The sequence below is a fragment of the Pelomonas sp. CA6 genome, from assembly GCF_022549225.1.
GTDB lineage: Bacteria > Pseudomonadota > Gammaproteobacteria > Burkholderiales > Burkholderiaceae_C > Roseateles.
Window position 1 is genome coordinate 111,172 of sequence record NZ_JAKZFD010000010.1, and the last position, 54,925, is coordinate 166,096.

56 protein-coding genes (2 of these 56 running past the window's edge) are annotated in these 54,925 nt (G+C 70.2%); 21 read left to right on the forward strand and 35 right to left on the reverse strand.

Going from position 1 to position 54,925, the window contains the following annotated elements; genetic code table 11:
• On the reverse strand, positions 1–247 hold the 5' end (the start) of the coding sequence (locus tag LZ017_RS16860) for a M48 family metallopeptidase (protein WP_241398061.1). Its footprint begins 1,043 nt before the window's first position; only the first 247 of its 1,290 coding nucleotides appear in the window; its start codon is at positions 245–247; its stop codon lies beyond the left edge, outside the window.
• 116 nt (positions 248–363) lie between these two features.
• On the opposite strand from LZ017_RS16860, the gene orn reads away from it, so the two are divergent.
• From orn to LZ017_RS16875, 3 genes are all read left to right on the forward strand, one after another.
• Positions 364–948, forward strand: a complete 585-nt coding sequence (gene orn / locus LZ017_RS16865; protein ID WP_241398062.1) for an oligoribonuclease — start codon at positions 364–366, stop codon at positions 946–948.
• A 14-nt stretch (positions 949–962) separates the two neighbouring features.
• The gene (locus LZ017_RS16870) at positions 963–2,930 is read left to right on the forward strand and encodes a chorismate-binding protein (protein WP_241398063.1); all 1,968 of its coding nucleotides are present in this window, start codon (positions 963–965) and stop codon (positions 2,928–2,930) included.
• 65 nt (positions 2,931–2,995) lie between these two features.
• Positions 2,996–5,536: a hypothetical protein gene (locus LZ017_RS16875; protein WP_241398064.1), complete on the forward strand. Its 2,541-nt coding sequence runs from the start codon at positions 2,996–2,998 to the stop codon at positions 5,534–5,536.
• Between the two features lie 12 nt (positions 5,537–5,548).
• On the opposite strand, the gene LZ017_RS16880 is transcribed toward LZ017_RS16875, so the two are convergent.
• Positions 5,549–6,937, reverse strand: coding sequence for an FAD-binding oxidoreductase (locus LZ017_RS16880; RefSeq protein WP_241398065.1), 1,389 nt, complete (start codon positions 6,935–6,937; stop codon positions 5,549–5,551).
• Positions 6,938–7,544: 607 nt separating this feature from the next.
• Here LZ017_RS16880 and LZ017_RS16885 point away from each other — a divergent pair.
• On the forward strand, positions 7,545–9,455 hold the full coding sequence (locus LZ017_RS16885) for a DEAD/DEAH box helicase (protein ID WP_241398066.1): 1,911 nt from the start codon (positions 7,545–7,547) through the stop codon (positions 9,453–9,455).
• A gap of 39 nt (positions 9,456–9,494) precedes the next feature.
• Here LZ017_RS16885 and LZ017_RS16890 read toward each other — a convergent pair whose 3' ends face one another.
• Positions 9,495–10,631: a CaiB/BaiF CoA-transferase family protein gene (locus LZ017_RS16890; protein ID WP_241398067.1), complete on the reverse strand. Its 1,137-nt coding sequence runs from the start codon at positions 10,629–10,631 to the stop codon at positions 9,495–9,497.
• Positions 10,632–10,724: 93 nt separating this feature from the next.
• On the opposite strand from LZ017_RS16890, the gene greB reads away from it, so the two are divergent.
• The gene (gene greB / locus LZ017_RS16895; RefSeq protein ID WP_241398068.1) at positions 10,725–11,294 is read left to right on the forward strand and encodes a transcription elongation factor GreB; all 570 of its coding nucleotides are present in this window, start codon (positions 10,725–10,727) and stop codon (positions 11,292–11,294) included.
• 51 nt (positions 11,295–11,345) lie between these two features.
• On the opposite strand, the gene LZ017_RS16900 is transcribed toward greB, so the two are convergent.
• The 23 genes from LZ017_RS16900 to LZ017_RS22295 form a co-directional block, all read right to left on the reverse strand.
• Positions 11,346–13,607 (reverse strand): bifunctional (p)ppGpp synthetase/guanosine-3',5'-bis(diphosphate) 3'-pyrophosphohydrolase, encoded by a 2,262-nt coding sequence (locus LZ017_RS16900; RefSeq protein ID WP_241398069.1) that lies wholly within the window; start codon positions 13,605–13,607, stop codon positions 11,346–11,348.
• Between the two features lie 161 nt (positions 13,608–13,768).
• Positions 13,769–13,972, reverse strand: coding sequence for a DNA-directed RNA polymerase subunit omega (gene rpoZ / locus LZ017_RS16905; protein ID WP_241398070.1), 204 nt, complete (start codon positions 13,970–13,972; stop codon positions 13,769–13,771).
• Positions 13,973–13,989: 17 nt separating this feature from the next.
• Positions 13,990–14,616, reverse strand: a complete 627-nt coding sequence (gene gmk, locus LZ017_RS16910) for a guanylate kinase (RefSeq protein ID WP_241398071.1) — start codon at positions 14,614–14,616, stop codon at positions 13,990–13,992.
• Positions 14,617–14,709: 93 nt separating this feature from the next.
• Complete coding sequence (sctT, locus tag LZ017_RS16915; protein ID WP_241398072.1) at positions 14,710–15,525, reverse strand: type III secretion system export apparatus subunit SctT; 816 nt, start codon at positions 15,523–15,525, stop codon at positions 14,710–14,712.
• 3 nt (positions 15,526–15,528) lie between these two features.
• Entirely contained in the window at positions 15,529–15,804 is a 276-nt protein-coding gene (gene sctS / locus LZ017_RS16920) for a type III secretion system export apparatus subunit SctS (protein ID WP_241398073.1), read from the reverse strand.
• Positions 15,805–15,848: 44 nt separating this feature from the next.
• The gene (gene sctR, locus LZ017_RS16925; protein ID WP_241398074.1) at positions 15,849–16,499 is read right to left on the reverse strand and encodes a type III secretion system export apparatus subunit SctR; all 651 of its coding nucleotides are present in this window, start codon (positions 16,497–16,499) and stop codon (positions 15,849–15,851) included.
• A 14-nt stretch (positions 16,500–16,513) separates the two neighbouring features.
• A complete protein-coding gene (locus LZ017_RS16930; protein ID WP_241398075.1) occupies positions 16,514–17,374 on the reverse strand; it encodes a hypothetical protein in 861 nt (286 codons plus the stop codon).
• The gene (locus LZ017_RS16935; protein ID WP_241398076.1) at positions 17,371–18,042 is read right to left on the reverse strand and encodes a response regulator transcription factor; all 672 of its coding nucleotides are present in this window, start codon (positions 18,040–18,042) and stop codon (positions 17,371–17,373) included. Before LZ017_RS16935 ends, LZ017_RS16930 begins: the two co-directional genes overlap by 4 nt.
• On the reverse strand, positions 18,039–19,343 hold the full coding sequence (locus LZ017_RS16940; RefSeq protein ID WP_241398077.1) for a sensor histidine kinase: 1,305 nt from the start codon (positions 19,341–19,343) through the stop codon (positions 18,039–18,041). The genes LZ017_RS16935 and LZ017_RS16940 overlap by 4 nt, the downstream gene beginning before the upstream one ends.
• A 12-nt stretch (positions 19,344–19,355) precedes the next feature.
• Complete coding sequence (locus tag LZ017_RS16945; protein ID WP_241398078.1) at positions 19,356–20,312, reverse strand: hypothetical protein; 957 nt, start codon at positions 20,310–20,312, stop codon at positions 19,356–19,358.
• A complete protein-coding gene (locus tag LZ017_RS16950) occupies positions 20,309–21,004 on the reverse strand; it encodes a GNAT family N-acetyltransferase (protein ID WP_241398079.1) in 696 nt (231 codons plus the stop codon). The genes LZ017_RS16945 and LZ017_RS16950 overlap by 4 nt, the downstream gene beginning before the upstream one ends.
• Complete coding sequence (locus LZ017_RS16955; RefSeq protein WP_241398080.1) at positions 20,976–21,719, reverse strand: hypothetical protein; 744 nt, start codon at positions 21,717–21,719, stop codon at positions 20,976–20,978. Before LZ017_RS16955 ends, LZ017_RS16950 begins: the two co-directional genes overlap by 29 nt.
• Before the next feature lie 140 nt (positions 21,720–21,859).
• The gene (locus LZ017_RS16960; protein WP_241398081.1) at positions 21,860–22,420 is read right to left on the reverse strand and encodes a hypothetical protein; all 561 of its coding nucleotides are present in this window, start codon (positions 22,418–22,420) and stop codon (positions 21,860–21,862) included.
• A gap of 58 nt (positions 22,421–22,478) precedes the next feature.
• Positions 22,479–23,807 carry a FliI/YscN family ATPase gene (locus LZ017_RS16965; protein ID WP_277604745.1) on the reverse strand — a complete coding sequence of 443 codons (1,329 nt, stop codon included), beginning with the start codon at positions 23,805–23,807 and terminating at the stop codon, positions 22,479–22,481.
• Entirely contained in the window at positions 23,804–24,535 is a 732-nt protein-coding gene (locus tag LZ017_RS16970; RefSeq protein ID WP_241398082.1) for a FliH/SctL family protein, read from the reverse strand. The genes LZ017_RS16965 and LZ017_RS16970 overlap by 4 nt, the downstream gene beginning before the upstream one ends.
• On the reverse strand, positions 24,532–25,212 hold the full coding sequence (locus tag LZ017_RS16975; protein ID WP_241398083.1) for a hypothetical protein: 681 nt from the start codon (positions 25,210–25,212) through the stop codon (positions 24,532–24,534). The genes LZ017_RS16970 and LZ017_RS16975 overlap by 4 nt, the downstream gene beginning before the upstream one ends.
• On the reverse strand, positions 25,205–26,008 hold the full coding sequence (gene sctJ / locus LZ017_RS16980) for a type III secretion system inner membrane ring lipoprotein SctJ (RefSeq protein WP_241398084.1): 804 nt from the start codon (positions 26,006–26,008) through the stop codon (positions 25,205–25,207). The genes LZ017_RS16975 and sctJ overlap by 8 nt, the downstream gene beginning before the upstream one ends.
• A gap of 4 nt (positions 26,009–26,012) precedes the next feature.
• Positions 26,013–26,444 (reverse strand): hypothetical protein, encoded by a 432-nt coding sequence (locus tag LZ017_RS16985; protein WP_241398085.1) that lies wholly within the window; start codon positions 26,442–26,444, stop codon positions 26,013–26,015.
• Positions 26,441–26,734 (reverse strand): hypothetical protein, encoded by a 294-nt coding sequence (locus tag LZ017_RS16990; RefSeq protein ID WP_241398086.1) that lies wholly within the window; start codon positions 26,732–26,734, stop codon positions 26,441–26,443. Before LZ017_RS16990 ends, LZ017_RS16985 begins: the two co-directional genes overlap by 4 nt.
• Positions 26,735–26,779: 45 nt before the next feature.
• Positions 26,780–28,150, reverse strand: a complete 1,371-nt coding sequence (locus tag LZ017_RS16995; RefSeq protein WP_241398087.1) for a hypothetical protein — start codon at positions 28,148–28,150, stop codon at positions 26,780–26,782.
• Positions 28,147–30,084: a type III secretion system outer membrane ring subunit SctC gene (gene sctC, locus LZ017_RS17000; RefSeq protein ID WP_241398088.1), complete on the reverse strand. Its 1,938-nt coding sequence runs from the start codon at positions 30,082–30,084 to the stop codon at positions 28,147–28,149. The genes LZ017_RS16995 and sctC overlap by 4 nt, the downstream gene beginning before the upstream one ends.
• A 127-nt stretch (positions 30,085–30,211) precedes the next feature.
• Entirely contained in the window at positions 30,212–32,176 is a 1,965-nt protein-coding gene (locus LZ017_RS17005) for an FHIPEP family type III secretion protein (RefSeq protein WP_241398089.1), read from the reverse strand.
• Between the two features lie 58 nt (positions 32,177–32,234).
• Positions 32,235–33,077, reverse strand: coding sequence for a lytic transglycosylase domain-containing protein (locus LZ017_RS22295; RefSeq protein WP_241398090.1), 843 nt, complete (start codon positions 33,075–33,077; stop codon positions 32,235–32,237).
• 416 nt (positions 33,078–33,493) lie between these two features.
• Between LZ017_RS22295 and LZ017_RS17015 the strand changes: the two genes are divergently transcribed.
• From LZ017_RS17015 to LZ017_RS17040, 6 genes are all read left to right on the forward strand, one after another.
• Entirely contained in the window at positions 33,494–34,741 is a 1,248-nt protein-coding gene (locus LZ017_RS17015; protein ID WP_241398091.1) for a flagellar biosynthesis protein FlhB, read from the forward strand.
• A 213-nt stretch (positions 34,742–34,954) separates the two neighbouring features.
• Positions 34,955–35,650 (forward strand): hypothetical protein, encoded by a 696-nt coding sequence (locus tag LZ017_RS17020; protein WP_241398092.1) that lies wholly within the window; start codon positions 34,955–34,957, stop codon positions 35,648–35,650.
• 246 nt (positions 35,651–35,896) lie between these two features.
• Positions 35,897–36,082, forward strand: coding sequence for a hypothetical protein (locus LZ017_RS17025; RefSeq protein WP_241398093.1), 186 nt, complete (start codon positions 35,897–35,899; stop codon positions 36,080–36,082).
• Positions 36,076–37,017: a hypothetical protein gene (locus tag LZ017_RS17030; RefSeq protein WP_241398094.1), complete on the forward strand. Its 942-nt coding sequence runs from the start codon at positions 36,076–36,078 to the stop codon at positions 37,015–37,017. Before LZ017_RS17025 ends, LZ017_RS17030 begins: the two co-directional genes overlap by 7 nt.
• A 12-nt stretch (positions 37,018–37,029) precedes the next feature.
• Positions 37,030–38,112 carry a hypothetical protein gene (locus tag LZ017_RS17035; protein ID WP_241398095.1) on the forward strand — a complete coding sequence of 361 codons (1,083 nt, stop codon included), beginning with the start codon at positions 37,030–37,032 and terminating at the stop codon, positions 38,110–38,112.
• Positions 38,113–38,224: 112 nt separating this feature from the next.
• Positions 38,225–38,914, forward strand: a complete 690-nt coding sequence (locus LZ017_RS17040; RefSeq protein WP_241398096.1) for a DUF6683 family protein — start codon at positions 38,225–38,227, stop codon at positions 38,912–38,914.
• Positions 38,915–38,953: 39 nt separating this feature from the next.
• Here LZ017_RS17040 and LZ017_RS17045 read toward each other — a convergent pair whose 3' ends face one another.
• The 3 genes from LZ017_RS17045 to LZ017_RS17060 form a co-directional block, all read right to left on the reverse strand.
• A complete protein-coding gene (locus tag LZ017_RS17045) occupies positions 38,954–39,808 on the reverse strand; it encodes a hypothetical protein (RefSeq protein WP_241398097.1) in 855 nt (284 codons plus the stop codon).
• A gap of 86 nt (positions 39,809–39,894) precedes the next feature.
• Positions 39,895–41,508: a TIGR02594 family protein gene (locus LZ017_RS22300; protein WP_374109937.1), complete on the reverse strand. Its 1,614-nt coding sequence runs from the start codon at positions 41,506–41,508 to the stop codon at positions 39,895–39,897.
• A gap of 173 nt (positions 41,509–41,681) precedes the next feature.
• Positions 41,682–42,554 carry a DUF1521 domain-containing protein gene (locus tag LZ017_RS17060; RefSeq protein WP_241398098.1) on the reverse strand — a complete coding sequence of 291 codons (873 nt, stop codon included), beginning with the start codon at positions 42,552–42,554 and terminating at the stop codon, positions 41,682–41,684.
• 349 nt (positions 42,555–42,903) lie between these two features.
• Between LZ017_RS17060 and LZ017_RS17065 the strand changes: the two genes are divergently transcribed.
• A complete protein-coding gene (locus LZ017_RS17065; RefSeq protein ID WP_241398099.1) occupies positions 42,904–43,050 on the forward strand; it encodes a hypothetical protein in 147 nt (48 codons plus the stop codon).
• 4 nt (positions 43,051–43,054) lie between these two features.
• The gene (locus LZ017_RS17070; RefSeq protein ID WP_241398100.1) at positions 43,055–43,753 is read left to right on the forward strand and encodes a hypothetical protein; all 699 of its coding nucleotides are present in this window, start codon (positions 43,055–43,057) and stop codon (positions 43,751–43,753) included.
• Between the two features lie 42 nt (positions 43,754–43,795).
• Here the strand turns inward: LZ017_RS17070 and LZ017_RS17075 are convergent, their stop codons facing one another.
• The gene (locus tag LZ017_RS17075; protein ID WP_241398101.1) at positions 43,796–44,707 is read right to left on the reverse strand and encodes a YicC/YloC family endoribonuclease; all 912 of its coding nucleotides are present in this window, start codon (positions 44,705–44,707) and stop codon (positions 43,796–43,798) included.
• Positions 44,708–44,738: 31 nt separating this feature from the next.
• On the opposite strand from LZ017_RS17075, the gene LZ017_RS17080 reads away from it, so the two are divergent.
• From LZ017_RS17080 to hemW, 5 genes are read left to right on the forward strand one after another with little or no spacing between them, the layout of a single operon-like run.
• Complete coding sequence (locus LZ017_RS17080; protein WP_241398102.1) at positions 44,739–45,707, forward strand: serine/threonine-protein kinase; 969 nt, start codon at positions 44,739–44,741, stop codon at positions 45,705–45,707.
• Positions 45,704–46,606 (forward strand): PP2C family serine/threonine-protein phosphatase, encoded by a 903-nt coding sequence (locus LZ017_RS17085; RefSeq protein ID WP_241398103.1) that lies wholly within the window; start codon positions 45,704–45,706, stop codon positions 46,604–46,606. Before LZ017_RS17080 ends, LZ017_RS17085 begins: the two co-directional genes overlap by 4 nt.
• A gap of 9 nt (positions 46,607–46,615) precedes the next feature.
• Complete coding sequence (gene rph, locus LZ017_RS17090; protein ID WP_241398104.1) at positions 46,616–47,341, forward strand: ribonuclease PH; 726 nt, start codon at positions 46,616–46,618, stop codon at positions 47,339–47,341.
• A 14-nt stretch (positions 47,342–47,355) separates the two neighbouring features.
• Complete coding sequence (gene rdgB, locus LZ017_RS17095) at positions 47,356–47,985, forward strand: RdgB/HAM1 family non-canonical purine NTP pyrophosphatase (protein WP_241398105.1); 630 nt, start codon at positions 47,356–47,358, stop codon at positions 47,983–47,985.
• On the forward strand, positions 47,982–49,196 hold the full coding sequence (hemW, locus tag LZ017_RS17100; RefSeq protein ID WP_241398106.1) for a radical SAM family heme chaperone HemW: 1,215 nt from the start codon (positions 47,982–47,984) through the stop codon (positions 49,194–49,196). The genes rdgB and hemW overlap by 4 nt, the downstream gene beginning before the upstream one ends.
• 50 nt (positions 49,197–49,246) lie before the next feature.
• Here hemW and LZ017_RS17105 read toward each other — a convergent pair whose 3' ends face one another.
• From LZ017_RS17105 to LZ017_RS17115, 3 genes are read right to left on the reverse strand one after another with little or no spacing between them, the layout of a single operon-like run.
• Positions 49,247–50,347, reverse strand: coding sequence for a chemotaxis response regulator protein-glutamate methylesterase (locus LZ017_RS17105; RefSeq protein WP_241398107.1), 1,101 nt, complete (start codon positions 50,345–50,347; stop codon positions 49,247–49,249).
• A 23-nt stretch (positions 50,348–50,370) separates the two neighbouring features.
• Positions 50,371–51,045, reverse strand: a complete 675-nt coding sequence (gene cheD, locus LZ017_RS17110) for a chemoreceptor glutamine deamidase CheD (protein WP_241398108.1) — start codon at positions 51,043–51,045, stop codon at positions 50,371–50,373.
• Between the two features lie 37 nt (positions 51,046–51,082).
• Positions 51,083–51,934 (reverse strand): CheR family methyltransferase, encoded by an 852-nt coding sequence (locus tag LZ017_RS17115; protein ID WP_241398109.1) that lies wholly within the window; start codon positions 51,932–51,934, stop codon positions 51,083–51,085.
• Between the two features lie 234 nt (positions 51,935–52,168).
• Between LZ017_RS17115 and LZ017_RS17120 the strand changes: the two genes are divergently transcribed.
• From LZ017_RS17120 to LZ017_RS17130, 3 genes are read left to right on the forward strand one after another with little or no spacing between them, the layout of a single operon-like run.
• Positions 52,169–52,867: a GGDEF domain-containing protein gene (locus LZ017_RS17120; RefSeq protein ID WP_241398110.1), complete on the forward strand. Its 699-nt coding sequence runs from the start codon at positions 52,169–52,171 to the stop codon at positions 52,865–52,867.
• Positions 52,864–53,658 (forward strand): MinD/ParA family protein, encoded by a 795-nt coding sequence (locus tag LZ017_RS17125; protein ID WP_241398111.1) that lies wholly within the window; start codon positions 52,864–52,866, stop codon positions 53,656–53,658. Before LZ017_RS17120 ends, LZ017_RS17125 begins: the two co-directional genes overlap by 4 nt.
• Before the next feature lie 34 nt (positions 53,659–53,692).
• Positions 53,693–54,139, forward strand: a complete 447-nt coding sequence (locus tag LZ017_RS17130; RefSeq protein WP_374109938.1) for a group II truncated hemoglobin — start codon at positions 53,693–53,695, stop codon at positions 54,137–54,139.
• 28 nt (positions 54,140–54,167) lie between these two features.
• On the opposite strand, the gene LZ017_RS17135 is transcribed toward LZ017_RS17130, so the two are convergent.
• Entirely contained in the window at positions 54,168–54,836 is a 669-nt protein-coding gene (locus LZ017_RS17135; protein WP_374109939.1) for a Smr/MutS family protein, read from the reverse strand.
• On the reverse strand, positions 54,833–54,925 hold the end of the coding sequence (gene radC, locus LZ017_RS17140) for a DNA repair protein RadC (protein ID WP_241398112.1). The gene runs 582 nt beyond the window's last position; the window shows 93 of its 675 coding nt (coding positions 583–675); its start codon lies beyond the right edge, outside the window; it ends in the stop codon at positions 54,833–54,835. The genes LZ017_RS17135 and radC overlap by 4 nt, the downstream gene beginning before the upstream one ends.

Here is a 54,925-nt window from a genome sequence, read left to right on the forward strand (position 1 = left end):
CGGTGTCCCAGGCCAGGTGCAGCAGCCCGAAGCGGCTGCGCGCCACGGTGTAGTCGGCGGCCTTTTGGTGCGCCGCCAGAGGCACGGTGGCGGCAAAGGGGGCGGGCACGGCGCCGCGGTGTTGCAGCACATGGCGCACCTGGCGGGTGGCCAGCCACAGCTTGGCGGCAAAGGACAGCAGCACCGCCGCCACGAAGGCCAGCGACACCGGCAGCGGCGATAGGTTCAAGAATTCGGCAACTTCCATGGAGCGCAAGTGTAGGTCGGCGACAATCGCGCCCGAGTACAGAGCGCTCCCGGCGCCGCTCCGCCGTGCGGAGCCGCGAGCCCCGGGGCGGCCCTGTGTTTCACTAAGGACTTCCCATGACCGTCGAGACCGCCTCCGCCGCCACGCCCACGCTGGCCTGCCACGAACAGAACCTGATCTGGATAGACCTGGAAATGACCGGGCTGTTCCCGGACAAGGACCGCATCATCGAGATCGCCGTCGTGGTCACCGATCCGCTGCTGCAGACGCGCGTCGAGGGGCCGGTGTTCGCGGTGCACCAGAGCGACGCGACGCTGGATGGCATGGACGCCTGGAACAAGGGCACGCATGGCAAGAGCGGCCTGATCGACCGCGTCAAGGCGTCCACCGTCACCGAGGCTGAAGCCGAGGCGCGTGTGATCGAGTTCCTGAAAGCCTATGTGCCGGCCGGCAAGTCGCCCATGTGCGGCAACTCCATCTGCCAGGACCGCCGCTTCCTCGCCAACTACATGCCCAAGCTGGAAGACTTCTTCCACTACCGCAACCTGGACGTCTCCACGCTGAAGGAGCTGGCCCGGCGCTGGAAGCCGGCGGCGATGGAGGGCTTCAAGAAGGCGCAGAAGCACACCGCGCTGGCCGACATTCACGAGTCCATCGACGAGCTGATCCACTACCGCGAGCACTTCCTCAACCTCGGCTGAGCTGATCGAGGGCCATGCCCGCCGCCGTGCAATCCGACCGCGGCCCGGATCGCATCCAGGCCGCTTTCGACTTCCCGCGCCATCCGCTGGCGCGGGAGGACGGTGAGCGGCTGCGTGGCTGCTTCCGCAGCGCGCCGGCCGAGCAACTGGTCGCGTACACGCCCGACGAGCTGCGTGACGTGCTGCGCCGCGCCCATGCGCGGGCCGTCGGCGGCGCCTGGGTGCTGGGTGGGCTGCGTTACGAGGCCGCGCCGGCGCTGGATCCGGTGCTGGCCACGCAGGCGCCGCAGCCGGGGCGGGCGCTGGCGCGCTTCCAGGTCTGGCATGGGGCGCCCGAGCCCTGGCCCGAGGTGGCCGAGGCGCAGACGCTGGACCTGCAGCCCTGGGTCGACAGCCAGACGGCGGCCGACGAGGCCGCGCAGATCGAGCGCATCCGCGACTACATCCGCGCCGGCGACTGCTACCAGATCAACCTGACCACGCGGCTGAGGGCCCAGGCGGGCGCGCGCTTTTCGCTGCAGTCGCTGTTCTTCGCGCTGCATGCCGCGCAGCCGGGCGGTTTCGCGCTGATGATGCGCGAGCCCGGCGGGCCGCAGGATGCGGGCGGGGCACTGACCGAGGCCGGTGTCGCCAGCGTATCGCCCGAACTGTTTTTCGACTGGCGGCCCGCGCCCGATGCGGTCGCGGGCAGCGCGGCCCTGGGGCCTCTTTGGCAACTGGCGGCCCAGCCGATGAAGGGCACGGCGCCGCGCGGCGCCGATGCCGCCAGCGACGAGGCCGCGCAGGCGCATCTGCGCACCAGCGCCAAGGAGCGCGCCGAGAACCTGATGATCGTGGACCTGCTGCGCAACGATCTCGCGCGCCTGGCCGTGACCGGCACGGTGCGGGTGCCGCGGCTCTTCGAGCTGCACGCGCTGTCCACGGTCTGGCAGATGACCTCCACCATCACCGCGCTGAGCCGTCCGGGCCTGCAGCTGGACGAGGTGATGGCGGCGTTGTTTCCTTGCGGCTCGGTCACCGGCGCGCCCAAGCGCCGCGCGATGCAGCTGATCGCCGCGCTGGAGCCCGCCGCGCGCGGCTGGTACTGCGGCGCGCTGGGGCTGATGCAGCCGGGCGGGGCCGTCACCTTTAACGTGCCGATACGGACGGTCGAATGCGGGGCGGCCGAGCAGGGCGGGGCGCCGTTGGTCTGCGGCATCGGCAGCGGCATCACGCTGGATTCGCAGCCGACGGCCGAGCTGGAAGAATGGCATGCCAAGACGCGCTTCCTGCTTCGCGCCCAGGCGCCGGTGCAGGCGTTGGAAACCCTGCGCCTGCAGGACGGCGTCTTCGCCCGCGAGGCCCGCCATCGGGCGCGCATGCGGCGTTGCGCGGCGCATTTCGGCCTGGCCTGGTGCGAGGACGCGTGGCGCGCGACGCTGGCCGATGTCGCCGCGGCCCATCCGCGAGGCCTGTGGCGAGTGCGCCTGACCCTGGCGCGCGATGGATTGCTGCAGCGCGAGGTCCAGCCCTTGCAGGACTGGGCCGCGCCGGTGGCGTTGGCGCTGGCGGCGCGGCCGCTGGACACCCAGGGCCCGGGCGCCGAATTCCTGGGCCACAAGACCACGCGGCGCGAGCTCTACCAGCAGATGCTGGCGGACAAGCCCGCGGAGGCTGTCGATCTGCTGCTGTTCAACCGCGACGGTGAATTGACCGAGGGCTGCATCAGCAATCTCGCGCTGGAGCTGGACGGCCAATGGCTGACCCCGCGCCAGCAGGCTGGGCTGCTGCCCGGCGTGATGCGCGAACAACTGCTGGCCGAGGGCCGGGTGCGCGAAGCGCGCCTGACCCTGGCCGATCTGCCGCGAGCCACGGGGCTCGCGATCTTCAACAGCGTGCGCGGCTGGTGCGCGGCCCGGCTGCTGCCGGGCCACGGGCCGGACGCGCCGACGCCACAGGACCCTTCGCGCGACCGGACGCCAGCCGGCCCGCCATCTTTTTGAAGGACCGCGGCCATCCGCGTTGCGCGGAGCCGGACCGGTCTGCTCTGTTTGCCATTCCACTTCCGATGAACACTCCTTCCCCCAAGCGCCGTCCCGCCGCGCGCAAGAGCGCGACCACGAGCGGTGCCGCCAATCAGGCCGAGCCCCAGGCAGACCTCCAGGCGGCTGCGCCGACCGACAGCAAGGCCGGTACCCGGGCCCGCGCGAAGCCCCGCGCCAAGGCGCCGGCGCCGGCCGTGGTGGCCCAAGCCCCGGCGCCTGCGGCCGTCAAGTCCAGCAAGACCACCCAGGCCGCTGCCGCGGCCAAGCCCGCGCGCAAGCGCGCGGCCGCGCCGGTCGCCGAGGCGCCGTCCGCCCGTCCGACCGTGGAAGAAGTGCCCGCCAAGCCGCCACGCCGCGCACGCACGACCCAGGCCGCCGCGCCGGCCGACGCCGTCGAGACGCCGGTGGCCGTGGTCGCTGCCCAGACACCGGCTGCGCCCGAGGAGGCGCCGGCTCGGGCGCGTCGCCGCAAGCCCAAGTCGGAAGCGTCCAAGCCGGCCGTGGCCGACACCGAGCCAACCGCGGACGCCGTGAGCGAAACCGTGACGCCGGAGGCCGCGGCCCCCGTGGTGCCCGCCAGCGAAGCCGCGGTTGCCGCTGCCGACGCGACGCCCGCAAAAGCGCGGCGTGGCCGATCGCGCCGCGCTGCGGCCGCGGTGGACGAGACCGCGCCGGGCGCTGAAACCACCGTCCAGGCGCCGGCCTCCGTCGAACCCCCGGAACCCGCCGAGCCCCCCCGCTATGTGCTGGGGCCGCGCGAGGACGAGGGCGTGTTCGGCGACTACGAGCTGCGTGACCAGCTGACCGGCGCCACGCTGCAGCTGCGCCTGCTGGGCGAATCGTCCTGGCGCTGCGACTGCGAGGAGTGGCGCCGTGGTGGCGAATGCGCGCACGGCCCGGCGCTGCAGGCCCTGCTGAGCGACGAAGCGCGCCAGACCCTGCGGGCCGGCTGGCCCGCGGCCGAGGCCGAGCTGTGGCTGCGCCCCGGTGCCGAGCACCGCCTGCGGTGGGTGGCCGGCCAGGGCTGGCCCCTGTCGGATGGGCTGCCCGGCGAGGCCGCGCAAGGCGTCTCGGCCGAACAGGCCCTGGGCTGGGTGCAAGCCCAGCTGTCGCAGGCGCGCGAACTGGGCCTGGTGCTGCGCGTGGACCCGGGCGCCTGGGCCCAGCTGGCGCTGGTGCGCGATCAGCAGGCCCGTGTGCAGCGGCTGGAGCAGTGGATGACCCAGCCCGCCGATCCCACGCAGGGGCATGGCGAGCCGCCCGCGCCGCTGGCCCTGCTGAAGGACGAACTGCCTGTCTACCAGTGGGAAGCCGCGCTGTTCGCGCTCAGCGCCGGCCGTGCCTTGCTGGCCGACGACCTGGGCCTGGGGCAGCGCGGCGCCGCGCTGCTGGCAATGCGCCTGTGGGCCGTGCTGTTCGGTGTCGAGACGGCCTGCGTGGTGGCGCCGCGTGAGCGCCATGCCGCCTGGCTGCGCGACGCGGACCGCTGGCTGGGCGAGGTGCCCAAATCGCTGCGTCTGGTGGAGCCCGGCGCGACGGCGCTGGGCGAGCCGGGGCTGCTCATCGTCGATGCGCTGCAGGCCCTGCCGGACGACGTGCTGGTGCAACTGCGTGCCCAGCCCTGCGAGGCCCTGCTGCTGTTGGCCGACCAGGAACCGCTGGGCGACGCGCGTCTGTCTGCCTGGGTGGATTGGCTGGATCCTGCCCGCCGCGGCCCCTGGGCGCGCCTGCAGGCCCTGGGTGAGGAGGGGGGCGAGCCGCCCAGCAAGAAGTCTCAGCGCGAGGCGCTGCAGACGGTGCTGCTGTCGCGCCGCCGGCGCGAACTCGCCGAGCAGCTGCCGCCGCAACTGGGCCAGCCGCTGTGGCTGGAGCCGGCCGGGCAGGCCGCTCCGGCGACGCCGTTGCGCCAACTGCGCGGCCTGGCGCAGCGCTGGCGCAGCCTGCGCTATCTGAACAGCATGGAACAGCAGCAACTTCTGGAGGCGCTGGCCCTGCTGCAGCCGGCGTCGCGCCAGGTGCTGGCGGCCAAGGCCGAGGCGCTGCTGGCGCTGCGCGCGGACTGGCTGCAGGGCGTCCAGCCGGTGGCGCCGCGCCTGCTGGTCTGCGCGCGTTCGGAGACCCTGCTGGACAGCCTGTCGCAATCGCCGCAGATCCGCCGCCTGGGCGTGCAGCGCCTGCACGCCGCGGCGACGCCCGAGCAGCGTGACGCGCAGCTGCAGGCCTGGCGCCAGGCGCCGGCCGGCCTGCTGCTGGCCAGCGACGCGGCGCTGCGAGCCCTGCCGTCGCAGGCCCTGGTGGAGGCTCGCGCGGCACTGGTCCATGCGGACCTGCCGTGGAGCGCCGAGCTGGCCCTGCGGCGTGCCCAAACGGCCGCCGGTCCTGCGCCCCAGGGGCTGGCGGTGGCCTGGCTGCTGGTGCGCGCATCGCTGGACGAAGCCCTGCATGCGGCGCAGCGCGCCGGGCAGGTCTTCCCCGCCTGGCTGGATGCGATGCCGGCCTGGCTGGACGAGGCCCAGCTCGCCGAACTGATGGCGCGGTTGGAGCCGGTGCTGGATGCACTGTGAACCCGACCGGCCTCAGGCCGGTCGCAGCCCCTGTGGCGGGCTGAACAGCAGGTCCGGATCGTGCCGGGTCTTGAGTCGGCGCAGCCGCTCCAGATTGGCGCCGTAGTAAGCGGCGGGGCCGTCGGCGATCAGCAGGTCCGGATAGTTCTGGTAGGCCCGTCCGCTGCTCCAGGCCGACATGCGCTGGCGCATGCCGTGCGCCCATTGCGCGCCTTCGTCCAGCGTGTCGGCGGCGCTGCCCACCGCGTACTCCACCAGGTATTGCGCGCTGAACAGCGCTTGCCGGTGCACAAAGGCGCTGTCCTGCGGCGCGACGCGGGCGATGGCGCCGCCCATCAGATTGAGCACGGCGACGCCGGCACGGCCGCTGGCGGCGCGCTCGCCCAGCGCCTGGCCCAGGCTGCGGATGCCGGCCTCGTCCAGCGGGCGGTCGAAGAAGTCGGAGCTGGCGGCCATCGCGGTGCGCGGCAGCGCGCCGCCGCTGGCCTGCGTGGGCAGGCGGCATTGGGCCAGGCTGAGGCGCTCGCAAGGGCCCAGCAAGGTCTGGCGGAAGCTGCTCGCCCTGACCCGCTGGGCCAGCGGGGCGCGGCCCACCTGGTCCAGCAGCCCGGTCCAGTGCGGCTGCAGCGACGCCTCGTCCGCCACGGCCGCGCCCCAGAGGCGCAGCGCCACGCCGCCACGTCCATCCGCACCCAGCACCAGCTGCGACCAGATCCAGTCCGGCATGCGCTGAGGCCAGGCCTGCCAGGCGGCCAGCACCGCGGGCAGGTCCGCGCCCGCGAAGAGCGCTTCGAACTCCGTCATCGGCCCCAGTGCATGGGTCTGCATGCGCAGCTCGGTGACGATGCCGAACTGGCCCGCGCCGCCGCCCCGCAATCCCCACAGCAGCTCGGGTTCCTGCTGCGCGTCGCAGCTCAGAATCTGGCCATCGGCGCGCACCAGGCGGGCGCCCACCAGGGCGTCACAGCTCAGTCCATGGAGCCGGTCGGTGACGCCAAAGCCGCCGCCCAGCGTGATACCCGCGATCCCCACGCTGAGGCAGCTGCCGGATGGAAGGCAACGGCCCTGCGCGATCAGCTGCGCATAGACATCGCTGAGTTTGGCGCCAGCGCCTATCACCGCGACCTCGCCGTCCAGCCGCAGCGTGTCCAGCGGCCCGAGGTCGATCACCAGTCCGTCACCGGTGGAGGCGCCCACATAGCTGTGGCCGCCGCTGCGCGGAATGGGCCGCAGGCGATGGATGCGGGCGAAATCCAGCGCCAGCGCCACATCGGCTTCGCCCCCGCAGCGCAGCACGGCCAGCGGCCGTTGCGCGTCGTAGCGGGCATTGGCGGCGCGGCGGAAATTGTCGTAGTCGTCATCGCCGGGCCGCAGCAGCCGGCCCTGGATGCGGCTCGTCAACGGCGACCAATCCACCCCGCTTGGATCGGGCGGCGGTGCGGGCGGCGGCGCCGACGGGGCCGGCGCACCGCCGCCGCAGGCGCTCAGCCATCCGGTTGCCGCGAGCGCGGCACCGTGGGTCAGAAAGGCCCGGCGGTCCATGATCCTCCCTCTCTGGCCTGCGATGGCCTGTTCTGCTATTGATACCAGTCTAGATCCGCCTTGATACCAAAACAAATCCGGTCAAATTGCTAGGTAAAAACCCGGGAGCCTGCTATGATCGCGGTCTACACCGTCCAAGAGATGGTGTTTCGTACGTCTCCTCTGACCTATTGCAATCCGTGGCGGCACCCCTGAGGTGCCTTCGGCAGATCGGGCCTTGAGCCTCTTCGCGCCACGCGCTGCAAGCCCTCGGGTTCGGTCGGCGGCGATGCCGTCGCTTTGACTGTTCCCCGGCGCCGCACCAGGCCCAGCGCACTTCATTGGCGCTTCATCGATGCCCTGGTGTACGACGCGAGCTTTCTGCCAGCGACATCACTGAGTCCCTGCCTGGACGCAACCAGGGCAGGGGACTGCCCTTGCTGCCTTTTTCATGCCGCAGCCGGGCAGGGCTTTGTTTGGAATGACCATGAGTTTTGATCACGAGATCCCCGCCGACGCCGCCCCGCAAGAGGCTTCCGAGACGCCCGACACCGCTGTGGACCCGCGCACGCCGGCCTTTGCCACGCTGGGCCTGCACGAGTCGCTGCTGCGCGCCGTGAAGGACGCCGGCTATGAGCAGGCCACCGAGGTGCAGGGGCGCGCGATTCCGCCCGCGCTGGAAGGTGCCGACCTGATGGTGTCCTCGCGCACCGGGTCGGGCAAGACCGCGTCCTTCATCCTGCCAGCGCTGCAGCAGGTGCTGCTGGCGCGCGGCGACGGCAAGCGCCGCGATGGCGGCAAGGGCCGTGTCCAGGGGCCGCGCGTGCTGGTGCTGGCGCCGACGCGCGAGCTGGCCATGCAGGTGGCCAAGTCGGCCCAGACCTATGGCCGCCACATCCAGGGTCTGCGCGTCGCCACCGTGTTGGGCGGCATGCCCTATGCGCAGCAGATCCGCATGCTGTCGGGTCCGCTGGACATCCTGATCGCAACCCCCGGCCGTCTGATGGACCACATCACCAGCGGCAAGTGCACGCTGGCCAACGTCAGCATGTTCGTGCTGGACGAGGCCGACCGCATGCTGGACATGGGCTTCATCGAGGACATTGAGTTCGTCGCCCAGCATCTGCCCGAGCAGCGTCAGACCCTGATGTACAGCGCCACCTTCGCCGGCAACACCGGCCGCCTGGCGGCGCAGCTGATGAAGGAGCCGCAGCGCATCGACGTCAGCGGCCATACCGAGACCCACGAGAACATCGAGCAGCGCCTGCACTGGGCCGACAACGGCATGCACAAGCGCAAGCTGCTGGAGCACATCCTGGCGGCGCGCGAGCTGGACCAGGCCGTGGTGTTCACCAGCACCCAGCAGGACGCCGAATGGCTGGCCGGCCAACTGGCCGAGATCGGCCACCGTGTCGCGCCGCTGCACGGCGGCATGCCGCAGGGCAAGCGCAACCGCACGCTGATGGCGCTGCGCCGCCGCGACCTGCGCGTGCTGGTGGCCACCGACGTGGCCGCGCGCGGCATCGACGTGCCCACGATCTCGCACGTGGTGAACTTCGGCCTGCCGATGAAGGCCGAGGATTACGTGCACCGCATCGGCCGCACCGGCCGTGCCGGCCGCTCCGGCCTGGCGATCACGCTGGCGGAGCGCCAGGATCTGATGATGATCAAGCGCATCCAGCAGTTCACCACCCAGCCCATTCCGGTGGCGCGCATCGACGGCCTGGAGCCGCGCATGGAAGAGCCGCGCATCTTCCCGCCGCGGCCCGCCGGTGATCGTGGTGGCCGTGGCGGCCGCTTCGGTGATCGCGCGAGTGGTTTCGGGCAGGAGGGTGGCTGGCGTGGTCCGCGTCCGGACGCGCGGGGCGACCGTCGCCATGATCCGCGCTTCGATGGCCCGCGCGAGGAGCGCCGCTTCGACGCCCCGCGTGGCGAAGGCCGCGGCCGTCCGCAGGGCGAGGGCCGCTTCGAGCCCCGCCAGGAGCAGCAGCGCTTCGACGCCCGTCCCGAAGGCCGCTTCAACAAGCCGCGCTTCGAAGGCCGCGAGGGCGGTCCGCGCGGTTTTGGCGAGCGCGCCCCGGAGCGTGGATTCCAGCGCGACCAGGGCGCTCCGCGCGGCCATTTCGGCGATCGTCCGCGTTTCGAGCGTGCCGAGCGTCCCCAGTTCGAGCGCGGCGGCGACCGTCCGCAGTTCGATCGTGGTGAGCGTGGCGGTTTTGCTGGCAAGCCGGCCTTCGGCGGCGAGCGCCGCAACTCCTTCGACCAGCGTCCGGAAGGTCGCTCCTTCGCGCCGCGAGGCGAGGGCAACCGTGGTGGCCAGGACTTCGAGCGCCGCGGCCCGGGCAAGTCGCGTCCCGGTTTCGGCGACGCGCCGCGCAAGGGCGGCTTCAAGCGCTGAGCCCGTACCGGGAGCCGGGCACCCGGCTCCCCTGTCTGATCAGCGCAGCAGACCGGCGCTGCCGAGGATCTCCGCCTGTTGATCCTCGGGCAGGCCCAGCGATTCGATCAGCGCCCGCGTGTCCTGCCCCGCTTGCGGGGCCGGCGCCGCATTCCCGGGCGGATGGGCCGAAAAGCGCGGCGCTGGCCGTGGATAGCGTCCCTGGTCGGTCTCCATGAAATTGCCGCGGGCCCGCTGATGCGGGTGGTTCGCGGCCTCCTCCAGATCCAGGACCGGGGCGATGCAGGCCTCGCTACCCTCCAGCAGCGCGCACCATTCATCGCGCGTTTTCTCGCGCAGCCGCGCCGCAACGCGCGCGCGCAGCGCGGGCCAGTTCGCGCTGTCCATCTGGCGCTCCACCGGTTCATCGTCCAGCCCCAGGCGGCGCAGCAGTTCCTCATAGAAGGGCGGCTCGATGGCCCCCAGGCTCAGATGGCGGCCGTCCGCGCAGGCGAAGCTGTCGTAGAACGGCGACTGGTGCAGGAAGAAATTGCGGCGCGGGTCGTCGCTCCACAGCCGCTGCGCGCGCAGCGCATGCACCAGGCTACCCAGATAGCCCACCCCATCCACCATGGCCGCGTCGATCACCTGGCCGCGGCCGCTGCCGCGCGCTTCCAGCAGCGCGGCGAGCACTCCGACAACGGCGCTCATTGCGCCTCCGGCCATGTCGCCCAGCAGCGTGGCGGGTAGCGCGGGGGGCTGTCCGGCCCGGGCCGCGGTCGTCGCCAGTCCGGTGAGCGCCACGTAATTGATGTCGTGGCCGGCCGCCTGGGCCAGCGGCCCGTCCTGCCCCCAGCCGGTGACGCGGGCGTAGACCAGCGAGGGCTTGGCCTCCAGCAGGGGCTGGGGGCCCAGCCCCAGGCGTTCCATCACGCCGGGACGGAAGCCTTCGATCAGCGCGTCGGCGCCCAGCGCCAGCCGGCGCGCGGCCTCGCGGCCGGCCGCCGATTTGAGGTCCAGCAGCACCGAGCGCTTGCCCCTGTTCATCACGCGGCCACCACCCAGGCGTGTATCGCCCGGGCGTTCGACCACGATCACCTCGGCGCCCAGATCCGCCAGCACCAGGCCCGCGAAGGGGCAGGGGCCGATGCCGGCGAACTCGATCACGCGCGTCCCTTGCAGCGGGCCTGGGTTCATCCGCACTCTCCTTGGGGTGTTGCTGCCGCGCGCACACAATAGCGCAGGCGGCGCCCGTGACGGGTCGCCGGCACGACACAGGAGGTTGCTGCATTGAGCAAGGCATTCACCAAGGAAAGCGAACAAGACGACGAGGACGACGGCCCCGCGCTGCCGGCGCTGCCTCAGGGCACGCGCAACTACATGACGCCCGCCGGCTATGCGCGCTTGCGGGCAGAGTTCATGCAGTTGCTGGACGTCGAACGACCCAAGATCGTCGAAACCGTGTCCTGGGCGGCGAAGAATGGCGACCGCTCGGAGAACGGCGACTATCTGTATGGCAAGAAGCGCCTGCGCGAGATCGACCGCCGGCTGCGCTTTCTGACCAAGCGGCTGGACATCGCCGAGGTCGTGGACCCTAGCGCCCACCATGGCAGCGACCAGATCTTCTTCGGCGCCACGGTGACCTATGCCAATGGCCGCGGCGAAGAGCGGACCATCACGATCAAGGGCATCGACGAGGCGGATAGCCTGCAGGGCGAGGTCAGCTGGGTGTCGCCCATCGCGCGCACGCTGCTGAAGGCCCGCGAAGGCGACGAGTTGCAGCTGCTGACGCCGGGTGGCGTCGAGCAGATCGAGGTGCTGGAGGTGGTCTACCCCGCCCCCGGCGAGCCAGGGGCCTGAGCAACGCGCGACGCCGGCCCGCGGCGGCGTGCCGAGGGCGCAGGCTTGGGCTCAGGGCTTGACGCGCCAGACGCGCAGCACGGCCGGCGAACGCTTGATCGTGCGCAGCACGTCGGCCAGATGCAGGCGGTCGCGCACGCTGACCAGGATCTGCATCTCGGCGGTTTCGCGCAGCTGGCTCTCGTCGCTCATCGCGATGTGGGTGATGTCGGCCTCGGCGCTGCTGACCGCCATCGCGATCTGCGCCAGCACGCCCTTGCCATTGCGCATCAGCACGCCCACCGCGGCCTCGAAAGGGCGGGTGAGTTCTTCGGCCCAGGCCACGGCGATCCAGTGTTCGCTGTCGCGCTGGAATAGGCGGCGGCCCACGGCGCATTCCGCGGTGTGCACCACCAGACCCTCGCCGCGACCCAGATAGCCCTTGATGTCGTCGCCCGGAATCGGGCGGCAGCAATGCGCCAGCCGTACCGAGGCGGCCTCGGAACCATCCAGCAAGACCTGACCCTGGGCCGGTGCATCGTCGGCGGCAAAGCGGCCCATGCTCAGGAGCACCGCGTCCGGCCGCTGCCCCTGCTCGGCGAGCATGCGTGCGAGCTTTTTCGCGACGATGCTGGCGATCTTGCGGCCCAGCCCGACCTCCACCAGCAGCTCGTCGACATGGCGGTTACCGGCCCAGCGGGCCAACTCGTGCCACAGCTGGGCGGCGGCCTCGTCGTCGGAGGCCAGGCTGGGCAGGGCGAGGCCTTCGGCGCGCAGCGCCTGGGCCAGCATCTTGTAGCCGAGGTCGCGGCTTTCTTCCTGCTCCAGGTTCTTCAGGAAGTGACGGATCTTGGAGCGCGCCCGACCGGTGCGAACAAAAGACAGCCAGGCCGGGTTGGGGCTGGCGCCGGTGGCGGTGACGATTTCGATCACATCGCCGCTGCGCAGCTCGGTGCGCAGCGGCACCGGTTCGCCGTTGACCTTGGCGGCCACGCAGTGGTCGCCGACGTCGGAGTGGATCGCGTAAGCGAAGTCCACCGGCGTCGCCCCCTTGGGCAGCGCCATGATGCGGGACTTGGGCGTGAAAACATAGACCGCATCGGGGAAGAGGTCGATCTTCACATGCTCCAGGAACTCGCTGGCGTCGCGGGTTTCGTCCTGGATGTCCAGCAGCGACTGCAGCCAGCGCGAGCCCAGCTGCTGGGCCGACTGGCCTTCGCCCTTGGACTTGTACAGCCAGTGCGCGGCCACGCCCTTTTCGGCCACCATGTGCATCGCGGCGGTGCGCATCTGGAATTCCACCGGCGTGCCCAGCGGGCTGACCAGCGTGGTGTGCAGCGACTGATAGCCGTTGGGCTTGGGGATGGCGATGTAGTCCTTGAAGCGGCCCGGCTGCGGCTTGTAGAGCTGGTGCAGCACCCCCAGGGCCATGTAGCAATGCGGCAGGTCCTGCACGACCACGCGAAAGCCGAAGATGTCGCTGACCTTGGCGAAGCTGAGATGCTTCTCCTTCATCTTCTTGTAAATGGAGAACAGGGTCTTCTCGCGGCCCTGGATCTCCACCTTCAGTCCGGCCTCGGCAAAGGCGCGGGCGACGTCATGCTCGATGCGCGCGACGAGGTCGCGGCGGTGGCCGCGGGCCTTGTTCACTGCCTTGTCCAGGGCCGCATGACGCCAGGGATGGATGTAGCGGAACGAGAGTTCCTGCAGCTCGCGGTAGATCTCGTTCAGACCGAGTCGATGCGCGATGGGCGCATAGATGTCGAGGGTCTCGCGGGCGATGCGGCGGCTGCGGTCCGGCGTCATGGACTGCATGGTGCGCATGTTGTGCAGCCGGTCGGCCAGCTTGATCAGGATGACGCGCACATCGCGCGCCATCGCCAGCAGCATCTTGCGGAAGCTCTCCGCCTGAGACTCCTCGCGGGTGGAGAACTGCAGCTTGTCCAGTTTGGTGAGGCCGTCCACCAGTTCGGCGGTGGGGGCCTCGAAGCGTTCGATCAGCTCGGTCTTGGTGACGCCGCAATCCTCCATCGCGTCGTGCATCAGCGCGGCCATGATGGCCTGCGCGTCCAGCCGCCATTCGGCGCAGATGCCGGCGACGGCGATGGGATGGGTGATGTAGGGTTCGCCGCTGGCGCGGAACTGGCCCAGATGGGCCTCATCGGCGAACTTGTAGGCCTCGCGGATGCGCTTGAGGTCGCCCTTGGGCAGATAGCCCAGACGCTGGACCAGCGTGTCGAACGAAGAGGCCTCGACCGGCGCGGGCGCGGCCTTGGCGTGGTTGAAGCCCCCGAAAACGGGCAGGCGAGCAGCGGCGAACGAGCGGAGACCCATGGCCCGAATTTACCGCATGCCCGGGGCCTGCTCGGCGAGCGGGACTTGGTGCCGGCGGCGGGCTGCAACGAAAACGGGTGCCCGAGGCACCCGTGTCATGACGCTTCGCGGACCGGCGCCGGCGGCAGCAACCTGCCGCGCGCTCCGATCACGGCGCAGGCTCAGACCGGAACGCGGCGCAGCATCTCCACACCGACTTCGCCAGCGGCCACTTCGCGCAGCGCGGTCACGCCGGGCTTGTTCTTGCTTTCCAGCTTGGCACTGTGGCCCTGGCTCAGCATGCGGGCACGGTAGGTCGCGGCGAGCACCAGCTGGAAGCGGTTCGGGATCTTGGTCAGGCAGTCTTCGACGGTGATGCGGGCCATGTGGTTTCCAGTCAGGTTCAGTCTTCGATGAGATCCAGCGCGCGAAAGACCGCCGAGCGGTTGCGGCGCTGAGCCACGTATTTTAGCCGCTGTGCGTGGACGATGGCCTTCAGGTCGAAGAGGGCGGTCTCGAACAGGGCATTGATCACGACGAAATCGAAATGCCGCGCCTGCGCGACCTCATGGCGCGCGTTCTCCATGCGCTGCGCGATCACCGCCGGTTCGGTGTCGCCGCGGCGGATCAGGCGCTGCTTCAGCTCCTCCCAGCCGGGCGGCAGGATGAAAATCAGCACCGCATGGGGGAACAACTGCTTGATCTGCAGCGCCCCCTGGTAGTCGATCTCCAGCACCACGTCCTCGCCCTGGGCGATGCGCTGCTCGATCGCCGCGCGCGAGGTGCCATAGAGATTGCCATGCACCTCGGCCCACTCGAAGAACTCGCCGCGATCCACCATCGCGCGGAATTCCTCCGGCGAGATGAACAGGTACTCGCGGCCATGCTGCTCCTGGCCGCGCGGTGCGCGCGAGGTGTGGGAGACCGAAACGGCGAGCTTGGCGTCCAGTTCCAGCAGAGCCTTGACCAGACTGGACTTGCCGGCCCCGCTCGGGGCGGCCACCACAAAGAGATTGCCGGGATATTCCATGGACCGATTCTACCGACGGTGCTTCCACGTCGATTGGAGGCGCTGTTGGCCGGTCGTCTTCGGAGGCCACGCCCATTCGCGGCACCGGCCGGCCTACGCCTGGAACAGCTTGGGCAGCAGCAGCCTGAGGCTTTCCGGTTGTTCGAGCAGGTGGTCGGCCAGCACGCGGGCGAGGAAGGCCAGTTGCGCCCAGAGCAGCCACAGCACGGCCACGATCTTGAGCGAACTGGCGATGCTTTGCAGGTTCAGTTGCGGTGCGAAGCGATTGACCAGCCCCAGCGACAGGTCCATCACCCAGGCCAGGAGCATGGCCGGCGCCGCCACCACCAGGGCCAGCGTCATCAGTTGGCCGAAGGCGGTCTCGAAGAGCAGGGCGCTGCGCGGAACCAAGGTCAGCGACGGCGTGTTCACCGGCCATAGCGCATAGCTGTCCAGCAGCGTGCCGACCATCAGCATGAAACCGCCGGCGCTCATGAAGACCCAGCCCGCCAGCCGTGACAGCAAGGCACCGGTCAGCGAGGTCTGGTGACCGCCCAACGGGTCGACGATTTGCGCCATCGTGGCGCCAACCTTGGTGTCGATGATCTGGCCCGCCGCCTCGAAGGCCCACAGCATCACGCCCCAGAAGAAGCCGATCGCCACGCCGATGAAGATTTCCCGCCCGAAGCGAAGCACCAGTCCCCAGGCATCGCCCCAAGGCAGGCCGCCTTGCGCCAGCGCGGGTCCCTGCAGCGCGAGCGCCAGCGCGGCCAGGCTCATGAAGACGGCATTGCGCACCAGGGCGGGCACCACTTCCTGCGTGAACAGCGGGATCAGCAGGAAGGCGCCCATCACCCGTGCGGCACAGAGGCCCCACAGCAACAGCGATTGGGTGAGGCTCAACTGGCCGAGGAAGTCACCGCCGGTCATGGGCTAGCGCGGCCGGCTGACCAGGCTGGCAAAGTCGCTGAACACGCGGTCGGCGAACTGATAGAGACCACCGCCCAGCAGCGAGGCGGTGACGAACAGCGTCAGGACGATGGCGACGAACTTCAGCAGGTAGGGCAGCGTCTGCTCCTGCAACTGGGTGGCCGCCTGCACGAAGGCCACCAGCAGCCCGACCACGGCGGCCAGGATGATGGGCGGGGCCGACAGCAGCAGCACATACCACAGCGCCTGCTGGGTGAGCTGGATCACTTCGGCGCGCATGGGGGGCTCCGGAAGAAGGGCGGGCTGTTCGTCATCGCGATGTCTCAGTGGTAGGTCAGCACCAGGCCGTGGACCAGCTTCACCCAGCCGTCGATGAGCACGAACAGAAGCAGCTTGAAGGGAAGGGACACGGTGGTGGGCGAAAGCATCTGCATGCCCATGGCCATGAGGATGTTGGCGATGACCAGGTCGATCACCAGGAAGGGCAGGAAGATCAGGAAGCCGATCTCGAAGGCCACCGACAGCTCGCTGACGGTGAAGGCGGGCACCACGACGATGAAGTCGCGGTCGGTCAGGGCCTGGGCGGAGGCCGGGTCCAGCGCATTGCGGGCGGTCTTGAGGAAGAAGGCCCGCTCCATCGGCCGGGTATGCCTGACAAGAAAATCGCGCAGCGGTTCCTTGGCCTGATCAACCGCGGCCAGCATGGCCTTGGTGTCACTGCCGAGCGGCCGGTCGCCCAAGCGCTGCTGCATCTGCACGCCAACGGGGTACATCACGTACAGACTCAGTACCAGCGCCAGGCCATTGAGCACGATGTTGGGTGGCGTCTGCTGCAGTGCGAGCGCATTACGCAGCAGGCCGAAGACGACCACCAGCTTGGTGAAGGACGTCACCATCACCGCCACGAACGGGGCCAGAGCCAGGAAGATGACCGTCAGCAGCGCCGAGGCCGGGGAGAAGGTGGAGAGATCCATGGCAGGCGTGCGACTCAGGAGGCGCCAGGCGGCGTGGCGGTCCGCCCAGCTGCCGAAACGGACGGAAGTCTCTGGCCGACCCGTAGCGCGTGGCCACGACCCCAGGGGATGAGCTCGCCGCGCGCGAGCGGTCTGATCTTCGGACGGCCGGCTTCGTCCGTGTCGACGAGTTGGAGCTCGGCCGACCGGGCGAGCCGCAGGCGGCCGGGCGGCGATGTCCGCCATCCGGCCAGCAGGGGCAGCGGCACGGTGTCGGGAAGCCGCATCGTCAGCTGCAAATGGGGCCCGCCATCATCGGCGCTCCGCGGCAGCGCCAGCGGGGCCGGCCAGGCCTGCGCGCCATCGCAGCACAGCGCAACCCCTTCATCGGCGTGGTCGCCCGCGCTGGCCAGGCGCAAGGCAATCGGCCATTGCGGCCGGAAGCTGTCTTCCAACAGCAGCACGCTGCCCTCGACCAGGCCGTCCATCCCTTCCGGCGGCGGCGCTTGCATGGCAAGCATGAGCACCGCCTCGACGCCTGGCCACTGCAGCCCGAGGGCCGCGGGCGGCGGCTCCACACGGCGCAGCAGCGGCAGCGGGAGGCCGATGGCGCGCACGGTGGCGCCGTTGGCGTCGACAACGCGGCCCCACAGGCGCGGACCCTCCGGTGGCGTGTCAGCCGGCTGCCAGTCCACGCCATGCGTGGGCGCCAGCCAGTCGTCGATGCCGTCCAGCCAGTCGGCCGACGCCTGCAGCGCGATGGCCGCCGACAGTGCATCGGTCGCGGGCCCGCCCAGCGCCAGCACGAGGCTCGTGTCGTCCACTCGCGCCGACCATCGCATGAGGGGCGCTGGCATCGTCTCGGCGGCGGGGGGCTGGCGGTCGGTCGCCGTCATGCCTGCCGGCTGACCATCATTCGGGTCAGGTCCGCCACTGACTTCGCCCCCATCTTGGTCATGCCGCGCGCACGGTAGAGCTCGATGGTCTTGACCGACAGGTTCATGCGGTCGGCAATGTTCTTGTTGTAGATGCCCTGGATGACCAGGGCGAGCACCTCCCGCTCGCGGGGTGCCAGCGAGGACTCGCGGCGCAGGAACTCCTCGCGCGCGGCCTGGAGGTCCGGCGGCAGCTCGGCCGACTCGGTCGGCACGGCGCTGGCAGCCGCCTGGGCGGTCGGCGACAGGGCCGCCTGCAGCGCTTCCAGCAGGGCGCTCTCATCCAGCGGCTTCTCCAGGAAGCTCACCGCGCCCTTGCGCATCGCCCGCACCGCCAGGGCGACATCGGCATGGCCGCTCATGTAGATCACCGGCAGCCGCAGCCCCTCGGCCTGCATGCGGTCATGCAGGTCCAGGCCGGAGATGTCGGGCATCCGGACATCCATGAGCACACAGCCCAACCGGCCGGCGGGATGGGCCGACAGCGCCTCCAGTGCCTGGTGGGGGTCTCCGAGCGAGCGCACGGCATAGCCCGCGGCATCGAGCCAGAACTCGGCGGAGGCCCGGAAGTCGGCGTTGTCGTCGACCAGATACACCTGTGGGGTGGCGGACGCGGCAAGGGGGTTCATGGGGTGAAAGCTCCGGTCGTAAGGGCCTTCGCGACGGTGGGCGCCGCGTTGGCGACGATGGACGGTGTCACGTCGGTGGCGGTGGAGGCGGCGGTGCAGGTGGGCAGCTCGACGTGGAAGCTGCAGCCGCGATCGGCATTGCGACTGAACCAGAGCCGGCCTTGATGCAGTTCGACGAAGGAGCGGCAGATGGTCAGCCCCACGCCCATGCCGGTTGGCTTGGTCGAATTGAAGGGCACGAACAGTCGGCTCTCGGCCCCTTCGGAGAGGCCGGCGCCGTTGTCTCGCACCGTCAGCGTGGCCGTGCCTGCGTCGTCCCGGCGCAGGGACAGCGTCAGCAGCGGTCGCTCCGGCGGCGCCTCGCGCAGCGCATCCAAGGCATTACGCATCAGGTTGACCAGCACCTGCTGCAGCATGGTCGGATCGCCGCGGGTCGTGATGGGGGCCGTGGTGGCCGGCGGCGCCGTGTCCGGGAGGGACGCTGCCGCGCCGCTTGCCGGGGCGGGAGTCGAGGCCGGCAGATCCAGTTCGAGGCGCACCCCGCTGCGCTGCAGATCCCAGTCGAGCAAGGCCGCCGATTCCCGCGCCAGCGCAGCGATGTCGACGCGCTGCTGACGCGGCTGGCGGGAGTGGGTGAACTCCCGTACCCGGGCAATGACGCGGGCGGCAAACATCAGCTGTTCCAGCGCTTGATCCAGCGCGGCTGACTCCCGCGGCGCCAGCGCGGCCGTGCCGCTGCGCCGGCCCAGCCGCATGCGCAGTCCGCGCAGCAGGTTGCTGGCTGCGCCGATCGGCTGGTTCAGCTCATGGGCCAGGGTGGTGGCCATCTCGCCGACGGAGATCACACGCGAGGTGAACAGCAGCTGCTCCCGATCGTCCAGCTGCCGCCTCAGCGTCTCGACCCGCTCGCGGCGATCGCGCAACCGCAGCAGGAGCCGGCCATCGGAACAGAAGCGGGCGCGCGCCTCCCAGGCGGCATCGGGGCCGAGCGGCAGATCGAACCCGGCGGCGGTTGAGCGCGGAGACAGCGTCGCGAGTGCGGCGCCCAGGCCGGGCAGGGCCGCGTCCAGCGCGTCCAGGTCGGTGGGCTGCGCCAGTGCGGGGCAGGCCGCCCGCCAAGCCGCCGATGTCCAGGGTGGTGCAGCGCCGGACAGGTCCAGCAGCAGCGCAGGTTCCTCGAGCAAATCCAGGCAGGACTCGAGGTCGCAGGGGCCATGGTCACGGGCGTGGCCCTGCGGTCCACCGTCGGGGGCATGGGACGCGTCGCCATGCAGGGTCAGGGGGTCAAGGGGATGTGGCATCTCGGCCTCCGCTCAGTCGTCCATCCAGCAGCCGCGGCTGGCCAGCAGCCACAGGCTCCATTGGTGGCCCAGGGCCGAGCGGAAGGCCGCGCCCCGGTCCAGTCGCACGCCCAGCCGTTCCCAGCGCCGTTCGCCCTCCAACACCGGGCCGATCTGCACGGCGACGCTGGCGCGCGTCTCGCCTGGGCCTGGGCTGGGTCTGAGCTGCCAGCCCTGTCCCGACTCGGCCGCCTTGACCGCGCGCGCCTGCAGCCACGCCGACGCCGCCGGTGGCTCGCCCGCCCAGTACATGCGCGCTGGCCAGCGTGCGCCGGCCAGGACCAAGCCCTGGGGGCCGCGCCGTCCCGTCACCAGCGCGGCCCAGGCGGGGGCGCCGGCGTTGGCCGGATCGGCGTCCGGCGCTGCCGCCTCGCCCTCGCGGGCCGGCTCCGCCATGCCGCACAGGACCAGCACCTGGCGCCCGGCCGTCCATTGCGCGAAGGCGGTCTCCAGGGCCGCGCGGGCGTCAGCGCCGGGACTGCGCGCCCAGCGCCGGGCCAGCCGCTGCAGCCAGTCGGCCTCGGCCGCGCGCGGCCGCGGGCCGGATGACGTCCCGTGGTCGGTGTCGGCGTCGAGCGCTTCGCGGCGATCGGTCTGCCGTGCATCGCCGGCCGGCTCGTGGCCGCCGTCCGGATCCTGCTCCTGTTGGCGGTGTGCGGCTTCGCGCTCGGCCGGCCCCTTGGGCGGCGGCCAGGCCAGTCCGGGAGGCAAGGCACCCAGGCGCAGCTCGCTCAGGCGCATGGGCGTGGCGGCCAGCTCCGGCGCGACCGGCGCGGGCGTGGCGACCGGCACTGGGTCTTCGCGGGTTTCCGCGGCCGCATGCGCGGGTGCCAGCGGCGCCGCCATCTGTTCCTGCGCCTGCCGCCACAGGCCCAGGCTGCCGGCCCCCATGGCCTCGATGGCGGGCACGCTCAGCGGGGACCCACTCATGCGCAGGACTCCTCGTCGCCTGGCTGCCCGTCCCGCTGCCGCCGGGTTCGCGCGGCGCGCAGCCGCTCGCGGCGCGACAGGCGGCGCCAGGCGCGCCAATGGTCGGCCTCGATGGCGGCGTAGAGGCCGAGGCGTCCGTCGTAGTCGTCTTCGCCCCGTTCGCTGAAGCCCAGCGCGGCCAGGCAGGCACGGGCCGACCGGTTGGCCGGATCGCAGGTGGCCCAGACGCGGGTCAGGTCGAGCCGATCCACCGCGTGGTCCAGCAACAGCTCGCCGCCTTCCATCGCCAGGGCACCCCCCCAGGCCTCGGGCACCAGCCGGCTGCCCAGTTCGACCGCGTCCTCGCCGCGGCTGGGCAGCGGCATCAGGTTGAACCAGCCGACGAAGCGCGCCGCCCCGGCGCCAACTTGCGCGGACGAGGCATGCCAGATGCCCAGTCCTTCACGGGCCCGGTAGAAGTGGCTGATGTTGACCAGGAACTGCAGCGCGGTGATTCCCCGGTCCAAGGGCTGATCATCCAACAGGTGGGCCCGCAGGCGCGGATCGGCATGCATGCGCATCAGGTCGCCCAAGTCGTTGGCGCAGAACTCGCGCAGGTGCAGACGCTCGCCTCGCAGCCAGGGCGAGGGCGGCCGGGCGGTGCGCGCCAGGTCGGGACGCTCATCAGTGGCGGCGGACAGGGGCGATGCCATGGCCATCCGCCTCATCGGCGTCTCCTGCAGGGTCATCGGTAGCACCTCCCGCGGCGCCATGAGCCCCTCGATTCGCGACTGCGTCATCGCTTTCATGAACATCTCCCTCGCAAGTGCCCCGGATGTGCAAGCTGCTGACGGCGATGCCGCCACGGGCCAGACGCGCCGCCAGCCGATCCTGGTGCGCCGCGGCCAGCGTGGTTGCCTCGGACAGCTGGACCTGCAGCGTCCAGCCCGGCAGCGCCACGCTGGCGGCCGAGGCCGGGCGCTCCGCGTGGATCACGACGGGGGTCAGGACTTGCCCGTTGCTCACCTCGAGCTGCCAGCGCTGCGGCAGGCTTTCGGGCTGTCGGGCCAGAGCCAGCAGGGTGGCGCTGGGCGGCAGCACGTCGGCGACCGGCAAAGGGGGCGGCAGAAAGCTCGCATTGCGCCAGCCCATCGGGAGCGGCCAGGGGACTGGCGCCGCGGCGGTCTCGGATGCGACCGGGGCGGCCGACGTCAGATCCTTCGGGGCGGCGTCGCGCGGCGCCGATCCGCCGGACCCGCGGTGTGCGCCACGGCTGACAGAACGCCCGGGCTCGGTGGCCGGCTCGTCGCCTGAGCGGCCGTGTCCCGCCGTCGGCGGGTGATCCGGTGGCGTCCAGCCGGCGGGCCGCGGCGGCAGTTCCATATCGGATTGCCGCGCGCCGAGTGCGCGCTGCCAGGACGCCTCCATCGGTCCCGCGCCGCGGGCATCAGCCTCTCCTCCCCTGGCGTTGGCCGGGCATCGCCCAGGGCCCGCCCCGAGCCGGTCTTGCAGAGCCTCGGGGCCAGTGCACGATGGCCATCCCATCGGGCCTCCCGTCGCGCGTACATTCATCGGCGGCCTCCCGCGCTGGCGTCCTCTCGCTCGCCGTCCTGGCGGCGCTCGGCGTCATGGTCGCGTTGCCGAGCGTGGGCGCGGCCCAGGTCAAGCGCCAGTGCCTCCCTCATCTCGCCGCGCACGCAGGCGCGCTGGCATTCGGCCAGGTGGTCCTGGGCTTGCTCCAGCACCTGTTCGTCGTTGATCAAGGCGTACTCCTCGCGTTCCAGTTGTTCTTCCAGCCAGGCCCGGTGGGCGCCCACGCAGGCACTCCAGCGCGGGAGTTGCGCCGACAGCGCACCGACCAAGCCGGCCATCAGCCGCTGCCGTGCCGCGCGGAGGCCGGCCAGCTTCTCCCGGCGCCGCTCCAGGGCTTGCCGCGCGCGGTCGACCGCCGCGGCCGCCGCTGCGGCTTCGGCCTGTGCCCGGCGCCGCTGCAGGCTGCGCAGTTGCAACAGCTGGCGGCCGGCTGCCGGCAACAGTCTGCGACCCAGCTCGTCGAGCAGCTGCGGATCGACCCCGCTTGTGGCCACGCCGTGGCTGGCGCCCACGGACCCCGGCGTTGGCGCGCTCACCGGACGGCCCTCCGCACGGGGCGCCCGGCGGCTCGCTGTAGGGAACGAGCCGGTGTGCTCATGTGACCGCCTCCAGGAGCGCACGCCGCGCCGCGTCCCAGTCGGCGTGCTCATTGCCGGCCTGGCGCAGCAGGCTTTGCATGGCGGCATGACGGGCGATGGCCTCGTCGGCGAGCGGGTCGCTGCCGGCACGGTATTCGCCAACGCGCAGCAGGAATTCGATGTCCGCATGACGGGCCAGCAGCTCCCGCAGACGGCCCGCGGCGCGCTGGTGATCCGCGTCCACCACCCGCGAGAACACACGGCTGGCACTTGCCAGCACGTCGATGGCTGGATAGTGGTGGGCCTGGGCCAGCTTGCGCGACAGCTGCACATGGCCGTCCAGCAACGAGCGCACTTCCTCGGCGATCGGGTCTTCGCCGCTCTCGTCCTCCGCCAGTACCGTGTAGAAGGCGGTGATCGAACTCCGGTCATCGTTGCCGGCGCGCTCGAACAGCTTCGGCAGTTCCGCGAAGACCGACGGTGGATAGCCACGCCGCACGGGAGGCTCGCCGGCCGACAGGCCCAGCTCCCGCAGCGCGCGCGCATGCCGGGTGACCGAATCCATCATCAGCAGCACCCGCCGGCCCTGCGCCCGGAAGCCCTCGGCGATGGCGGTGGCGGCGACGGCCGCGCGGGCGCGTTCCAGCGCCGGCCGTTCGGATGTGGCCACCACCACCACCGATCGCGCCAGGCCCCGTGGGCCGAGTGCCTCGTCGATGAATTCGCGCACCTCGCGACCCCGCTCACCGATCAAGGCGATGACGTTGACGTCGGCCTGGGCGTGCCGGGCCAGCATGCCCAGCAGGGTGGACTTCCCGCCGCCGGCCATGGCGAAGACGCCCACGCGCTGGCCCTCGCCCACCGTGAGCGTGGCGTCGATCGCCCGGATGCCGGTGGGGAAGGGGCGATCGACCGGGCGGCGGGCCAACGGGTGGGGGGCATCGCGATAGAGGGGCGTACGGCTGCAGCGGGGCAACGGCCGGCCATCAATGGGGCGGCCCAGGCCGTCCAGCACCCGACCGAGCAAGGCGATGTCGCAGGGAACGCTGGCGGGCGCCTCGTCGACGCTGACCTGCGCCCCGACCGGCAGGTGCAGCAACGGCCCCAGCGGCGCGAGCAGCAGTTCGCCGTCGGCATAGCCGATGACTTCGGCAAACAGGCCCTCGCCCGGCTCGTCGTGCGCCGGATCGACGACGCGGCAGACCTGGCCAATGCGGGCCCGCAGGCCGCGCGCCTTGAGCAGCGTGCCAACGGCCTGCACGATGCGGCCGCGTTCCTGCAAGGGCTGCGCATGGCGCAGGCTTTGCAGCAGCCCGGAGGCGTGGGAAGACGGCGTGTCCATCATGCGGCGCGCTCCGGGTCGGTGGCGGTGGGGGCATGCGGAGGCACAGCGGCTGACGTCGATGGCCATGCCGACGCCGATGCCGACGCTCGCGCAACGCCGGGCGGGGCATTCAGGTTCAGGCCCCAGGCACTGGCCAATCGCCCCAGCTGGCTCTCGAGTGCCGCATCGACCTCACCATGCGGGCCGGCCAGGTGGCAGCCGCCGGCCGGCAGCGCCGCGTCCCCGACCACCGACCAGCGCAGGTCCCGGCCGTCGTCCAGCAGCGCGCGTACCGCCTGCTCCTGCGCCGCGGGCACGCGCAGGACAATGTCCGGCGCATCCGGCAACGCCTGGCGCGCCGCCTCGCGGGCCAGCCGGGCCAGTTGCTCGGCCTCGGGCAATTGGCCGATCAGCTTGCGGGCCACCTGCAGTGCGAGCAGGGCCACATCCGATTGACTCGCCCGTCCGGCTGTATCGGCGGCCTTTGCCGCGGCAGCCAGGGCGTCGAGGGCCACCTGGCGCGCGAGTGCCAGACCTTCGCGGCGGCCTTCGTCCAGGCCCTGCCGCCAGCCTTCGGCGGCGGCTTGCGCTCGTGCTTCTTCGGCGCTGGCCGCCTGGGTCGACGTCATCTCGATCAAGCACGCGCAGAGCGCGTGAACATCGTCGAAGGCGCGTACCTCGTCGGGAGAGAACAGCCGTCGGCTGGATGACAGCGCCAAGCCTTCGCCATGCCAGAGCAAGTAGTTCATGCGCCGGCCTCCCCGGCGCCTTCGGTGTCCGCGCGCTCTCCGCGGCGGGCGGTGGCGGGCACCGGCGGCGCCGCTAGCAGCGTCGCACGCCGCAACAGGGCCTGGGCATGGGCGGTCGGCATCATCAGCTCCGCCAGTGGGGCCAGCGCCTGGCTGGCGGCATGCCGCAGGGCGCCATGCGGCAGGGTGCAGGCCAGCACGGCGGCACCGCAGTTGCGCAGCAGCGTCGCGACGCCGTTGACCACGGTGGCGCCGGGCGCGGACTGCTGCGGCCAGTCCGGCAGACCCGGAGGCAGCGCGGCCCCCTGCTGCCAGGCGTCGTCCTTCAGCAGCGCCCGGTAGAACCCGTCGCCCAGCGCCGCGCGCAGAGCTTGCACCCGCGGCGCATCGATCCAGCGCCGCAGTGCCGGGGCGCAGAAGACGGCACCGACGCGCCGCTGGAGCGTCAGCAACGCGTCGTCGGGCAAGGCCAGCCAGACGGGCGGCAACGCCGGGGCCGCCGTGGCGACGGGGCGCACGCAGGCCGTCCCGCCGAAGGCCTGTTCCAGTGCGGGCCAGCTCAGCGCTGCGGCCGCGGCTGGGGCCGATCGTTGCAGCCGCTCGGCAATGCGGGCCCTTTGCGCCCGTCGCAGCCGCAGCGCCTGACGCGCCGGCGAGAGATCGAGGGCTTCATCCATGGGGGCGCTCCGGCTGCACGACCAGGGTGGGCTCGAGGGCGCTGGCCTGGCTGGCTGCCGTGGGGCGGCGACGGGCGCGCAAGCCGAGGGCCGCGCCGACCAGCAGCGCGCCTGCCGCGGCCATCGACCAAGGCAGCCAGGCCGGCACGCCCGACGCCTCGCGCGGGCCGCGGGGGGGCACGCCGGCCGGAGCCACCGGACTTTGCGACGGCAGCGCGGGGAAGAGGGCCACGGTGACCTTGTCTGCCGGCAGGCCCTCCACGCTGTTGAGCACCAGCGCGCGGATCTTGGGCGTGAGTGCCTGCAGGTCCACGTCCGGCCGGTGTTTGATGAAGACGGATGCAGCGGCGGGTTGCGGCTTGTCATCCAGCGGGTGCTTCTCCGGCACCACCAGGTGGACCCGCGCCGAGACCACGCCGTCGATGCTGGCCACCGTGTTGGACAACTCCTGCGACAGCGCATACAGCAGCCGCGCCCTCTCCTCCAGCGGCGTCGAGACGAAGCCCTCGCGCTTGAAGACGTGGCCCAGCGAGTCGAAGCTCTCGCGCGGCAGGCCCTGTGCGCGCATCAGCTGCACCGCAGCGGAGAAATCGTCGGCGCCGACATGCACCGCATAGGCCTTGTCCTCACGCACCTTCTGCGCGGGGAGACCGGCCTCGCGCAGCGCGGCAACCACCTCGTTGGCCTGGCGCTCGGTCAGGTCTCCGTAGAGCGTTTGCTCCTTGCAGGCGACCAGCAGCAGCGTCGCCGCCAGCAGCGCCGCAGCGGCGCGATTCATGCGGGGCAGTCGGCGCATCGCATCACCCTTGTTGGCGGAAGAGTTGCTGCAGCCCGTCCGATCCGCGGTTGGCGATGTTGGAGGTGAGCTGGCAATGGAACATGAACTCCTGGCAACGCAGCGTCAGGTGGACCACGTCGCCCGGTCGCATCTCACTGCCCGCCAGCCGTGCCGACTCGGCCAGACGGCCCAGCCGTTCAGCTTCGGCATTGATGTGGTCGAAGGGCTTCATGATCTGCGCCGCCACCTCGGAGACCGGCGCCATGCGGGCGGCCGCCGGGGTGTCGGTCGCTCCGGCGCCGCGCATCTCTGCGCGGCGCAAGGCCTGCTCGAAGCCGCCAATGTCGGCCAGCGATACGCCATAGCCGGCGCGAGCCGAGGCGCCGGTGCCGTCGACGCCGGGCGCGCCGGCGGACGATACGGCCGGCAGGCCGAGCACTGCGAGGGCGGTCATTGCTTGCGGGCCATGGTTTCCAGCGCCGAGCCGACCGAAGCCAGCGCCGTGTGGGACGAATTGCTGAGGAAGCCCATCTCCAGGGACATCGCGGTCAGCTGGGTGATGTCGGCCGGCTTGTCGGCCTGGGCGGCGCCGATCTGGGCAGACTTGTCGCTGATCTGGTCGGCCTTGGCGTCCAGTGCCTTGCCCCAGGCCTCGGCCATCGCTTCGAACCAGCTGCCGCTGCCTTGGGTGCCGCTGCTGCCGCCGGTGGTGTTGAGGAGGGCGTTGCGTTGGATCGTGTTCATGAAAGCTCCTTGGGTGGTGGTTGAAGGGATGGGGGCGGGAGATCTTCAGAAATCGATGCGGGTCTGTGCGCCGTCGCGCTCCAGCAGCAGCGCCTGCGGCTGTACCTCCGCCACCCGATGGCCGCTGGGCAGCACCGCGCCGACGAAGTAGCGGGCACCATCCGCCGTGACGAGATGGGGCAGGGGGCCCTGGCTGACCAAGGTGACGATGCGCTTGCCAGGCTCGCCGCCAGTGGCCGGCAAGCTGGGCGAAACGGGGCGCGCCGATTCGGTGGCGCTGGCGGCGGCCGGCGCCGGGCGGGCCGCTGCAACCGTCGCCGCGGGGGCGATCAACTGGCGCAGCTGCGGCAATGCGGCGCGCACATCGGCCATGGCGCGGTCGATCCGCTCGGCAGGCAGTCCCGCGGTGTTGCCTTCGAGCCGTACTTCGCCCGGGCCGGTCACGACCGCGCGCCAGGACAGGCCGGCCAGCTGCAGTGCCTCCTCGACGTTGGCGGCCAGGACCTCGTCGACCTGCACCTGCCAGCGCGGTGCCCCGGGCCAGGCGGTGAGCCGGCTGCGCATGCGCTCGGCCTGGGCACGGGAGGCCACGCGGCCGACGAACTGGGGCCGGCCGGCGCCGTCGAGTTCGATGCGCAGGCCGGAAAAATCGGCGTCCTGCAGCAGTGCCTGCTGCTGGGCCGGGCTGAGCGCTGGCGCCATGGCGGCCGAGGGGGCGGTCGGCATGGTGAACCCCAGCGCCCACACCAGGCCCGCCCCACCCAGCACCGCACCACCGCCTGCAAGCCAGGCGTCCAGGCCGCTGCGCGGCGCGGCAAGGACGGCCGCCGGTTCATCGTTCGACGTCTCCACGGGAGCCGCTTCGCTCTCCTGTGGTGCAGGCGGCGAGAGCGACCAGATCGACACCGCAGGATCTCCGAAGGCGATGGCCAGGCAGTCGCCCAACTCCATGGCCACGCCGGGAGACCAGTCGAAGCCTTGGCCCGGCCCCCGACAATCGCCGCCGACGGCCACCTGGCCTTCGAGGACGTCGCACCACGCCAGTCCCGTGGACCGCAGTGTCAGCCGCAATCGCACTGGCGTGTCGCCGTGCAGTTGCAGACCGGTGGCTTGGGGCTCGTGTCCCGTCGCCTCGTCCTCGAGCGGTGTGTCGCCGTCGTCCCGGTGCACGCTCAACGTCCAGGTCTGTCCCCCAGCGGGCCAACGCACGGCCGCGCCGGCCTGCGGGCCGGACAGCACGCGCAGCTCGAAGTGGCTGGACAGGTCGCCCGCGCCGCCCGTCCATGGAACCGCGGCGGAGCCTGGACTGGCCGATTCGATTGCCTGCGCCGAGGCGGATGGAGGCTTGCCCGGCGGCAGGTTGGACTCGGGCCGCGCGCTCGTCCGCGGCGCGTGTTGCGGATGGCGCGCGCTCATCGCATCTCTCCACGCGCCGGGGCGGCGCTGTTCGCGGTCGGCTCCGGCGGCAGTGCGACCGGTTGTGCGGTTCCGGGTTCGCGCAGCGGCTGTGTGGTGGCCGGCGATGCCGCCTCGGTCGCCGGCCCGGACGGGGGGGCGGCTTGCGGCACCGTGGCGCTGCCGGAGGACAGTGGAGCGCTGCCCGCTGGCGGCGGCGCCGCGCCGCGCAGCGGGTTGTCGCCGGCCGGTCGCCCGGCGGGCGCCAGCCGTGGCGTGATCAGAAACATGCGTTCGATGCGCTGCCGCTGATCGGTGTTGGTGCGGAACAGATGACCCAGCACCGGCACGTCGCCCAGCACTGGCACCTTGGTCGAGCCCGTGCTGCTGCTGTCGCGCACCATGCCGCCGATCAGCAGGCTCTCGCCTTCGGTGATCAGGGCCTGGGTCTGGATGGTGGAGCGCTCCACCACCGGGATCTGGTCCACCTGGGCCGCGGTCATGTTGCCGTCCTCCACCTGCACCAGCAGCTTGATGCGGGTGCGCTCCCGGTCGGTGAAGACGTGGGGCGTCACCCGCAAGGAGGTGCCGGCGGTGACATTGAACAGGTCCACCTGCTCGCGCCCCGCGACGCGCACATAGAACGTGGAGCTGCTGTCGAAGATGGCCTCGACATTGGACAGCGTCAGGACCTGCGGGCTGGAGACCACGCGGGCGGCTCCGTCCTCCTGTAGGGCGCTGATGCGGGCGACAAAATTGTTGCGGTTGCCCAGCACCGCCGAGATGAAGCCTCCCTTGCCGCGCGGAGTGACCTCACGGTTGCCGCGCAAGGCCAGGTCGCTGGCGCTGCCGTTGCCGAAGAGGAATTCGCTGCCCCCGGGGCTCGACCAGCGCCAGTTGATACCCAGTTCCCGCAGTCGATCGGTGTTGATGTCGATGACGGTGGCCTCGATCTCCAGCGCCTGCGGTTCGATGTCCAGCGCCTGGATCAGCGCGGCGTAGCGGTCCAGGCGATCGGGCTGGTCGCGCACGATAACCGCGTTCAGCCGCGGATCGGCCTCGATGCGCGGGCCTGCCGCGGCCGTCGGTACGGCGGGGGGCGCTGCCGCCTCGCGGCCGCGCAGGACACCGGGTTGTTGCAGAGCTGCCTGCATCAGCTCGGCCTCGCCGCGGGCCGGCGCGCCGTAATCCTGGGCGAGGGCACCTTGGTGGCCCAGGCCCAGGGTGCCGCCGCCGTTCCCGCCGGCCGCCTGGGCGGCCAAGCCCTGGCCGCGTAGGCCGGGCACGGTACTCGGCCGCTCGCGCGCGGCCGGGGCGTTGCCGCCGCCCTGTACGCCCACCAAGGTACGCAGGATGGAGGCAACACCTGGCACGTTGACTGGGCGGCCGCCGGTGGACATGGAAACGTCCTGAGCCCAGGCATAGCGAAGGTAGTAGACGCGGAAGTCCTCCCGGCCTGTGGCGGCGACGGTGGAGGCGGGCGGCTGCGAGGGGTCGTTGGCCCGGACCAGCTCGGCCACCATCTCGATGAAGGCCGGATGGCCGCGTGCCACCAGGGTTCCGTCCGCGCCGCGGCGCAGGGTGTTCTGCGCATCGGTCAGCTGCAGTTCCTCGGCATTGCGCAAGGTGCGCTGCAAGGCCAGCGGGCCCAGCGGGAACTGCCGCTGCTGGACCTCCCTCGACGGCGCCACGTGGGTGACCAGCCCGTCGTGGAACAGCACCAGGCCGTAGGCGCGTGCGATCTCCTGAACCAGGGTCTGGGCCGGCATGCGAAAACGACCGCTGACCTGGCCATTCAGGTTGGGGCTGATGGCCACCGGCGAGTCGACCTGGGCGAAGACGTTTTCCAGAAAGGCGCCCAGCGGCTGCTCGCGCGCGCTCACCACCACCGGCTTGGCGCCCTGGCTCCAAGGCACCGCCGCCGGCACCGGCGCGGTCACAACGGCCAGGGCCATCGCCCATGCGCGCGGTGCCAGGAAGGACGGATGAAGCGGGCGTGAACGGATCATCGGCAGAGACATGGCGTTTTCCGGGAAGCGCTGGACGGGGCAGGCGAGGGCGATCACGGCAGTCATCCCGGGGTCAGGCAGCGCGCAACATCGGCAGTTCGGGCAGGTCGACGCGCTCGACCACCTCCAGCCGCAGGCTTGGCATCAGTTCGTGGAAGGACAGCACCGGCGTGTCGAAAGCATCGGCCTCGATCAGGCGGCGTAGGTGCCAGCGGACATCGACAGCCGTGACGATGGCGGCCGCGCCGTGGCTGCGGATGGCCTGTACCAGCGCGCCAGCGATCTGCTGCGCCTGCTGCGGATCGATCGCGAGCTGGGCCGTCCCGCCACTGACGCGGATCCCCTGGCGCACCGTGTCCTCCAGCGCCGGACTGAGCATCAAGCAGCGCAGATGGCCATCGGGCGCGACCCGGTGGCTGGTCTGTCGCTTCAGGGCGATCCGGGCAAACTCGGTGAGGGTCTGGACATCCTTCTCCCGCTGGCCGGTTTCGGCGAGCGACTCCAGCACATCGCGCAGGTTGCGGATCGAAATTTCCTCGGCCACCAGGCGCCTGAGCACATCGGCCACGCGCTGAATCGGCAGCGCCCTCAATACTTCCTTGACCACGTCGGGCAGCTCGGTGGAGGCCTGGGTGAGCATCGCCGTTGTCTCCTGGATGCCGACGAACAACGGCGCATTGCGGCGCAGTACCTGGCGCAGCGACTCGGCCAAGGCGGCGTCGGCGTCAGGGCCGCCCGGTTGCGCGCCGGAGGCCACGGGCGTCTCGTAGACCAGCAGCTGCCAGCCATTGCCATGCTCCGGGCCACGGCCATGCAGCGCGATGCGCGGCAGCGGCACACCCAGGTACAGCTGGAACTCCGCGGCCATGCGACCGAGAGCTTCCCCCAGCTGGCGTCCGGCGTCGCCCTGCAGCGCGGGGGCCGGCAGCAGCAGGAGCAATGGCAGTGCCGGTGGAAGCTGGGTGGCCGGGGCGCTCTGCACCGCGGGCGGGGGGGCGACCCGGCGGGCGGGCAGGGCGCGGCTGCGCCAGCGCTCGACCCGGCGTTGCCATTGCGGCATCAGCAGCAGGCCGCTGCCCAGCATGACCGCGGCCAGCAGCAGGAAGACGGGCGCCGGAAAGCCGGGCACCAGGCTGAACAGCACGCAGACGCCGCCGCCCACCACCAGCACCCGCGGCTTGGCGCCGAGCTGGCGACGGATGGCATCGCCGAGGTGGCGCTCGTCCTCGTCGGCCGTGCGGGTGACGATGAGGCCCGCGGCCATTGCGCCCAGCAATGCCGGGATCTGCGCCACCATGCCTTCGCCGATGGACAGGATGGAATAGGTGTGCAGCGCCTGTCCCACGGCCAGCTCCTGCTGCAGCACGCCGACCGCCAGGCCACCGATCAGGTTGACCGCGATGATGACGATGCCGGCGATCGCATCGCCCTTCACGAATTTCATCGCGCCGTCCAGGCTGCCGTGCAGCTTGGACTCCAGCTCCAGATGGCGGCGCTTGCGCTTGGCTTCGTCCTTGTCGATCAGGCCGGAGCGGAGGTCCGAGTCGATGGACAGCTGCTTGCCCGGCATCGCGTCGAGCGAGAAGCGCGCCGCCACCTCGGCCACTCGCTCGGCGCCCTTGGCGATGACGATGAACTGCACCACGGTGATGATGATGAACACCACCAGACCGACCACCAGGTTGCCGCCCGCGACCAGCTTGCCGAAGGTGTCGATGATGTGGCCGCCATCGGCATGCAGCAGGATCTGCCGGGTCGTGGCGATCGACAGGGCCAGCCGGAACAGCGTCGTGATCAGCAGCAGACTGGGAAAGACCGCAAATTCGGTTGGACCGGCGATGTACATCGCCACCAGCAGCAGCACGATGCCGGAAGCGATGTTCGCCGCGACCAGCAAGTCGATCAGCCACAGCGGCAGGGGCAGCACCATCAGCGCGACGATGGCGATCACGCCGGCCACGAGCAGCAGGTCGACATAGCGCGACAGCAGCCCTTCGCGGACGCCGTCGATCCGGGGCAGGAAGGCGTTGAGACTCACTGGAGGCCTCCGCGGGGGAGGTATCCCGGGAGTCGCACTTGGGTGCGGCCTTGCGTGCTCATGGCTTGTCCTGATCGGGCCGCTGGGCGATGGCCTCGCGCAGGGCGCGGTAGGCGCGCAAGACCTGGCTGACGTAGTCGCGGGTCTCGGGGTAGTCGGGGACGCGGTTGCCGTGGCGCTGCACCGCGCCTTCGCCAGCGTTGTAGGCCGCCAGCACCAGAGGCAGGCTGTTGCCGAAGCGGGCCTGAAGCGTCTTCAGGTAAGCCGCGCTGACGTCCACATTGATCGGCGCCGACAACAGTTCGCGCTGTGGGTCGTTCACGCCGAAACGCCTTGCGGTGGCCGGCATCACCTGCATCACACCACGGGCGCCGGCGTGCGACACCGCCGCCGGGTTGTGCCGCGACTCCACATGCGCGATCGCGTGGAGCAGCAAGGGGTCGATGTCATGGCGCCGCGCCGCGTCGTTTAACGTTTGCGCGAGGGCCAGAATGCGTGCCGTGCCCGAGCGCGATGCTGGCTCCATCGGGCGGCCGGCGGAGGGGGGCTCCATCTCCAGTTCGTCGAGCGGCGACGGCCGGGTCACTGGGCGGGGCAGCGGCGCTGGCGCCCCTTCGGCGAGCATGCCGCCGCGCACGCCAGTCGTGTACAGGTCAAGTTGAGCGGCGCGCGCCGGTAAGGCCGCGGGCCGGTCCGGCGACGGGCCGCAGTAGCGGTCGATGAGGCTGAACTTGGTGCCGCCAGGGGGTGGGGTCAGGCCTTGCGCGGGGATCGCGGAGCCCGGCACAGCCGTGTCCGGCAGGGCGATGCGGTCGGCCGAGGCGGCGCATGGCAGGCTCTGCGCCGCGGCCTGGGCCACCAGGGTGGTCCCCAGCACCAGCGGCCCGGCGCTGCGTGCCACGGCGGCCATCGACAGCAGGGGCGAAGGCCCCCGGTGTCCTGTCCGCCCGGGGCGAGCCCCACGTACGCAAGCCTGAACGGCCCGGTGTTTCCACAGGTGCTGCATTGTTGTTGTCCTCCCTTTTGGGGTCGAACTATTCCGATGCGGCGCCGTTTCACCAATAGCCCACTTGGCTTTCTGTAAATGAATGTTTCGAGTCGGCGGATGCCTGGCATCGCTCTTGCCACTATGTTGTGCGGCCGAACAGGCAAGACGTGACCCCTTAACACACATTCGGTTGCGACTGAAACGAAGACGTCATCCTGTTGGCGTCAACGGCGGGTCGAATGTGAACTTCGTCACGGTGCTCGAGGCCGGATCGGAAGGGTTCCCGTCCTGGTCTCGTGGGTGCGCTTTCCTACGGAGGTGGAGGGAGGATGGCCGACAGCGGTGGGGACAAGACCGAAAAGCCCACCCCGAAACGCCTGCTCGATGCCCGCAAGAAGGGCGACGTTCCGAAAAGCCGGGATCTCAGCGCGACCGTCACGCTGATCGTCTGGCTGCTGTTGTTCGCACTGCTGGTGCGACCGGCGGCGGATTCCGTCCGGGCGCTCTGTGAGCTGCTCTTCGAGTCGCTGGGCCAGGGGTGGCGCGCCGGGGATTTTGCGCGTGTGGCACGTGCCGTGGGCTGGGCGTCCGTCGAATGCCTGGGCTGGATTTCCGCCGCGCTCCTCCTGCCCGTGGCCGCGGCGGGATTGCTCACGGAATTCCTGCAGGTCGGCGCGGTGTGGGCGATGGACAAGGTCTCGCCCAAGCTGCAACACCTCGATCCCAGCGAGGGCATCAAGCGCATGTTCTCGATGGACAGCCTGGTCGAACTGCTCAAGAACATCGCCAAGTCGGCGGTGTTGCTGGGCCTGGGATGGCTGCTGGTTCGCCACAGCCTGCCGGACTGGATGGCCCTGGTGCGCCAGCACGGCGACGGCGGCCGCACCGTTGGCACGCTCCTGTGGGATGCCAGCTGGCGGCTGATCGCCTGGGCCATCGGTGCCTTTCTGCTGGTGGCCATGCTGGACGCCGTCTGGCAGCGCCACTCCTTCACGAAGAAGATGCGGATGAGCCTGCGCGACATTCGGCAGGAGTTCAAGGACAACGAAGGCGATCCGCTGCTCAAGCAGCAGCGCAAGCAGGCCCATGCGGAGTGGTCGCAGCAGAACGCCTCGCAGGCCGCCCGGCTGGCCAGCGCCCTGGTGGTCAATCCGACCCATGTCGCCGTGGCCATCGACTACGACCGTGAGCGTTGTCCGGTGCCTGTCGTTTCAGCCAAGGGCGAAGGCGAGGTGGCCGCCGCCATGCGGGCTGCCGCTGAGGAGGCCGGCGTGCCCATTGTGCGCAACGTGCCGCTGGCTCGCGACCTGCTGGCCCGGGCCGAGACCGGCGAGGTGATTCCGCCGGATCTGTTCGACATCGTCGCCGAGGTGGTTCTCTGGGCCGCGGAGCTGCGGCGGGAGATGGCGCAGGGCGAAGGCGCGGCGATGGGGAATGCCGATGGACAGGGGGCGGCAGGCCGTCGGCCCGCACCCGGCGAGGACGTGTCGGTGCGCCATCGCGCGCCGCGCGCGGGCAGCGCCGGCGGGGCGGCCGGGCATTCCACTGCGGACGACCCTAGTCGGGGTGGTCCCTGACTGCCGATGGTCCTGACTTTCGGGAATGGAGCACTCGACATGAAATGCACACGTCGGCGCCGGGAAGGTCTTCGAGGAAACGATGGAGCGCTTCCCGACGCGGGCTTCAGGGTCACTGGCTGCCGGCTTCGGTGGCGGTGAGGTCAACACAGTGATCGACCGGATCAGCCTGCGGAGCGCAGGCGAACGGCGGCACGAATCAGGAGAGAAGCAATGTCTGGAGCTTTGAACAGCGTGATCGGCGGTGGCGGCGGTGGTCTTCTGAGCGCCATCGGTGGGGTGATCGGTGGCGCCTTCGGTGGCCCGATCGGCGCGATGATCGGCCAGGCCGTGGGCAACCTGCTGCAGGACGCGGTGGGCGAGGCCATCAGCGGCGCGGTCAACCAACTGCAGGAAAAGCATGGCATGCCGAAGTTCGTCGGCGACGCCTTCAAAGAGAGTGCCCTGGGAGCGCTGAGCGCCCAGCGTAACAACAGTGTCTCCGCCGACCTGCAGACCGCCGTCAAGGGCGAGATCGGCGGCTCGCTGGACAAGTTCAAGACCCGCCTGGAAGGCAGCATCGTCGACCACGTGCTGGCCGAAGTGAAAATTTCCAAGCGCGGCGACGATGACTCTGGCGACGGCAGCGGCGGCTGGCTGCAGGCCATCGCCAAGGCCATGGGCAAGGTGCTGGGCGACAAGGCCGCCCACATGGTCGAGCTGTCCCAGGACATGGCCGAACTCAACGGCAAGATCCAGGGTGCCAGCGGCTCCAACAAGGACCAGGACACCAAGAACGCCACCGCCTTCAACCAGAAGATGACCGATTTCCAGGCCACCAGCCAGGAATACAGCATCCTCAACAACACCTTCTCCACCGCCATCAAGGCGATCGGCGAAGCGATGGGCTCGATGGCTCGCAAGCAGTAATCACTGGTCGGCACCGGACGCCGCGGGCGTCCGGCACGGCATGGCGGGGAAAGCATGGCTTCCTCCGCCTTTCTCGCTTCCAGCTTCTTCGTTTCCTTTCCCGTTCTGCTTCTTCCTTCGTTCAGTCCAGGTCCCCAGGAGTCTTGATGATGAGAGTACGCACCTCCGGTCGACAGTCCCGCGCCCAGGTCCTGATGGCCGCCGCATGCGCCGCTTGCCTGACGGCCGCTTGCGGCGGCGGGGGCGGTGGAAAAGACAATGGTGGCGCGCCGGTGGCGGTCGATCCGCCCGCACCTGCACCTGCACCTGCACCTGCACCTGCACCTGCACCTGCACCTGCACCTGCACCTGCACCTGCACCTGCACCTGCACCTGCACCTGCACCTGCACCTGCGCCGTCTGCAACACCGACCAGTCAGGGCCAATTGTTGATTGGCGTGGCCGGCGGCCTGCAGAAGTTGACCCTGGCCTCCGGGACCGCCATCCCTTTGCCGCCCAGCGCCGCCAAGGCCAATCTGGGGCGCAGCGACTATTGGTATGGCAGCGGGGGGGCTGGGTTGGTCCGCAAGGACAGTGCACAAGAGCTCAGCTTCGTGGACCCGAACACCCTGGCCGTCACCGGAACGCTCAATCCCGCCAGCCTGGCTGGCACCGACCTGCCGGACTTTGTCGGTCCGGTGCGGATGTCTCCCGACGGCCGCCACCTTCTGGGCTACTTCAGGGCCAATTACCGCAGCACCCAGCCCACGCTCACGGTGATGGCCCGCGATGGCCGTGTGGTGATGCAGGGCTCCTCGCTGAGCTACGACCGCAGCGATCACGCGTGGGCGCTGGACTGGTTGCCGGATGGGCGCTTCGTCTATCTCGCCGACAAGCGCATCGTCGTCAGTGGCATTGACGGCAATGGCACGATCCAGGGCGTGCTGGACCTGCCCGCCAACATCTCCACCACGGGCGCGGCGCTGCGCAGCAGCCCGGATGGCAAGCAGCTTCTGCTGACCTTGGGCGTGCGCTACGGCAACACGTACTTCAATGTTCTCTTCATCGCCAATCTCGACGGAACCGGGCTGCGCCAGCTGACCCGGCCCACGGATGCGGCGATTGCTGCGGGTGTGCGGCTGTCCCACGCCAATGCGGTGTGGTCGCCCGATGGACGCTGGGTGGCATTTGCCGTGCGTGGCGTCAATCCGGCGACCTCAGGCTTCTACGAGCCCTGCCAGCCGCTGCTGGTGATACCGTCGGACACCCCGCTGCTGCAGATCGATGGCGCGGCCGATCCGGCCGAGCGCCAGTTGACGATGATCGACGGCGCCGGCAACAAGTCGGTGCTCAAGGAATGCGGCAGCATCGAACTGACCTGGTGGTGAAGGATGGCCCGCATGCGCATGCCCTGGCCGGTCCGCCGCGCGGCGGGCCTCTTTCTGATCCTGTTGACAATGCAGGTCCTCGTGGCCGCCATGGCGGGCCCGGCCCAGGCCGCGGCGGATCCCTCGGAGGTCTTGCAGGGGCGGCTGGTCTATTACGACGTGGCACGACGCCGCCCGTTCCAGCTGGACCTGGTCACGGGCCGCATGCAGGCCTTGCCGGTGAGCCCGGTGGCTCAGCGCCGGGATACCTCGGACAGCTGGTATGCCGGCCCGATCAGCGGTAACGGTGAACTGGTGCGCATCGACCCGATCGGCAACATCACCTACCACGACGGCAAGGACTTCTCCCAGACCGGCGGCATCGACATGGAGCCGCTGCGTCAAATGAACCGCATGCCCAAGTTCTATGGGGCCAGGCTGTCTGGCGACGGGCGCTATCTGCTCGGCTACTGGGAGTTGGTGGACGGTCAGTCCGAGCCGCGGATGTTTGTGATGACCCGGGCGGGCGGCCGTGTGGAGGGCGATTCGCCACTGCGCTATCGGCGCTCGGACGCGCTCTTTGCCATCGACTGGCTGCCGGACGGCCGCTATGTCTACCTGGCCGGCGACAGCCTGGTCGTCGCCCGTCCCGGCGCAGGCGTGGAATCGCAGGTGCGCTTGGCGCTGCCGAGCAATGTCGGTGTGGTCCAGGGCGGGCTGTGGGCCAGTCCCGATGGCCGGCGCGTGCTCTTGCTGCTGCCCCAGCAGCTCAACGGTAGTGCCTTCGGCGCGCTTTTCGTTGTCAACCTCGATGGCAGCGGGCTGCGGCAGCTGACACGGCCATCGGACCGGATGATCCGGGCCCGCGTGAGGCTCACCCCAGCGGCGCCGACTTGGTCGCCCGACGGTCGCCATGTGGCCTTCCTGATGCGTGGCGTGAATCCTGGCGTCTATGGCTTTGCCTCGGCCTGCGGTCCGGTCTTCGTCCTGCCGGTCGACGGGCCACTGCAGGCGGTCGACGATCTGGAGGATGTGGGGCGATTCGGTCTGGTGCCGGCGGGCCGCAAGGAAGCCTTGCAGGCTTGCCATGCCACACGCTTGATCTGGACGCGATGAAGCTGTGCGGTGCCATGCCGCACATTCGCGCCATGCAGGCCAGGCGCAAACGCCTTGCGTCGGCATATGTCCGCCACGTTGAACGGCTGTTCTCATGACAAGGAGTGTTCCCATGATGAGGTTCTTGACGACACCCCGCTGGCCGCGTCGCGCGGCGACGGCACTGGCGGTGGCCAGCGCCTTGCTGACGGGCGCGGCGACACGGGCGCAGGTGCTGGAGCCGTTCCCGGAGTTGCTGGACGAGGTGCCGGGCCAGCCCGGCGCGGCCGCGCTTCCCGTGACCGGCATCGCCCCGCGAGCCGATGGCCCGTCCCGGGCCGCGCACAACGCGGCGGCGATCGCCCAGCGCTTTCCGCAGGCCCAGCGCGCCGCCATGCAGCAGACGCTGCAACAGAGTCTGGATGTCTACAAGAAGTTGGAGGCGCGGTTCAACTGGCCTGGCAACGACGTGGCCGGCGCGGTCGCCGCCTTCCTCGTCGGCAATTACATGGTGATGACCGGGCAGCAAGTGCCCGACGAGCACTTCGTCGCGGTGGCGGCCCAGCTGCGCGCCAGCCCGCGGCTGCGGTCAGTGCTGGCCGCGCAGCCAGCGCAGTCGCTGCGCGATTTCTATGAGCAGCAGGCGATGGTGGGCACCTTCATGGCGCTGGCCCAGATGTCCCACGACAGGCAGCCGCTGCCGGCGGACCGGCTTGAACATCTGCGGCAGTCGGCCCGAGCCAACCTGCAGATGGCCTTGCGGCGCAACCCCGCCGACCTGATGCTGGGGCCGAATGGCCTGGTGATGGCGCCTGGCCGCTGAGCGGCCCCCCTTCGCCCCCGGGGCCGTGCCGGATGGCGCTCAGCGGTGAGGCCGGCAGTCCCGCATCACCGCCGGCGAGGCATTGAAGCCCTGGATCCGCCAGCCGCGATCGGTCCAGCGCACCGTCATCGCGCCAGCGACGCTGACCTCCCGGTCGCCGCGGTTCACCAAGGGCGGCATGTCCAGCCGCGGCTGGTCGGTGGCGGCGAGCAGGGTGCGCAGGTCGGTGCGCTTGACTGGCGCCGGCACATCGGGGATGCAGCCGGCGGCGCCGCGCAGCACGCTGGCCGGGGCCTTCACGTCCATGTCGCCTTCAACGAAGTCAATGCGGGGCAGCGCCAGGGCGACCAGGGCCGGGCCGTCATCGTCGGCCAGGGCCCTCTTGACGCTGCGCCAGAACTGCACGAAGGCGGCATGGCGATCCACCTCGACCTTGCAGCTCGGGTCTGCGAAAGAGAGCGTCAGGGCGGAGGGCAGGGGCAGGGGCCCGCAGGCGGCGGGTTGGACGCTCAGCTGGAAGCCGCCGCCACTGCGCCGCACCAGCGCCCGATAGTCGACACCCAGCCCCTCGTCCTTCCAGGCGAAGCGCCAACTGCCGTCGGACTGTGGCATCGGCGCTCCGGCCGTCTGGAGATCGCATTCGCGTGCGCCCTCCGTGAGCGCGATCGTCGCGCCGAGCGGCGTGCCCGAAGGGTCGAGGGTGAGGCTGTGCCGGTGGCTGGCATCGGGCGTGCAGGCCAGCCGCCGAGGCAGATCGGCGCCCGGCGCCGGCGTGGCCGCGACGGCGGGCCCCGCCCAGAGGCCGCCCAGGGCGGCGATCAGTGCCACGGTCGCGCGGGCGGCCTGCGAAACAAAGAGCGTCCGCGGCGTGTTCATCGGAAACAGAGCCATCATCGACACGACCGGAACCAGAAGGGTTCCGCTCCGAGTTGTGATAGGCCGAGTATCCACGCCTTGCCGCGCGCGGCGATCGCCCCCCATCAGGGCGCGCGCCGTACGCCGATCGCCTCGCTCAGCGAGCGCACCGATTCGGTCACCGCATCCGGCCGGCTGCCGTCCGCCAGTCGCTCACCGCGCTGGTTGCCGCCCACCACCCGGACCTGACCGTTGGGCATCACATCCTGCACGATGGCCACGTGGCCCTGTGCCGGATTGTTGCCGCGCGGGAAGACGATCACATCACCCGGCCGGACGTGCGCGCTGTCGCGGGGCACGGCCTGACCCCAGTGGAGCCAGCTGCGGGCGGCCGCGCTGTTGGTGCCGGCAACGCCGGCCTGCTGCATCGACCAGTTGACGAACGAAGAGCACCAGGAAGTCTCGTCGTCCTTGGCCTTGAGGCTGGTGGCCTGGTGGTACTCGACCACCCGCGGGTTGTCTCGGCCGCCGCGGATCTCGGTGGTGCCGAGTTCGCCCCGCGCCACTTCCAGCCAGCGCGGCGTGCCGCCTTGCGTCTGGCCGGCATTCGCAGGTGCCGGCACGGCCGCCGGTGCCGCCTGCAGCAGCCCCTGGCGGTCCAGCGCCGATTCCACCGCCATGGTGCGGCGCTGCTGGTCGGCGCGGATGACCGCCTGGACCTCGGCTTCGGTAGGTGCGCGGCCGAGCTGGTTGCGGGCGATGTTGGCGAAGCCGCTGCCCGCATGGCCGCCGCCGGGCAGTTCGAAGCGCTGGCCGGTGGCGTTGTCGACGAAGCTGGCCACGCGCAGGTCGGTCATGCGCTGGGCGGTGATGGGCTGCCCACCGAGCGTGTCGAGCTGGTTGAGGAAGCGCTGGGCGGCGCTGGGTGACTGGTTGTAGAGGTCCAGGTAGGCGGCAGCCAGCCGGGGATCGTTGGGATTGAGGCCCGCCTGGCGGGCGGCGCTTTCGTAGGCTGGCAGGCGGCCCTGCAGTGTCTGCAGCTGGCGGCGATCTGCGTCCTGCGCGCTGCTGGCCGCGTGCTGGTAAGAGAACGAGCCGCGGTTGTGGGCCGCATTGCCTGGGTCGGTGTGGCCGCCATAGGCGGCGGTATAGCTGCCGTTCGGGCGCCGGGTCCCTTCCGCACTCCCGATCACGATGGCCGCTGCGGCATCAGAGCCGAGGGCGGGGTCGGTGAAGCGGCGTAGATCGATGCCGTGCCCGCCGCCCGCGGCGGCAGGCGTGGCCGCCGCGGCCTGCGCGGTCGACGGGGCCGGCGTGGCGGCTCCGGGCCGCTGCGCCTGGACGCCCGGGCGGTGGATCAGATCGCCGATCTTCAACTGGTCCGGGTCCTGTCCGGCACCGGTGTCGCGTCCGCGGCCGAGCTTGCCTGCGTTGAACTGCGGATTGACCGCCAGCAGCTCGGCCATGCTCACACCCCAGTGCTGGGCAATGCCGGACAGCGTTTCGCCGGCAGCAACACGGTGGCTGCGCTCCAGGCCTGGCGTGGCGACCGGGATCTTCAGCTGTTGGCCGATCTGCAGCCGGTCCGGGTCCGCGCGGCCCGCGCCGATGTGGCCGTCGGCCTGGGCGGCGTCCATGCCGTTGGCCCGCATGAGGGCTTCGGCGGAAATGCCATGGCGTTGCGCGATGCCGGTGATGGTGTCGCCGCTTTGGACGCGATAGTTCTGGACGCCGGTCATGAAATTTCTCCTGAGACGAAAAGGGGTGGGCCCGAAGGCCGGTCAGTGCAGGCGCGACGTGAGCTGGGCCCATTGCCGATGGGCAGGGCGGTGGCGCCGCGGGCCAGGAGGGCCTTCGTGGCCGCGGCGCCTGCCGTGGCGGGCAAGCCGGCTGCGCGGCCCGCCCGGCGGCTTCAACCGTTCCAGCGGGTCAGGGTGAGGCTGAAGCTGGCGTCCACGTGGGCCGTCAGCCACTGCGAACGGCTGGACTGCGAGTTGCTCAGCTGGGCGCCGCCCTCGTTGAACCAGTTGTTGCCGCCCGCGAAGACCCGATCGCCGCCCCGCGAGCCACCGTCGTCGGCACCCATGTGGCGCAGCAGCAGGCCGGTCATGACAATGCTGATCAGCCCGCTCATGCCAAAGGCGGCGCGCATCAGCTGGGCCATCTCTTGCTGCGACTCCAGCGCGGCGCCGCCTTTTTTCAGGTCGGTGGCGTTGATGTAGGCCTGGTCGACCTGGCGCAGCTGGCCGTTGCCGTCCACCGCCACGAAGCCCTTGCCGGTGGCGTTCTCCAGCAGGGTGTTGCCGTCGGCGACGGCCCCGTCCAGCACGCGGCCCCAGCCCAGGCCTTCGTCCACCTTCAGGTCGCCGACCTTGTTGGTGTCGATGCCGGAGATTTGGGCGGCGTAGTCGCCGTTGGTGATGGTCAGCTTGCTGGCCAGGGTCATGCCATTGCCCGCATCCACCGTCTGTACGGTCAGCTTGGTGCCGTCGTTGAGCTGGAAGGTGGTGGTCCCCCAGAAATCAAAGCTGTGCTGGCCGTCGATGTTGACGTGGGGGTCACCCCAGATCTTGTAGTCCTCGCCGGTCTTCTTGTTGTGGATGTTGATCTCGTTGTTGTCGCCGGCCACGATACGGTAGTTGTCGTTCTCGAAGACGGCCTTGCCGCCCTGCATGCTGGTGTGGGCGTTGGTCGGGTTGGTCGAAACGACGCCGCCGGGCAGCGATGTCTGGCTGAGGTTGACCGACGCGCTGAGCGACGCCGACACGGTGGTGCTGTTGTACATCTGGCTCTCTCCGGGATGGGTGACTGGATGGGAGCTCTGCACCCGCGGATGCCGCCCCCGTTTGAACTGCAGCGTGATTGAAGCGGGGCGCGGCGCGGCCGCAAAGCTGGGAGCATTCGCATTGCGGGTCGCCGCAACTAGGAACGTCCGCAATAGGGATGGCGGCAGGACGCCGCAGCGGCGGGCCGGCAAGGATTGGGAACGGCCGCAGTTCCCGGCGTCGCGTCGGGCCGCTACGCTCTACGTCAGCTGAACGAGGTCCGCCATGACGCCATTGCCGCCCCTGTCTCTCCCTGCCATCCCGGTCGTACCGGCCGATGTGGGGCCCCTGCGTACGCCGGGCGGTGCCATGGACGCCGGACAGGGCGCCACCCGGCGCGAGCTGCCCACGGGTGAAGCCTTGCTGGTGGCGGATGTCGAGCCCCAGGCGCGAGGGCTGAGCGTGCAGGCGCATGCTCAACGGGTGCTGGTGGCGCTGGGCGCGGGCGCCACTTGATCCCATGACGGTGGTGTCGGATCTGCGGTCGTCCGTGAACGCCAGCCGGGAGCCGGACTGGCGCGGGGCCGCACGCGCCTTGCTGTCGGGATGCGTCGATCTGGTCGGCGCCGACCTGCGGCTGGCGCTGATGGAGCAGGTCTGCCGGGGGCTGGGCGATGCGTTGTATCCCGACTTCCTGACCCTGCTGGCCTATATCGGCGAGAACGGCGATGCCCAGGTCCGGGCGGTCGTCGCCGCCGCCCTGCTGGAAGGGCTGCAAACAGGGCGCATCCCGAGCGGCCGTCGCCAGGCCTGGGGCGGCGCCCGGACGGGCTCGGCGGCCTGGCGCTCGCTGGGACCGTTGGAGTATCTCTGTGCGGCGCAGGATCCCGCAGCTCGGGCCCTGCTCGACGCAAACCCGCCCATCACCGCCGATCCATCGGCGGAAGCGCGCTTTCTGCGCGAGGGACAGGCCATGCTGCGGCTGCTCGACAGCGATGATCGGGCGCGGCGGCTCTACATCGAGCGGCTGGTGGCACTGGCCGACGATCCGCTGGAGGGCGGACTGTCGCGGCAGGCGCGTGCCGGGCTGCAGGCGATGGCCACGGCCTGGCGACAGGGCGAGGGCCCCGACACGGTTTGTCGGCGCTACCTCGAAGCGGTGGGGGCGGACCGGTCCCGTCCGGGCCCCGGGCAGGGCCTCAGGTCGTTGTTTGTTTGAGGTCTGCCAAGGGCCGCTGAGGTCCGCGGCCACCGCGCACCCTCACTCCAGGTTCTGCACCTGCTCCCGCAGCTGCTCGATCGCCACCTTCATGTCCAGCGAGATGTTGGTCAGCTCCAGCGCCACGGCCTTGGAGCCCAGGGTGTTGGCCTCGCGGTGCAGTTCCTGCATCAGGAAGTCCAGGCGCTTGCCGATCTCGCCGCCCTTCTTCAGCAGGCGCTCGGTCTCGTCGAGGTGGGCGCGCAGGCGGCTCAGTTCCTCGGCGACGTCGATGCGCAGCGCATAGGCGGCCGCCTCGTTGAGCGCGCGCTCCTGCAACGCCTGCTCGCTGAGGCTCTGGCCGGCGCCGCTGGCGCTCAGCGCTTCCTGCCAGCGTTCCAGGAAACGTTCGCGCTGGCGTTGGACCGCGGCCGGGATCAGCGGCTCGGCCTGCGTCGCCAGCGCACGCAGCGTGGCGATTCGCTCGCGCATCATCGCGACCAGCTTGGCGCCTTCGCGCTCGCGCGCTTCCAGCAATCCGTCGATGCAGCGGCGCGCGGCCTCCAGTACCTGCTCGTCCTTGACGCTGGCGCCGCCGCCGCCGCGGCACCATTGCAGCGCTTCCTGGACGCTCAGGCCCTGGGCCTTGGGCAGCCAGGCCTGAACCTGGGACTCCAGCCGCGCCAGCCGGTTGAGCTGCTCCGGCTGCGGCTGGGGCCAGGTGTTGTCCCCCTCGCGCTGGGTGGCAATGCGCAACTCGACCTTGCCGCGGCGCAACTGGCCGGAGCAGAGTTCGCGCAGCGCAGGTTCCAGCCCGCGCAGCTCGTCCGGCATCTTGAAGACAAGGTCCAGGAAACGGCTGTTGACCGAGCGGACGTCGATGCTGAACTTGCTGCCGGCTTCGTGGGGGGAGTCGGCGTCGGTAGAGGGTTGTGCCGAGGCGCTGGCATAACCCGTCATGCTGTAAACTGGCATGAGCAATCGGTGGAGAAATCGAACCGCGATTATGTCAAAGCCGAAACCGGCACCCCTGCCTGCGGGCACCGTGGTAGGGGGCTACCAGATCATCAAAAAACTGGCGGCGGGGGGCTTCGGTGTGGTGTACGTCGCCGAGGACCCCGAACGCCATTTGGTTGCGCTGAAGGAGTATCTGCCGGCTTCGCTCGCGGAACGCTCCCCGGGTGAACTGACGCCGCGCGTCAAACCCGAAAAGCAGCCGCTCTATCGCCTGGGCCTCCGAAGCTTCTTTGAGGAAGGGCGCTCGCTCGCGCAGATCTCGCACCCCAGCGTGGTGTCGGTGCTGAACTTCCTGCGCGAGAACGAGACCGTGTACATGGTCATGAACTACCTGCAGGGCGACACGCTGCAGGACTTCATCGTGACCGCGCGCGACCTGAAGCGCGACAAGGTCTTCCGTGAATCCACCATCCGCTCGCTGTTCGACGAGATCCTCAAGGGCTTGCGCATCGTGCATCAGCACAAGATGCTGCACCTGGACATCAAGCCGGCCAACATCTTCATCACCAACGACAACAAGGCCGTGCTGCTGGACTTCGGCGCCGCGCGCGAAGTGCTGAGCAAGGAAGGCAACTTCATCCGCCCCATGTACACGCCCGGCTTCGCCGCGCCCGAGATGTACCGCCGCGACGGCTCGCTGGGGCCCTGGACCGACATCTACGCCATCGGCGCCTGCATCTATGCCTGCATGCAAGGGTATCCGCCCAATGACGCGCCGCAGCGCCTCGAGAAAGACCGCCTGGGCCTGAGTCTGTCGCGGCTGCGCAATGTGTACTCGGACAACCTGCTGGAGGTGACCGAGTGGTGCATGTCGCTGGACCCGCTGAGCCGGCCGCAAAGCGTGTTCGCACTGCAGAAGGAACTGGCGCGCGAGACCGAGCGCCGCTACACCAAGCTCAGCTTCAGCGAACGCCTGAAGCTGCAACTGGAGAACCTCAAGTCGGGAGCCAAGGCGTGAGGTTTGCGGTGTACCAGGTGAGTCGCCGTGGCGGACGGGAGAAGAACGAAGACCGGATGGGCTATTGCTACACCCGGGAGGCGGGCCTCTTCGCGCTGGCCGACGGGATGGGCGGGCATCCGGAGGGCGAGGTCGCGGCGCATCTGGCGCTGGAAACCGTGGCCAGCCTGTTCCAGCGCGAGGCCCAGCCGGCGCTGAAGGAGCCGGCGCGCTTCCTCGAGGAAGGCATTCTGATGGCGCATCGGCGCCTGCTGAACTACGCCGCCGAAAAGCGCCTGCACGACACGCCGCGCACCACCATCGTGGTCGGACTGATGCAGCATGGCCAGGCCTGGTGGGCCCATTGCGGCGATTCGCGGCTCTACCTGGTGCGCGATGGCGAGCTGTTCGCTCGCACCCGCGACCATTCCTACAGCGAGCTGCAGGAAGCGCTGGGCCGCCACGCGGCCGGGGCGGAGAACTTCAACCGCCATGTGCTCTTTACCTGCCTGGGCAGCCCGGGCAAGCCCATGATCGATGTCGCCGGGCCGGTGCTGCTGCAGCGCGGGGACCGCATGATGATGTGCTCGGACGGGCTGTGGAGCTCTGTCGGCGACCCGGACATCGTGCGCCACCTGGGCGACCGCGTGGTCGCCGATGCGGTGCCCGAGCTGGTCGAGCAAGCCCTGCGCAAGGGCGGCGCGCGCAGCGACAACGTTACCGCGCTGGCGGTCGAATGGGAGGGCGAGGACGAGCCGCCCGACAGCATCTCCACGCAGAGCCTGGACGACCAGGGCTTTGCCTCCACGATACAGACCGCGGTCGCGGCCCAGGAGGGCCAGCTGACCGAGGCCGAGATCGACCTGGCGGTGCGCGAGATCCAGGATGCGATCCGCCGCGCCGGCAAGAAGCACCACTGAAGGAATCCCATGACCGCTGTCCGCCCCGAGGGGCGTGCCGCCGACGCGCTGCGTCCGGTGCGCATCACCCGCCATTACACCTGCCACGCCGAAGGCTCGGTGCTGATCGAATTCGGCAACACCAAGGTGCTGTGCACCGCGTCGGTGGAAGAGAGGGTGCCGCCGCACAAGAAGGGCTCGGGCGAAGGCTGGGTCACGGCCGAGTACGGCATGCTGCCGCGCGCCACCCACACGCGCAGCGACCGCGAGGCCGCGCGCGGCAAGCAGAGCGGCCGCACGCAGGAGATCCAGCGCCTGATCGGGCGCGCGCTGCGCGCGGTGTTCGACCTCGGCAAGCTGGGCGAGCGCAGCATCCAGCTGGACTGCGACGTGATCCAGGCCGATGGCGGCACCCGCACGGCCGCGATCACCGGTGCCTATGTGGCGGCCCATGATGCGGTGAGCTGGCTGCTGGCCCAGGGCAAGATCAGCGAGTCGCCGCTGCGCGACGCGGTGGCCGCGATCTCGGTCGGCATCAAGGACGGCCAGCCGTTGCTGGACCTGGAGTATGTCGAGGACTCTGCCTGCGATACCGACATGAATGTCGTGATGACCGGCGCCGGTCATTTCGTCGAGTTGCAGGGCACGGCCGAGGGCGTGGCCTTCACGCGCGCCGAGGTGGACCGCCTGCTCGATCTGGCCGACCAGGGGATCCGCGAGCTGCTGCAGGCGCAGCGTCAGGCCCTGGGTCTGTGACGGGGGTGGCACCGATGAAGACCCTGGTCCTGGCCTCCAACAACGCCAAGAAGCTCAAGGAGCTGCAGGCGCTCTTCGTGCCGCTGGGGCTGGAACTGGTGACCCAGGGCAGCCTGGGCATCGCCGAGGCCGAGGAACCATACCCCAGCTTTGTCGAGAACGCGCTGACCAAGGCGCGCCACGCGGCGCGGCTCAGCGGGCTGCCGGCGCTGGCCGACGACTCCGGGCTGGCCGTCGAGGCGCTGGGCGGGGCGCCGGGCGTGCTGTCGGCCCGCTACGCCACGCTGTTCGGCCGCGAGAAGAGCGACGCCGAAAACAACCGCGTGCTGCTGGAGCAGCTGGCGCCGCATGCCGCCCCCTGGCGCGCGCGCTTCGTCTGCGCGCTGGTGGCGGTGCGCGCGGCCGAAGACCCGGAGCCTCTGATCGCGATGGGCCGCTGGGAAGGCGAGATCCTGGCGGCGCCGCGCGGCGAGGGCGGTTTTGGCTATGACCCGCTGATGTACATCCCGGCCGAGGGCGCCAGCGTGGCTGAACTGCCGGCTGAACTGAAAAACCGCGTCAGCCATCGCGCGCTGGCCTCCGCGCAGCTGATCGAGCAATTGCGCCAGGTCTGGGGCCTGACGCCGCTGCGGGCGTCACCATGAACCCCCAGCAGGGCCCCGAGCGCCTGGTGCAGCTGATGCGCCCGGGCACCTTGAACCTGGCCGCGCTGCCGCCGCTGTCGGTCTATGTGCACCTGCCCTGGTGCCTGCGCAAATGCCCGTACTGCGATTTCAACTCGCACGAGTTCCGCGGCGGACGGGAGCTGGACCGGGACAGCGCGCGCGCCTATCTGGAGGCCTTGCGCGCCGACCTGGAGGCTGCGCTGCCGCTGATCTGGGGCCGCCCTGTGGTCTCGGTCTTCATCGGCGGCGGCACGCCCAGTCTGTTCGCGCCCGAGCAGATCGCCGAGCTGCTGTCCGACCTGCGGGCCCGGCTGCCGCTGGAGCCCGGCTGCGAGATCACGCTGGAAGCCAACCCCGGCACCTTCGAGCGCGATCGCTTCGCGGGCTTCGCGCAGGCTGGCGTGACGCGGCTGTCGATCGGGGTGCAGAGCTTCGCCGACGACAAGCTCCAGGCCCTGGGTCGGGTGCACAGTGGCGCGCAGGCACGGGCGGCGGTGGACGAGGCGGCGCGGGCCTTCGCCACCTTCAACCTGGACCTGATGTATGCGCTGCCGGGCCAGACGCTGGCGGACCTGCGCGAGGACTTGGCGGTGGCGCTGGGCTTCGCGCCACCCCATCTGTCGGTGTACCACCTGACCCTGGAGCCCAACACGGTCTTCGCCAGCCGGCCACCGCGGGATCTGCCCGACGCCGACCTGGCCAGCGAGATGCTGGACCTGATCACCGAGCGCACCGCCGCGCAGGGCATGGCGCGCTATGAGGTGTCGGCGTATGCCCGTGACGGCCATCGCTGCACTCACAACCTGAACTACTGGCAGTTCGGCGACTATCTGGGCCTGGGAGCGGGGGCGCACAGCAAACTCAGCTTTGCCCACCGCATCCTGCGCCAGGTGCGCTGGCGCGAGCCGGCGGCCTACATGGCGCAGGCGGCCCAGGGACGGGCGGTGTCCAACGAACATGAGGTGGCGCGCGGCGATCTGCCTTTCGAGTTCATGCTCAATGCGCTGCGGTTGCGCGAGGGGCTGCCGCTGACAGCCTTCCTCGAACGCACCGGGCTGCCGCCGTCCAGCATCGCCAAAGGCCTGGCGGCCGGCCGTGCCAAAGGCCTGCTCACGGACGACCCGGCCCGCATCCAGGCGACGCCGCGGGGCTTCGACTTCCTCAGCGACCTGCAGGGCCTGTTCCTGTAGCGGCAGGGGCCCTGGCGGGCCCTGAAGGCCTGCTCGGGGAGCCCGGCGCGTCAGACCCGGTTCAGCGAGATCCCGGCCGTGCTACGCAGGCGTTCGATCAGGCGGCTGGCGATCTGGTTCAGCGGCAGCACTTCGTCGGCCGCGCCGGCGGCGATGGCCTCGCGCGGCATGCCGAAGACCACGCAGCTGGCCTCGTCCTGGCAGATGTTGTAGGCGCCGGCGTCCTTCATCGCGCGCATGGCGCGGGCCCCGTCGGCGCCCATGCCGGTGAGCATGATGCCCAGCGCGTTGGGCCCCACGACGCGGGCGGCGGAATTGAACAGCACCTCCACCGAGGGCTTGTGCCGGTTCACCGGCTCGCCGTCCTGCACGCGAGCGATGTAGTTGGCGCCCGAGCGCTCGATGCTGAAGTGCATGCCGCCGGGCGCGATGTAGCCGTGGCCGGGCAGGATGCGCTCGCCGTCCTGTGCTTCCTTGACGCGGATCTTGCACAGGCCATCCAGGCGCGCCGCATAGCTGCGTGTGAAGCCGGGCGGCATGTGCTGCGTGATGCAGACCGCGGGGCAGTCGGCCGGCAGGTTGATCAGCACGTCCTTGGTCGCTTCGGTGCCACCGGTGGAGGCACCGATGAAGATGATCTTCTCGGTGGACAGGCGGCCCAGGCTGGCGATCGTCGGCGCGGGCGGCTTGGCGGCCGGCGCGGCGCCCGGGGGCGGCGCATGGGCCGGTGCCGGCGGCAGGCGGCGGATGTGCGCCTTGCTGGCGATGCGGATCTTGTCGGTGATGTCCTGGGCCAGCGCGCGTATGCCATCGGCGACGCCGATCTTGGGCTTGGCGACAAAGTCCACCGCGCCCAGCTCCAGCGCCTTCAGCGTGACTTCGGCGCCGCGCTCGGTCAGCGTGGACACCATCACCACGGGCATGGGGCGCAGGCGCATCAGGCGCGACAGGAAGTCCAGCCCGTCCATCTTGGGCATCTCGACGTCCAGCGTGATCACGTCCGGATTCAGGCTGCGTATCATCTCGCGCGCCGCGAGCGGGTCGCTGGCGGCGCCTATGCATTCCATGTCGGGCTGTCGGTTGATGATCTCGGTGAGGATGCTGCGCACGAGCGCCGAATCGTCCACCACCACGACGCGGGTCTTGGTCATCTTGACTCCTTGGGTGGTACGGATCAGAACAACTCGACCGAGCCGCCGCTGCTGGCGACGGGCAGGGCCTTCTGGGCGGCGATGCGGTCTTGCTGCACCAGCGCCTCGCTGTTGGCCGGCGCCAGTCGCTTGACCATGGCCTTGCCGCTGTGCGGCAGGAAGCAGACCTTGCGCGGATAGATGTCCAGCACGTCCTTGGACACGACGGGGATGCGTTCCAGCTTCAGGAAGTCGAGCACGAAGTTGGTGTTGCGCTCTCCCACGTTGATCGTGTTCATGCCTGAGATCACGGCGCCGCCGCCGAAGATCTTGGCTTCCATGCGGCTCTTGGATGCGCCGCGTTTCATCATCTCGTTGATCAGCAATTCCATGGCATAGGAGCCGTAACGCCCGGAGTCCCCCTGACCCTCGGGCAACATGAAATGGTTCATCCCGCCGATTTGTGCGTGGCGATCCCACAGGCAGGCGGCGATGCAGGAGCCCAGCGTGGTCATCACCAGCAGGTCTTCGTTGTCGACGAAGTACTCGCCGGGCAGCACCTTGACCGCGGCGTTCTTGAAGTGGGCATCGTAAAAGAAGAACGAGGCTTCGCCCGGCTTGCGGGACTGTGCCTTCAGTTGCGCGACGCGCGCGGCGCCGGCGCCGGCCGCCAGCAGGGAGCTTGCCGGGGCGGTGGACGTGGCTGGAGGCATGCTCATAGGGTGCCTTATCGGATGGCTGGTGGCTTGTCTTGAGTCAGACTCGTTCGTAGATGGTCTTGCCGCGCAGGCGGAACAGGTCCCGGGACTCGGTGAAGTTCTCCGAATGGCCCACGAACAACAGTCCGTGCGGACGCATGACCTTGTGGATGCGCTCCAGCACCTTGCGCTGGGTCGGGGCGTCAAAGTAAATCATCACGTTGCGGCAGAACACGATGTGAAAGGGCTCGCCCAGCGACCATTGCGCGTTCATCAGGTTCAGCGTGCGGAACTCGATGTTGCGCGCCAGTTCGGGCTTGACGCGGATGCGGCCCTCGTTGGCGCCGGTCCCCTTCAGGAAGAAGCTGCGCAGCCGCTGAGGCGACAGCCCGCGCGAGTCTGCCGCGTAGACGCCGCGCCGCGCCGTGTTCAGCACATTGGTGTCGATGTCGCTGGCGACAATTTGCACGCCGGAACCGCCCAGCGATTCATGGCAGGTCATCGCGATGGAATAGGGCTCCTCGCCGGTGGAGGCGGCGCAGCACCAGATGCGTACCGGGCGGTCCTGGATGTGGCGCAAGTCCTCGGCCAGCGAATGGAAGTGGTGGTCCTCGCGGAAGAAGGCGGTCAGGTTGGTCGTCAGGCAGTTGACGAACTCCTGCCATTCCGCCTCGCCCTGCGGGCCGCTGATGCCTTCCAGCCACTGCAGGTAGCTGGCGAAGGAGCGGTGGCCGGTGTCCCGCAGGCGGCGCGACAGCCGGCTGTAGACCATGGCGTGCTTGCCGTCGTGCAGGCTGATGCCGGCATGCTGATAGATCAGCTGGCGCACGCGGTCGAAGTCCGCGCGGCTGAAGCTGAACTCGTGGTCTATGGTCTCGGCGGCCGAGGCGGGCGGCGGTCCTGCACGCATGGGTATTTTTGTTGTCCTGCTTCTGTTCGGACAGGCGGCTTGGCCGCTGCCTGCCTTCCATGGTTCATCGTCGGATGGATGAACGGATTGTGATGGCTGGGCAGTCTCAACGCTACAGATAGTGCGGCATCCTGTGAACAAGCCGTCATACCGGCCATTTTTTCCGAGGGCCGCACAGAGCGGCGCGGATAGACTCCGGGCCACAGACAAACCGATTGGGAAGTATTGGCCAGCATGAATGACCCGCAGCAACTGCGCCTGGAGATGGCGCTGCAGTTGTTGAAGCAGGCCGGAGCGATGCTGCCGGAGGCGCAGCCCGGCAGTCCGGAGTGGCTGCAGGGGTTGATCGACGCCCTGTGCGACCTGTCCAGCCGCGATGCGCTGACCGGACTGGTCAATCGGCGCAGCTTCGAAATGGCGCTGGCCCGCGAGGTGGACCGCGTGACGCGCACCGGCGAGCCCGCGCTGCTGCTGGTGTTGGACATCGATCATTTCAAGGCTGTCAACGACAGCTACGGCCATGGCGCAGGCGACCAGGTCATCAAGGCGGTGGCCGGGGCGCTGAGCCAAACGGTCCGGCCCATGGACCTGGTGGCGCGCATCGGGGGCGAGGAGTTCGCGATCATCCTGCCCAACTGCCCGGTCAGCTTCGGCGAGGCCGTGGCGGAACGGCTGCGCGAGCGCGTCGCGGGCATGGTGGTGCCGGTGGGTTCCGGCCAGTCGGTCAGCACCACGATCAGCATCGGCGGCGCCTTCGCGCCGCAATGGGTGCGCTCTTCGCCGCTGCTGTGGCTGGAACGCGCAGACCGCCAGCTCTACCGGGCCAAGGCCGAAGGGCGCAACCGGGCTTGTCTGGAAGGTCACGTGGATTCGCTGGTCAGCGCCGAAGAAAAGGGCCTGCTGTTCGCAGCCACGCAACAGGATAGTGAATGAATACGACGACAATTCCTGCTGCATCGAAGACAGGTAGCCGCTCGGGCGCCCGCACGCTGGCGGTGACCAGCGGCAAGGGCGGGGTGGGCAAGACTTTCGTGACCGCGAATCTCGCCGCAGCCCTGGCCGCGCAGGGCCAGCGCGTGCTGGTGCTGGACGCCGACCTGGGGCTGGCCAATCTGGACGTGGTGCTGAACCTGCATCCCAAGGTCACGCTGCACGATGTCTTCACCGAAAAGACCACGCTGGAACAGGCCATCCTGCCGGCACCGGGCGGCTTCCATGTGCTGCTGGCCGGCTCGGGCATGGTGGAGTATTCGCGCCTGACTCCCGAGCTGCGTGACAAGCTGCTGCACATCATCGAATCGGTCAAGCCGCGTTTCGACTGGGTGTTGCTGGACACCGGAGCCGGCATCTCGGACGTGGTGCTCTTCGCGGTGTCGATGGCCACCGACGTGCTGGTGGTCGCGACGCCGGAGCCCACCTCGCTGACCGACGCCTACGCCACGATCAAGGTGCTGGCCACACAGCAGGAGCGGCGCCAGGTGCGGCTGGTGATCAATCAGGCCAACCGCCCCGGCGAGGGCAAGCTGATTTGTGGCCAGCTGCAGCAGGTGCTGCAGCGCTTCGTCGGTGCCCAGACTTTCCGGCTGGAACTGCTCGGCGAGGTCCGCAACGACCCCATGGTGCGCCAGGCCGTGCTCAAGCGCCAGCTGCTGCTGGAGCAGTTCCCCGGTTGCGATGCGGCGCAGTCGATCAAGACGCTGGCTGCGCGGCTGCTGGCGTCCTGAGCGGGGCGTCTTCAGGCCCTAGACTGTGGGCCTGATGAGCGATATTCCTTCTTCCCCCATGCCCGACGCCGAGGACGACCGCCGCGCGGCGGACGCGCCGCGACCGGCGACGCCATTCGACTGGGTCGGCGGCGAGGGCGCCGTGCGCGCGCTGGTCGACCGCTTCTACGACCTGATGGACCTTGAGCCGCAGTACGCCGAACTGCGCGCCATCCATCCGACGCAGCTGGACGGCTCGCGCGACAAGCTGTTCTGGTTCCTCTGCGGCTGGCTGGGCGGGCCGGACTACTTCGTGCAGCGCTTCGGCCATCCTCGGCTCAGGGCGCGCCACCTGCCGTTCAAGATTGGTATTGCCGAGCGTGACCAGTGGATGGCCTGCATGCGCCAGGCCATGGCCGAATGCGCGCTGGACCCGGAATTGCAGCGGCGCCTGGATGCCTCGCTGATGAACACCGCCGACTGGATGCGCAACACGCCTTGATCGCGCTCTGATCCTGCTTTGAACACGCTCAGGCCAGCGGCGGCGCCTGCAGCAGGACCATCAGCGCGCCGCTGCCGCCATCACTGGCGCGCGCCTGCACAAAGGCCAGCACCTCCTGCTTCTGCACCAGCCAGCGTCGCACGCGGGCCTTGAGCACCGGCTCCCGGCCGGGCGAGCCGTTGCCCTTGCCATGCACCACGCGCACGCAGCGCATGCCGCGCCGCGCGCTGTCATGAATGAAACGCCCCAGCGCCTCGCGGGCCTGGTCGCGGCGCAGGCCGTGCAGATCGATCTGGCCTTGCAGCGTCCAGTGGCCGCGGCGCAGTTTGCGCACCGTGTCCTGGCCGATCTCCGGGCGGCGGAAGGACAGGGTCTCGTCGGTTTCCAGCAGCGAGTCGACATCGAACTCGTCGGACAGCGCCTGCAGCCAGGCCTCGCGCTCGTCCGCCTCGCGCTGTCGCGGCTCGGGCGCCGGCAGTCCCGCGGGTCTGAGCAGCACCCGGTTGCGGTCGGGCAGGCGGGCGACGGGCCCGACGCTGAGCTCGAACAGCCGTGCCTCGCGTTCGCGCGCCCGGGCCGCTTCCGCCTCGCGTTGGCGGCGTTCTTCGTCGGCGCGCCGGCGCTGCGCCAGTTCGCGCTGCAGCTCGCGCAAGTCCTGCAGGCTGTGCAGGCGCAGAGGGGGCGTGCCGGTGCTCACATCAGGCCCCGCTCGGCCATGGACAGGGCACTGCCGGCGCCGATGATGAAATGGTCCAGCACCCGCACGTCGATCAGGCCCAGCGCGCT

Coding starts and splice junctions, on each gene's coding strand:
- orn (WP_241398062.1), top strand. CDS start 364: ATGACCGTCGAGACCGCCTCCGCCGCCACGCCCACGCTGGCCTGCCAC.
- LZ017_RS16870 (WP_241398063.1), top strand. CDS start 963: ATGCCCGCCGCCGTGCAATCCGACCGCGGCCCGGATCGCATCCAGGCC.
- LZ017_RS16875 (WP_241398064.1), top strand. CDS start 2,996: ATGAACACTCCTTCCCCCAAGCGCCGTCCCGCCGCGCGCAAGAGCGCG.
- LZ017_RS16885 (WP_241398066.1), top strand. CDS start 7,545: ATGAGTTTTGATCACGAGATCCCCGCCGACGCCGCCCCGCAAGAGGCT.
- LZ017_RS16890 (WP_241398067.1), bottom strand. CDS start 10,631: ATGAACCCAGGCCCGCTGCAAGGGACGCGCGTGATCGAGTTCGCCGGC.
- LZ017_RS16900 (WP_241398069.1), bottom strand. CDS start 13,607: ATGGGTCTCCGCTCGTTCGCCGCTGCTCGCCTGCCCGTTTTCGGGGGC.
- rpoZ (WP_241398070.1), bottom strand. CDS start 13,972: ATGGCCCGCATCACCGTCGAAGACTGCCTGACCAAGATCCCGAACCGC.
- gmk (WP_241398071.1), bottom strand. CDS start 14,616: ATGGAATATCCCGGCAATCTCTTTGTGGTGGCCGCCCCGAGCGGGGCC.
- sctT (WP_241398072.1), bottom strand. CDS start 15,525: ATGACCGGCGGTGACTTCCTCGGCCAGTTGAGCCTCACCCAATCGCTG.
- sctS (WP_241398073.1), bottom strand. CDS start 15,804: ATGCGCGCCGAAGTGATCCAGCTCACCCAGCAGGCGCTGTGGTATGTG.
- sctR (WP_241398074.1), bottom strand. CDS start 16,499: ATGGATCTCTCCACCTTCTCCCCGGCCTCGGCGCTGCTGACGGTCATC.
- LZ017_RS16930 (WP_241398075.1), bottom strand. CDS start 17,374: ATGACGGCGACCGACCGCCAGCCCCCCGCCGCCGAGACGATGCCAGCG.
- LZ017_RS16935 (WP_241398076.1), bottom strand. CDS start 18,042: ATGAACCCCCTTGCCGCGTCCGCCACCCCACAGGTGTATCTGGTCGAC.
- LZ017_RS16940 (WP_241398077.1), bottom strand. CDS start 19,343: ATGCCACATCCCCTTGACCCCCTGACCCTGCATGGCGACGCGTCCCAT.
- LZ017_RS16945 (WP_241398078.1), bottom strand. CDS start 20,312: ATGAGTGGGTCCCCGCTGAGCGTGCCCGCCATCGAGGCCATGGGGGCC.
- LZ017_RS16950 (WP_241398079.1), bottom strand. CDS start 21,004: ATGGCATCGCCCCTGTCCGCCGCCACTGATGAGCGTCCCGACCTGGCG.
- LZ017_RS16955 (WP_241398080.1), bottom strand. CDS start 21,719: ATGGAGGCGTCCTGGCAGCGCGCACTCGGCGCGCGGCAATCCGATATG.
- LZ017_RS16965 (WP_277604745.1), bottom strand. CDS start 23,807: ATGATGGACACGCCGTCTTCCCACGCCTCCGGGCTGCTGCAAAGCCTG.
- LZ017_RS16970 (WP_241398082.1), bottom strand. CDS start 24,535: ATGAACTACTTGCTCTGGCATGGCGAAGGCTTGGCGCTGTCATCCAGC.
- LZ017_RS16975 (WP_241398083.1), bottom strand. CDS start 25,212: ATGGATGAAGCCCTCGATCTCTCGCCGGCGCGTCAGGCGCTGCGGCTG.
- sctJ (WP_241398084.1), bottom strand. CDS start 26,008: ATGCGCCGACTGCCCCGCATGAATCGCGCCGCTGCGGCGCTGCTGGCG.
- LZ017_RS16985 (WP_241398085.1), bottom strand. CDS start 26,444: ATGACCGCCCTCGCAGTGCTCGGCCTGCCGGCCGTATCGTCCGCCGGC.
- LZ017_RS16990 (WP_241398086.1), bottom strand. CDS start 26,734: ATGAACACGATCCAACGCAACGCCCTCCTCAACACCACCGGCGGCAGC.
- LZ017_RS16995 (WP_241398087.1), bottom strand. CDS start 28,150: ATGAGCGCGCGCCATCCGCAACACGCGCCGCGGACGAGCGCGCGGCCC.
- sctC (WP_241398088.1), bottom strand. CDS start 30,084: ATGGCCCTGGCCGTTGTGACCGCGCCGGTGCCGGCGGCGGTGCCTTGG.
- LZ017_RS17015 (WP_241398091.1), top strand. CDS start 33,494: ATGGCCGACAGCGGTGGGGACAAGACCGAAAAGCCCACCCCGAAACGC.
- LZ017_RS17020 (WP_241398092.1), top strand. CDS start 34,955: ATGTCTGGAGCTTTGAACAGCGTGATCGGCGGTGGCGGCGGTGGTCTT.
- LZ017_RS17035 (WP_241398095.1), top strand. CDS start 37,030: ATGCGCATGCCCTGGCCGGTCCGCCGCGCGGCGGGCCTCTTTCTGATC.
- LZ017_RS17040 (WP_241398096.1), top strand. CDS start 38,225: ATGATGAGGTTCTTGACGACACCCCGCTGGCCGCGTCGCGCGGCGACG.
- LZ017_RS17045 (WP_241398097.1), bottom strand. CDS start 39,808: ATGATGGCTCTGTTTCCGATGAACACGCCGCGGACGCTCTTTGTTTCG.
- LZ017_RS22300 (WP_374109937.1), bottom strand. CDS start 41,508: ATGACCGGCGTCCAGAACTATCGCGTCCAAAGCGGCGACACCATCACC.
- LZ017_RS17060 (WP_241398098.1), bottom strand. CDS start 42,554: ATGTACAACAGCACCACCGTGTCGGCGTCGCTCAGCGCGTCGGTCAAC.
- LZ017_RS17065 (WP_241398099.1), top strand. CDS start 42,904: ATGGACGCCGGACAGGGCGCCACCCGGCGCGAGCTGCCCACGGGTGAA.
- LZ017_RS17070 (WP_241398100.1), top strand. CDS start 43,055: ATGACGGTGGTGTCGGATCTGCGGTCGTCCGTGAACGCCAGCCGGGAG.
- LZ017_RS17075 (WP_241398101.1), bottom strand. CDS start 44,707: ATGCCAGTTTACAGCATGACGGGTTATGCCAGCGCCTCGGCACAACCC.
- LZ017_RS17080 (WP_241398102.1), top strand. CDS start 44,739: ATGTCAAAGCCGAAACCGGCACCCCTGCCTGCGGGCACCGTGGTAGGG.
- rph (WP_241398104.1), top strand. CDS start 46,616: ATGACCGCTGTCCGCCCCGAGGGGCGTGCCGCCGACGCGCTGCGTCCG.
- rdgB (WP_241398105.1), top strand. CDS start 47,356: ATGAAGACCCTGGTCCTGGCCTCCAACAACGCCAAGAAGCTCAAGGAG.
- hemW (WP_241398106.1), top strand. CDS start 47,982: ATGAACCCCCAGCAGGGCCCCGAGCGCCTGGTGCAGCTGATGCGCCCG.
- LZ017_RS17105 (WP_241398107.1), bottom strand. CDS start 50,347: ATGACCAAGACCCGCGTCGTGGTGGTGGACGATTCGGCGCTCGTGCGC.
- cheD (WP_241398108.1), bottom strand. CDS start 51,045: ATGAGCATGCCTCCAGCCACGTCCACCGCCCCGGCAAGCTCCCTGCTG.
- LZ017_RS17115 (WP_241398109.1), bottom strand. CDS start 51,934: ATGCGTGCAGGACCGCCGCCCGCCTCGGCCGCCGAGACCATAGACCAC.
- LZ017_RS17120 (WP_241398110.1), top strand. CDS start 52,169: ATGAATGACCCGCAGCAACTGCGCCTGGAGATGGCGCTGCAGTTGTTG.
- LZ017_RS17125 (WP_241398111.1), top strand. CDS start 52,864: ATGAATACGACGACAATTCCTGCTGCATCGAAGACAGGTAGCCGCTCG.
- LZ017_RS17130 (WP_374109938.1), top strand. CDS start 53,693: ATGAGCGATATTCCTTCTTCCCCCATGCCCGACGCCGAGGACGACCGC.